Origin of the sequence: Streptomyces sp. NPDC057445, from assembly GCF_042802855.1 — a bacterium.
GTDB lineage: Bacteria > Actinomycetota > Actinomycetes > Streptomycetales > Streptomycetaceae > Streptomyces.
In genome coordinates this window covers 229642-285998 of the sequence record NZ_JBHVDH010000001.1, presented here as the reverse complement: position 1 = coordinate 285998, position 56357 = coordinate 229642, and the positions used below count along the sequence as shown (strand labels likewise).

Here is a 56357-nt window from a genome sequence, read left to right as displayed (position 1 = left end):
AACTCCTCGGCCCGGCGGGTGCGGTGAGGGAAGGCGCGGGCGAACGGGCCGTGCACGGACTGCTGATGAGCCGCTGCCTGACCATCGCGGGCGGCACCACGCAGGTCCAGCTCAATGTCGTCGCCGAGCGCATCCTCGGCCTGCCACGGGACTGAACGAGACCGAAGGGGAGCAGGGGACATGAAGGCGTACATCGTCGGCGTCGGAATGACGAAGTTCGAGAAGCCCGAGTCGCGGGACTGGCAGTACTGGGACATGGCCCGGGAGGCGGGCACCGCAGCTCTCGCCGACGCCGCCGTCCCGTACGAACTCGTGCAGCAGGCCGCCGTCGGCTACTGCTTCCAGCCCTCCACGGCGGGGCAGCGCGCCGTCTACGAACTCGGCCTGACCGGCATCCCCGTCCACAACGTCAACAACAACTGCGCGACCGGGGCGACGGCCCTGATGACGGCCCGGCAGTTCGTCGAGGGCGGGATCGCCGACTGCGTACTGGCGCTGGGCTTCGAGAAGATGAAGCGGGGCGCGCTGGGCGGCGGGGGAGGAGAGGGCGACCTCAGGACCTCGCCGGTGGCCCGCCACTACGGGATCATGGCCGCCGCCCACGGCTTCGACATGACCCCGCCCACCGCCCAGATCTTCGGCAACGCCGCCCGCGAGCACATGGAGCGCCACGGAACCACCGCGCGCCAGCTCGCCGCCGTGGCCGCGAAGAACCACCGGCACTCGGCCGCCAATCCGTACGCCCAGTTCCGGGATGTCTACGACGTCGACGAGATCCTCGCCGCGAAGCCCGTCCACCGGCCGCTCACCAGACTCCAATGTTCGCCGACCTCGGACGGGGCGGCGGCGGTGCTCGTCGCCTCCGAACGGTTCGTCGTCGAGCACGGACTGCACGACAAGGCCGTGGAGATCGCGGGTCAGGCCATGACCACCGACACCGAGGACTCCTTCGCCTCCGGCTCGTGCATCGACGTCGTGGGCAGGCCCATGTCGAGGGCCGCGGCCCGGCAGGCGTACGAGGCGTCGGGCCTCGGCGTCGAGGACATCGACGTGATCGAGCTGCACGACTGCTTCTCGGTCAACGAGCTGCTGACGTACGAGGCGCTCGGCATGTGCGCGGACGGCGAGTCGGGAAAGCTCGTCGAGTCGGGTGCGACCACCTACGGGGGCCGCTGGGTGGTCAACCCGTCCGGCGGCCTGATCTCCAAGGGGCATCCGCTCGGCGCGACGGGCCTGGCCCAGGCCGCCGAACTGACCTGGCAGCTGCGCGGGGAAGCGGGGCCACGTCAGGTCCCGGGGGCCAGGACCGGGCTCGCGCACAACATCGGGCTGGGCGGGGCGGCGGTCGTGACCGTGCTGCGGAAACCTCAGGCCGTGTCCGCAAGGTAGTGCCGTCTGGCCGAAGGGCTACGAGGGCTGCGTTGCTGGGGTCGCGTGCGGTACGGGTCGCACATCTGCCGTCTAGGCTTGGTCGATTTCCAGCCAACTTATGGCTGGTGATCGTCACCATCTGCACCCCTTCTTCACAGCTGTCACACAGGCAACCCCTGTCATGAGCACGAGATTTGCGCACATCGCATCGGGCGGACATGTGCAAGTGCTTTCGCATCATGGGCCCGGGACGCTGAAGTCACCTCTTTTCCGGAGGGTTACCTGTGCGTATGGTGATCGCCGCGCGCGTAGGTGGACCTTGACCGCTCTGCCATGACGCGCACATCAGTTGGCGGCCGGGGGGACAGTGCCGCCACGGGGGAGGGATGGTTCGTCATGCCGCGATTCCGGCTCGTTGTGAACGCCGCTTTGGTCGCCGCTGCCTGCTGCCCCTGTCCCCGTATCGGGACACCCGGCTGACCCGCGCGTAACGCCACCGCCCCTTCGGGCGGTCGCCCCCGTCTGCCCTCGTTCACGACGAAGGATGCCCCTTTTGCGTTCCAGACCAGGGTTGTTCAGACCCGGATCACGAACAACATCCACCACTTTCACCTCGCTCGTCACATCCGTCGCTGCCTTGGCTGTCCTCGGTGGCCTGGCTGTCCAGCCCGGTCTGCGGGACATCGGACAGCGCATGGCCCCGGTGGGTGACGACTACGACTGGTACACGGACACCGCCGTCGAAGAGTTGCGGCAGGACCAGTGCCTGATGGCCGATGTGCTGCGTCTGGGCGGGCCGACCATGGCCACCACCGCGCAGGACGGTCTCAATCAGCCGCAGGACAAGCTGCACGAGCTGGCCAACCGGATGCACTGGGAGGACACGCCGCTCGCCCAGGCGTACCAGAAGGACAAGGACGCGGCGTCCAAGGAGCTGGACGCGCTCAACGCCGTGCGGGACACCTGGAAGAAGCCGCTCGACGGTCTTGAGACTCCCGGTGGCTTCAGTGTGTCCGGCTTCCACTGGCCGCCCGGCTCGCCGGGTGACGGCAAGAAGGACTTCTACGGTCAGACGGGTCTGACCAAGTGGGTCGCCGACCGGTTCTGGAAGAGCGAGAGCGACTTCTACGAGGACTCCACGCCCAAGGCCGATGCGGCGACGGTGAAGGCCGTCAAGGACCTCGGTACGCCGTTGTACGGCAAGGATCCCGATCCGCAACTGCCCGAGTGGGAGCGTCAGCGCGCGGAGCACGGCGCGTTCGAGCATCTGTCGGACTGGTCGCTTGAGCCCACGGGCGCGGACAACGCCCGTCTCTTCCTCGCGGCGGGTGGCTTCCCGCGCACCGCGCCTCAGCCGGGCACGGCGGAGCACCGCATCGCGGTCGAGGACATCAAGACCCGGTTCGCGTCGTGTGCGTGGCGTGATCCGATCGACCCGAACAAGGTCCAGGGCGACATCTCCACCACGGCCGCGAAGGAGTGGCAGCAGGAGATCGCCGCCCAGGCCACGCAGCGCAACCAGATCCTGGCCGCGAACAAGAGCGCGACCACGTCCCTGGCCACGGGTGCGAAGGCGCTGGGCGATCTGCTGGGTCATTCCTGGGTGGCCGACCACCTGGTTCGCTGGCAGGACTACTGGTCCGCGGGCGGGGTGGGCTGGATCGGTGACAGCTATGTGACGATCGAGGTGCCGGGCGCGAAGGGCAACTGCCTGGACGTCGCGGGCGGCGCCAAGACCAACGGCACGCCGGTCCAGGTATACACCTGCAACGGCGGCGCGGCGCAGGAGTGGATGGTCGAAGGCAGTGAGGACGACCTCCATCTGCGTAACGTCGGCTCGTTCAAGTGCCTGGATGTGGCCGGGAACAAGTCGGCGAACGGGACGAAGATCCAGATCACGGACTGCTACAGCACTCCGGGGCAGTCCTGGGCGGGTGACGTCCGGGCGTCTTCGCCGCTGAAGAGCGTGTCGACGGGCAAGTGCCTGGATCTGAGTGCGTTCACCAAGAGCACGGACGCGCGGCTGTGGGACTGCAAGGATTCCAGTGCGCAGAAGTTCCTGATCAAGCCGTCGGGTCACAAGGGCACGGACAGCCTCTCCTATCCGGACAAGGCGCAGTTCGACAAGGCGAAGAAGGGTGTCACCGACACGCAGGCGGCGGCGAAGAAGCAGGTCGCCGCGCTGAAGACGCAGTTGGAGAACGCCAAGAAGGCTGCCGCCACGTCCGATGCGGCTGAGCAGGCGGCGTACGGGATCGCGGACGCGGCGGGTGCGCCGCGGGGTCGTGGTCTGCTGGTGGGTCAGCAGAAGGCCCAGGTCACCAAGGGCGCTGTGGCGGCGCTGACGGCGATGGTGAAGGCCGCAGAGACCGCCGAGGCCGCCACGAGGGCTGCCGCGGGTGACAGTGACACCATCGCGCAGCGCGCGCTGGCGCAGGCCGCGCAGGTGAACGCGGAGTTCCGCAAGGAGGCCGCGCACATCGCCGAGTTGCAGGCGAAGGCCGCGGCTGATGCGGCCAAGGTGCACCGGGACAACGCGAAGAAGGACAAGGAGACGGCTGAGGCCAAGCTCTCCGAGGCGCTGAAGGCCGAGGGCGACGCGAAGGCCGCTGCCGCGGATGCGAAGGCGAAGCGGCTGGCGGCGGAGGCCGAGGAGAAGACGGCCAAGGCGGAGAAGGAGACCGCCGCCGCCAAGCAGGCCGAAGCCAACCAGCACAAGCAGACCGCGCAGGCCGAAGCAGGCAAGGCACAGGAGGCCAAGGAGAAGGCGGAAGCCGCCGAGCGCACCGCTGTCGAGCGGAAGAACGGCGCGGTCGGGGCCCGGGACAACGCGAAGGCCAAGCGGGACGACGCGTGGGACGCCGAGCAGAAGGCGGAGGTGGACCGCGCGAAGGCCGACGCCCTCGGCGCCTACGCCGACTCTCTGGAGGCCGGCGACGAGGCGACCGCCGCTCGGGCCGCGGCCAACGAGGCGGACGGGCACGCGGACGACGCCGAAGCGGCCGCAGGCCGGGCCCGCTCCGCCGCGAACGCCGCCACCGAGGCCGCGGCCGCGGCAGACGCCGCCGCCACCCGCGCGGAGGCGGCTGCCAAGAGGGCGCGTTCGGACGCGGATGCCGCTCAGGCCGCGAAGCTGAAGGCCGACGCCGCGGTGAAGACCGCGACCAGCGCCGTGGCGGATGCCATCAAGGCCTCCGAGCACGCCATGGCCGAGGCCAAGACGGCCGTGAAGCTCGCCCAGGAGGCCGAGAAGCTCGCCAGGACCGCCAAGACCCAGGCGGACGCGGCGAGCAAGGAGGCCGCCAAGGCGCGGGTGGCTTCGGCGAAGGCGGCGGGCTTCGCCCACGTCACCGCGCAGGCCGCGGTGGATGCCGGGAACGCCGCAGCGCAGGTCGCCAAGCCCGCCAACGACGCGATCCAGCTCGGCTCGCCGTACGTCACCACCGACTCGGCCGCGAGCCTGGTCGTGCTGACCGGGCAGGCATCCAAGACGATCGCCGACCAGCAGAAGGCCGTCGCCGACGCGCACGCCAAGAACGCGCAGGCCGAAGCAGCAGCCGCCAAGAACCTCGCCGACCAGGCCACCGGCGACGCGAAGATCGCCTACCAGTACGCGGCCAACGCCGCCGGCCACGCGGCCAACGCGCGCACCTACTCCAAGGAGGCCCTCGGCTACGCGGCCGAGGCCGCCGCGGCCGCGTCGAAGGCAGCACAGTCGCTGGCCCGCACCGTCGAGTACGACCGCCAGGCCACCGAGGACGCCGCAGCAGCCGACAAGGCAGCCGGGCGCGCCGAGGGCTACGCGACGCAGGCACGCGCCTCCGCCGACCAGGCAGCCCTCGACGCCGCCGCAGCCCGCGAGGCCGCAGCCGCGGCCGAGCAGGCCGCCAAGGACGCCCGCGCCGCCGCCACCCGCGCCGACGCCGCCGCCACCGAAGCCGAACAGGCCGCCAAGGACGCCGAAAGGTACGCCAGGGAAGCCCAGGAAGCCGCCGACCGGGCCGAAAAGGCCGCGAAGAGCGAGGACATCAATGCCGGCACCGTCGTCGACAAGGACGGCTCCATCGGCAACATGTTCTACAAGGTCGACCGCTACGAGGAGATCGGCGAACCCAAGACCGTAGAGAAGACGGCCGCCTGCGACGCGTGGTACACCCCGCTCGTCTACACCGGCGGCTGCACGATGACGGTCGAGTTCCGCCTGAAGGCCTACCTCAGCCTCTACATGTGCGACGCCGACATCGACCCGATGGAATACATGTGCCCGGCCGGCGCTACCACCTATGTCGGCCCGCACGTCACCGAGGTGAAGCAGAAGGTCACGCACACGATCACGATCGCCGAGTTCCAGAAGGGCATCGACCCGGTCGACGTCGTCTTCGGCAGCTGGATCAAGTGCTTCCAGAAGCTCATCCCCGGTGGCGCCAAGGGAGACGGCGGCCAGTGCGGCTGGGTGGTCTTCGACGTCGCGACCCTGTTCGCCGGCAAGATCCTCAGGCCCATCGCCGACGCCATCAAGGCAGCCGACGCCGCCGCGAGGACTGGTATCGGGTTTGCCGACGCCTACAGGGCACTGCGTACCGCCGGCCTGTCGGAAGAGGCCATCGCCGGTATCAGCAAGGCGCAGTTCCTGCGGCTGAAGGCAGCCTGTGCCACTGCTCTGGCCCCGTCCAAGGCTCGCGCGCTGCTGGCTGCTGGCAGCGCGAAGCGGCTCAGCGCGACCAGCAGCGCCAAGTGCCCCGACTACGTTGACGTAGCGCCAAGCGGACGGGGAATCGTCGCGGGCATCAACGACCAGGGCATCGTTTCCATGGCCGTCAAAATAGGTAAGGACACGCCGAGTGGTGGCGAAATGTTCAATGCCGCCCTCGCGCACTTCGGAGACAAGGTCAAGGGCGTAAAGGCTTACTGGCAGAACGGTGGAGATCTCAGCGACAACCTGAACTCCTTCAACAAGGCTGTGCGTAGTGGCCAGTACGCGTCGCTTGAGGAAGCCGCACTTCGGGGAACGTTCACGGGTCATATGTCCGCGAAGCACGGGTTCACGAAGGTGGAACTCATTGAGCTTCGAGGTATGTGGGGTGAGTACACCGAGGTTGGTGTGCTCTTCCACTAGGGTATCGGCCTCGCGATTCGCGAGATGATGTGTGTCTGTGAGGGCGGGTGTCACGTGAAGCGAGACCCGCCCTCACGCGGCAGTCAGTGCTCGGAGCAGAACGGAAGTCAGGTGCAGGATGGGTGATCTGGAAAAAACGGCAGACGAGCTGAGGGCGGCGGCTCACGCGGAAGGCAAGGGTGCAGTGGAACTGGCCTTGCTTTCCCGGGAGAAGTTGGGTTCGGCGTTCGGCGTCATCTCTTTCATTGCCGTTTTTCGTGCTGCGTTTGACATTCCGATTCCCGTTCTTCAGCGGGCGCAGGCATGGGAGAGATTCGGCTGGGGAGGTGTCCAGATTTCTGACCAGGAGTTCTCCGAGCTCCTCTCGCCTTGGCTCACCAACTGATAAAGTCGTGGGTCGCGATCCTCATGTCTGATTTGCCGTCTGTTGACGGTGATGCGGTCCAGACGAGCCGGTGGGCCACGCCGTGTTCGAGTGGCTGTCGAGTGTGGCGACCAGCCGCTGGATCTCGTTCGGAAGACCCTGCGGAATACTGGAAGAGCATCATCGTCATCGATCTTCGACCCATTTGCTCTGGCCAGTTGGCCGCCGCCCGCCAGGAGTGATCGGCGACTTCGGAGAGCAACGCGCTGACGGGCGTGCCGGCATGGCCATGCCCATGCCGACGAACAGTTGACGGAGGCGGTGGCTTCTCGGGGCCACCGCCCCACTTCTCAACCGCAGTGCGGCAGTGGCGCCGTGTCCTCCCACCCCAGCGGATACGCGTCGGCCCCACTCGTCGGCATCGACGGCTCGCCGCCCGCCTCGTTGAAGGCGGTCAGCGCGTTGACCAGCGCGGTCCGCTGCCGCGGGGCCATCCGTTCCACGATCTCCGAGACTTCCCGGCGGCGCCTGGCCATGACGTCCTCGACCAGGGCGCGTCCCTCGTCGGTCAACCGCAGCACCGTCTCCCGCCGACTGTCGGGGTTGAGCTGCCGGTCCGCGAGCCCCGCCGCGATCAGCCGGTCGATCATGCGCATGGCCGTGGAGGGATTGACGCCGAGCCGGTCGGCGAGTGTGACGAGCTTGGACGGGCCCTGCGTGGAGAGCACCACCAGCAGCCGGAACTGGGGCAGGGTCACCCGCTCCTCGACAGCTGCCAGCGAACGGGCGGAGACCGCGACCAGCAGCCGGGAGGCGGTCAGCACCGCGCGCGTCACCGCGTCGATGTCGTCGACGGGCTGCGGGTACTCCCTCATATCGGTCATACCTCATTTCTATCGTGCCGTGCCGTACGGTCGGCGTCGGCCCCGCGCACCGCTGCCGCCCCAGGGGCGACGGCCCCGCCCCGGGGAATCCGGCGGCCCACTGAACGCACGGCCACCGGCCCCCGTACTGGAGGCTGCGCGCCGTGCCAGCCGCACCACACAGCTCCCGACGACATGAACGAGCACCACTCCATGCCGAACCGGGAGGCATTCCATGCGTCCGAACCGACACGCCGGCGAGGCCGGTTTCCCGCTGCCGACGATCGCGGTCATCGCGGTCGTCTGCGCCATCATCGCGACCGTGGTGGTCCTGACCCGCGGCGGTGACGACGAGGCGGCGGCGACCCAGGCCCCCGCCGGTGTCGCCGCACAGAACGGCTACGGGCATTCCGCGGGCTCGGGCTACGGCCACTCCGGCGCCACCCACTCCGGCGGAACGGCGGGGGCCGAAGCGGCGGACGGGGCGCAGGCCGCACCCGAGGGACCCCAGCCGGTGACCGAGGTCGACAAGACCTTTCTGACCAAGGTGCGCCAGGCGGGTCTGTGGGAGATCCCCGCCGGCCGGCTCGCCCAGTCGAATGCCTCCAGCGAGGCGGTCAAGCGCGCGGGCCTGCATCTGCTCGACGGGCACAGCAAGCTCGACCAGTTGGTTCGTGAGGACGCGAAGATCCTCGGGGTTCCGCTGCCCGACGAGGCGACGGAGGAACAGCAGGGCTGGGTGCGGCAGATGGAGGGCGCCCGGGGGGCGGAGTTCGACCGGATCTTCGCCAACCTGCTGCGCGCCTCGCACGGGAAGATCTTCGCCACGATCGCCGAAGTGCGGGCCGCCACCCAGAACGACCTCATCCGGCGTCACGCCCGCCAGGCCAACCAGACCGTCCTGGACCACATGGAGGTCCTGGAGGACACCGGCCTCGTGGACACTGCGACCTTCGAGGACGTCGAAAAGGCCGTGACCCCGCAGCAGTGACCGGTGCGGTGCGGTCTGCACGGTGGGGGAGGGCCGTCTCCCACCGGCCGTCTCCTCCCGGCCGGTTCGTGACGCGCTGTCCGGTACGCGACTGCCTCGGTTCGTACGCGACCCCTTGGCGCGTACGTGGACGCCCAGCCCGCCGCCCCAGCCCGCCCCTGCCCGCCCCCGACCCCCGGCCGCGGTGCGAGCACGTCCCTGGAGCACATCCTTTGCACTGTGCAATACTTTCGAGTGACGGGGGTTCGGCGGGGGCCGGTCCTTGCCTGGGAGCTGTGTGCTGCTGGCACGGCGCCGCAGTCGTCCAGGGCGCCCCGGCCCTCGGCCGAAACCCCGATCGTCATGGCGGACCGCCTACAGCCAGCCCTGGCGGCGGGCGGCCCGTACCGCCTCAATACGGTTGCGCGTCCCGGTCTTGCCGATCGCCGCCGACAGATAGTTCCGTACCGTCGACTCCGACAGATGCACCTTCACGGCGATGTCCGCGACGGTGGCCCCGTCCACGGCGGCGTTCAGGACGTCCCGCTCACGCGGCGTCAGCGGGCTCGGCCCCGCGCTCAGCGCCGCCGCCGCGAGCGCCGGATCGATGACCGTCTCACCGCGCAGCACCGCCCGGATCGCCTCCGCGAGCTCCTCGACCGGCCCGTCCTTGACCAGGAATCCCGCGGCCCCGGCCTCCATGGCCCGCCGCAGATACCCGGGCCGCCCGAACGTCGTCAGGATCAGCACCCGGCAGCCGGGCACCTCATCGCGCAGGTCCGCCGCCGCGTCCAGCCCCGACTTTCCCGGCAGTTCGATGTCGAGCAGGGCCACGTCGGGCCGGGCCACGAGCGCCGCGTCGACGATCTCGTCCCCGCGCCCCAGCTGGGCGACGACCTCGATGTCCTCCTCCATACCGAGCAGCAGCGCCAGGGCGCCGCGCATCATGCCCTGATCCTCGGCGAGAAGGACTCTGATCATTGTGCTCGCTCCCACTCCGTCGACACCGGGAGCTCCACGGGGAGTTCCGCGGCCACCCGGAATCCGCCGCGCGTCGCCGGGCCCGACTCCAGGGTGCCTCCCGCCGCGGCGACACGCTCGGCAAGACCCCGCAGCCCGCTGCCGGGTGTGCCAGAGCCTACGCCCCGGCCGTTGTCCGTGATCAGCAGTGCGACCCGCTCGGGCGTGCCGCTCACCTCGATCTCGCAGTGCGAAGCCTCCGAGTGCCGTACGGCGTTGGTGACCGACTCCCGCACCACCCAGCTCAGCAGCGCCTCGGTCGCAGGCTCCAGGGGCGGCCCCGACCGGCGTACCACCGGCTCGATGCCCACCGTGGACAGGGCGTCGCGGGCCCGGTCCAGCTCCGTGGCCAGGCTGCCCTCCCGGTAGCCGGTGACCGCCTCGCGTATCTCCGTCAGGGCCTGGCGTCCCACCGCCTCGATGTCGGAGACCTGTGCGAGGGCCGCGTCCAGGTCGCGGGGCGCGAGACGGCGCGCGGCCTCGGACTTCACGACGATCACGGAGAGGGTGTGGCCGAGCAGGTCGTGCAGATCGCGGGAGAAGCGCAACCGCTCCTTCTCCACGGCCGTGCGGGCCAGTTCCTGCCGGGTGGCGCGCAGTTCCCTGACCGTCTCGGACAGCCGCAGGATCGCCGCCGTCACCATGCCGGAGATGAACGTCCCGTAGGCGACGTTGATCGCGCCCCAGCCGTCCCGCAGACCCGCGACCAGCCCCGCCACCGCGCTGAGGGCGAGGATCACCGGTCCGATGCGCGGCCCCCGCAGCACCGCGCCCGTGGCCAGGCCGAGCAGCGGGAAGAACAGCAGCCAGGAGCCGCCGTAGCCGGCGGCGAGAGCGAGGGTGACCGCCCCGAGGGCGAGCAGCAGCAGGCGGGTGGCCCGTGTCTCCCGCGTCGCGCCGAAGGCACGGAAGACGAGCGCCACATAGAGGGAGTTGAAGGCCAGGAGTCCGATGCCGCCGACCCAGGGGTTGGGGGTCTTCCCCTGGAGGACGTTGGAGAAGGCGCCCATGCCCATCAGCAGCCATGGCAGCAGCGCGAAGCCGTTCGGCGGGCCCATCTCCTCCGGTGCGCGGCCCCCCGTCCGGCCGAACCTCCCCAGGATGCTCACGCGCGTCTCCCCTCCGCTCACGCGGTCCTCGCGGACCGACGGTACGAGACCACCGCGTACGAGCCGAACAGCAGGGCCCAGGCGGCGAGGACCACCAGGGTCATGAGGCCCGGCACACTGCCGTCGGTCATGTTCCGGCCCAGCTCGGCGAACCGGTTCGCCGGGGTGTACCCGGACAGGGCGCGCAGCCAGCCGGGGAACAGCTGGACCGGGAACCAGAGGCCGCCGACGACCGCGAGCCCGAGGTTGCAGGCGACGTTGACGACGCCGGTGGTCTGGGCGGACAGCCGGTAGCCGTTGCCGATGCCGAGCAGGGTGAAGGGGAGGGCGCCGGTCCACAGAGCGGCGGCGACCGCGGCCCACTGCCACGCTTCCATGCGTACGCCGTTGACCAGACCGCCGGCCAGGAGCACCGCCGCGACGGACGGCAGGACGATCACCGATCCGGTGAGGGCACGGCCGGTGACCACCTGGCGCGGGCTCAGCGGGGTGATCCGCAACTGCCGCAGCCAGCCGATCGACTTGTCCTCGGCGACCCCGGTTCCCGTGGAGAGCGCCGCGCCGAGCGCACCGTAGGCCGCCATGCCGACCATGGACGCCGTCCTCCACTCGGAATCGGCGGTGCCGAGGTTGGTGAAGAGCAGATACATCAGGACCGGCATCCCGACACCGAAGACCACGAATCCGGTGTCGCGCAGGGTCCGGCGGACTTCCAGCTTCACGTAGTCGACGATCATCGGACGGTCTCCGGTTCATGGGAAGGGACGGCGGAGGTCAGGGAGAGGAAGGCGTCGTCGAGCGAGACGGGGGCGACTTCGAGGCCACGTACGGCTCCGAGCCCGGCGAGCGCCATCACGGTGGCGTCCGAGTCGTCCGTACGCAGACGTGCGCGGTCGCCGCGCACCTCGACCGACACCACACCGGGCAGGAGGTCCAGGCCCTCGGTGGACCCGCCCGCGAGATCGAAGGAGACGAGGTTCCCGCCGGCCGCGCGCTTGAGCTCCTCGCCGCTGCCGTCGGCGACGATCCGGCCCCGGTCGATGACGACGATCCGGTCTGCGTGGGTATCGGCCTCCTCCAGGTAGTGCGTGGAGAACAGCACGGTGTTGCCACGGCGCGCGTAGGCGCGCATGGACGCCCAGAACGCATGGCGTGCCTCGACGTCGAGGGCGGCGGTCGGCTCGTCGAGGACGATCAGCTCGGGGGAGCCGGCGAGCGCGACGGCGAAGCGGACGCGCTGGGCCTGGCCGCCGGAGAGCCTGTCGACGCGGCGGCCGGCGAGCTCGGTGAGCCCGGCGAGTTCGAGCGCCTCTGCGACGGGCAGCGGGTCCGGATACGTACGGGCGACGAAGGCGACGAGCTCGCGGACGGTGACCCGCGGGACCGGGCGGCCCTCCTGGAGCATCGCGCCGACGCGTCCGGAGCGTACGGCGGCGGCCGGGGAGTCGCCGAAGAGTCGTACGGAACCCGTGTCGGGCTCCTCGATGCCGAGGAGCAGGCTGATGGTGGTGGACTTGCCCGCGCCGTTGCGGCCGAGGAGGGCCACGGTCTCGCCGCGCCGTACGGCAAGGCCGATGCCCGCCACCGCCCGTACGGAGCCGAAGGCCTTCGTGGCCCCGGTGAAGTGGACCGCGGGTGCGGCTTCCGGTGTCTTCGTCATGGCCACGACGCTACGGATCGGGCCCCGGGGCCCGGCAGATGCGCTTGTACGGACCGGGCAGTGACATATGTCCTTGTCGGCAGGCCCGACACCGGATCTGACGTGACGTCAGGAGTCTTCACAACCTGTGAGGGGTGCGTTATACATAGGGGCCAACCGGCTAGAACGCGTTCTAGAAAGGGCGCGGGGAGCGGCCGGTCCCGCACGGCCTCGGTGCGGCCGACGGTGCGGACGGCCGTACCGAGGTCTTCCACTCCTCAAGGAGCAGCATCCCCATGCCCATCGATGCCGCCAAGGCGATCGCCGCCGAGCCGCGCAGTACCGAGATCAGCTGGGACCACAAGGACATCCAGCTCTACCACCTGGGTCTCGGCGCGGGCGTCCCGGCGACCGACCCCGACGAACTGCGCTACACCCTGGAATCCCGGCTGCAGGTCCTGCCCAGCTTCGCCACCGTCGCGGGGGCGGGCATGGGTGTGGTCGGCGGCCTCTCCGCCCCCGGCATCGACATCGACCTCGCCGCCGTACTGCACGGCGGACAGACGATCACCCTCCACCGCCCGATCCCGGTCAAGGGCAGGGCGACCAGCACCTCACGCGTCGCCGCCGTGTACGACAAGGGCAAGGCCGCGATCCTCGTACTGCGCTCGGAGGCGGCCGACGAGGACGGGCCGCTGTGGACGAGCGACGCCCAGATCTTCGTACGGGGAGAAGGCGGCTTCGGTGGCGAACGCGGGCCCTCGGTGCGTGTGGAGCAGCCCGACCGGGCCCCCGACAAGGTCGTCGAACGTCGGGTCCGCGAGGACCAGGCGCTTCTCTACCGGCTCTCCGGCGACTGGAACCCGCTGCACGCCGACCCGGAGTTCGCCAAGCTGGCGGGCTTCGACAAGCCGATCCTGCACGGCCTGTGCTCGTACGGGATGACGCTCAAGGCGGTCGTGGACACGCTCCTCGGCGGGGATGTCACCCGTGTCCGCTCGTACAGCACACGCTTCGCCGGGGTGGTGTTCCCGGGGGAGACCCTGCGCATCCGGATGTGGCGGCAGGACAGCGGGATCCAGCTGACGGTGACGGCCGTGGAGCGGGACGACGCGCCGGTGCTCGCCGACACCGTCGTCGCGATCTCCTGACCTGATCGCCCGGCCGCAGGCCCTGAATCTCCCGACCTCACCTCCCTCCTCATCTCTCGAGCACATTTCCTGACCTCCTGAAGGGAGCCGCACCATGCGCGCAGCCGTACTGCACGAGATCGGCCAGGACAAACTCGAAGTCCTCGACGATGTCGAGGCGGTGGGATTCGGCCCCGGAAAGGTGAGGATCCGGGTCAGGGCGACCGGGTTGTGCCACTCGGACGTCTCCGCGATGAGCGGGGTGCTGCCGCAGCCCGCGCCCTTCGTCCCCGGCCACGAGGGTGCGGGCGAGATCGTCGACGTCGGAGACGGGGTCGGCGGTCTTCAGCAGGGCGACCGGGTGCTGATGTGCTGGCTGCCCGCGTGCGGTGCCTGTCCGGCGTGCAGGCGCGGCCAGTCGCAGCTGTGCCTGGCCGGTTTCCTGAACGCCGGCACACCCAACTTCAGGCGCCCCGGCGGTGACGTCTTCGGCTTCGCCGGGACGGGCACCTTCGCGGAAGAGGTCGTGGTCGGCGCCGGCTGCGCGGTGCCGATACCGGACGATGTGCCGTACGAGATCGCGGCCCTCATCGGCTGCGGCGTGACGACGGGACTCGGCGCCGCCATCAACACCGCGAAGGTGACGGCCGGTTCGTCGGTCGCCGTCATCGGCTGCGGCGGCGTCGGCATCTCCACGATCCAGGGCGCGCGGGTGCAGGGCGCGGCCCGGATCGTCGCCGTCGACCCGGTCGCCTCGCGGCGTGAGGCGGCACTGCGCTTCGGCGCGACCGACGCCGTCCCGCCCGACGAACTCGCCGACGCCAAACAGCGCATCACGGGCGGCGAGGGCTTCGACTACGTCTTCGAGGTCGTCGGCAGGTCGGCGACGGCCCGGACGGCGTACGACACGACGCGGCGCGGCGGCACGCTGTGCATCGTCGGTGCGGGCGCTATGGACGACTTCCTGCAGCTCAACATGTTCGAGCTGTTCTTCGACGAGAAGCGGATCCTGCCGTCGATGTACGGGGGCGGGGACGTGCTCCGCTCGTACGAACGGGCGATCGCGCTCTGGCGGGCGGGCCGGATCGACCTGGAGTCGCTGATCACGCACCGGGTGCAGCTTGCCGAGATCAACGAGGCGCTGACCCAGATGCGTACGGGCGAGGCGCTGCGCACCTGTATCGAGATCTGAGAGGACGGTTCATGTCACTCCCCCTGGAGGGTCTGTCCGCCGTCGTCACGGGTGCGGGCCGCGGGCTCGGGCGTGCCGAGGCGCTGGAACTGGCACGGCTCGGTGCGAGCGTCGTCGTCAACGACTACGGGCAGCCGGGACGCGACGGCTCCGGCGAGGCGTCGGCCGCGCCCGCGGAGGCGGTCGCCGACGAGATCCGTGCGGCGGGCGGCCGTGCGGTGGCGCATCTGGGCGACGTCTCGGACTTCGCGGCGGCCCGCGATCTCGTCGGCCTGGCGATCGACACCTACGGCAGACTGGACATCCTGGTCAACAACGCGGGGATCCTCCGGGACCGGATGGTGTTCTCCATGAGCGAGGACGAGTGGGACTCGGTGGTCCGGGTCCATCTCAAGGGCCACTTCAACACGACCCACTTCGCGGCGGTCCACTGGCGGGAGCGCTCCAAGGCGGCCGGCGGTCCGGTGTACGGGCGGATCGTCAACACCTCGTCGGAGGCGTTCCTCGCGGGATCGGCGGGACAACCCAACTACGCGGCCGCGAAAGGCGGCATCGTCGGACTCACGACGTCGACGGCGCTCGCACTGGGGAAGTACGGCGTCACCGCGAACGCGATCTGCCCGCGGGCCCGGACCCGTATGACCGAGGACGTCTTCGCGGCCCGCCCCCCGGACGAGACCTTCGGGGCAGGCGGTGGGCCGGGCCACGGTCAACTCGACCCGCTCGCCCCGGAACATGTCTCCCCGCTCGTCGGCTACCTGGCCTCCCCGGCCGCCGAACGGATCAACGGTCAGCTCCTGGTCGTCCACGGAGGGATGGTCGCGGTGGTCGAACGCCCGCGGGTGGCGGCGAAGTTCGACTCGGCGAAGGAGACGTTCTCGTACGAGGAACTGGACGGCGTGCTCTCGCCGTACTACGCCTCCCGCCCCCCGAACGAGACCTTCGGGGCGGCGGAGGTGCTGGGCCTGAAGCGGGAGTAGCCGCCCCCGCGGGCACCCCCGCACGGCCGGAAGGGGCCGCCGCGACCTGAACGCGGCGGCCCCTTCCGTCATGCCTACGACGCGTTGCCACCCGAGGGGCGGCGGTGGCGGCCGTGTGCCGGAGTCGACGAGTCCTCCCTCGCCGCCGCACCGCCTCGGTGCTTTCCGGCGCCGCCGGCTGCGGCCTGGTTCGCGGCCGCTCCCTGCGGACGCGCCTGGGTCGTGTCGGTTCGGGCTTCAGACATGTGGGAAGTTCACCCCGTTGTGATCGCTGATTTCATCTCACGGGGGACCCGTCACCGTCGGCGTACGTACAGTGCAGCTGTGGAGCCCCCCGGCCGGAAGTCTAACCAGGTGTCACACGCCCGATGAGGGGCGCCTGCTGCAACGGGACGGGTCTTCGTACGACAGGGCTCCCGCCGCCCCGGAACAGCTCCCCACCTGCGGATTCCGCTTGTGCCGATTCGGTGACCGGACCAGGGGGAAGCGGCAAATCGGGTACCTCCACCCGGGCCACTCCGCAGGGCACCGACCCTGTTGTGTACGGCAGTTGCAGCTGCCCCTCCCGGTTCCACAGCCCTGCTCCTGCCAGCCAGCCGGCCGGGCCCGCGAGTTGCAGCAGCCGACGCCCGGACGGTCGCCACACCCCCACCCAGCTGCCGGCCGCCGCGTCGATGCGCAGTGCCACCGCGCAGCTCTCGGGCATCAGCATCCGCCCGGGCTGGATCGCGAACGGCGTCACCGCGGCGTCGGCGAGCCGCAGGCACTCCGGGAACCGCGCCGGCTGCAGGCTCCCCAGCACACCCCACCCCAGCCGGTCGTGCCCCGCCGCGTCCGAGCGGATGAGCAGCAGCCCGCTCTCGTGGTCCGCGAGCACCAGCCGGTCGTTGCTCTCCTCCGTGATCTGCAGCAGCGGGGTGACCTCACCGCCCCGCTCCAGATCGACCGCCACCGCCTTCGTGATCCCGTCCTTCTCACGGTCCAGGGCGAGCATCCGGCCCGTAGGGTCCAGCCAGACCCCGCCCGAGCAGCGGCCCGGCACCTCCGCGACCCGCTCGGGCCCGGACGCCCCGCCCGTCACCAGCCACACCGCCGTCGAACGCTCCCCCGGCACCAGCGCGTAGCCGCCCCTGCCGTTCGGAGCCGGCGGGAGCAGGGTCGCCGCCGTGGACTCGACCGTGCCGAGGGGCAGTTCGCCCGTCCCCTTCCCCGCGGGATAGAGCAGCGAGAACGCCTGCCGGTCCGCCACCCGCCGCCGGATGAGCACCCGTCCGTCGGTCATCGGCGCCACCTCGGCGTCCGGCTCCTCCGGCTGGCCGAGCGGGAGCGGCACGGCGTACGGCTCGTGGCCGTCCAGCGTCCACCGCTCCGCGAAACGCGCGTCTCCCGTACCTGCGAGACGCGCCGCGTAACAGCCGTCCGCGCTGATCGTGAACCCGGAATCCGCGGACCGTACGGCCATGTCGTCCCCGGCCGTGTCGCCGGCCTCCGTCGCTTCGATGGCACACGCTGTCATCGGCTGGTCACCTCCGGCCATCGAAGCTAGTTTTCGCACTTCAAGCCGAACAACGCATGCCGGTCCACTTCACACATAAGGGTGGCCGTTTTGGGATTCTCCTGAGCGTGAGGGATCAATTGTGCTGGGTGGGGGCACCGTTACCGCCGGGCACACCTGTCCACCGACGTGTACGGGCAGGCGCGCGGCGGCCGTGAAAGGAAGCCCACCTGGTCAGGCGAGCCGCCCTGCGCGGACGGCACAGGGCGGCCGGGCACGGATGGCGGGTAGCCTTTCCCCCGTGCCCCGTCTGTCTGAAGTCATCGCCGCGCTCGACGCCCTCTGGCCCCCCGAGCGGGCCGAGGAGTGGGACGCCGTCGGCACGGTCTGCGGAGACCCCGGCGCCGACGTCACCCGCGTCCTCTTCGCCGTCGACCCCGTCCAGGAGATCGCCGCCGAGGCGATCGGCCTCGGCGCGGACCTGATCGTCACCCACCATCCGCTCTATCTGCGCGGTACGACGACGGTCGCCGCCTCGCACTTCAAGGGCCGGGTCGTGCACACCCTCATCAAGCACGACATCGCCCTGCACGTCGCGCACACCAACGCCGACACCGCGGACCCCGGTGTCTCCGACGCCCTCGCCGGCGCGCTCGACCTGCGGGTCACCGGTCCCCTCGTGCCCGAGAACGGCCTCGGCCGGATCTGCGAACTCGACCACCCGGTCACACTGCGGGAGTTCGCCGCCCGCGCCGCCCGACGGCTGCCCGCCACCGCGCAGGGCATCCGGGTCGCCGGCGACCTCGACGCGACCGTACGCCGCGTCGCCGTGAGCGGCGGCTCCGGCGACAGCCTCTTCGACGTCGTACGGGCCTCGGGCGTCGACGCCTACCTGACCGCCGACCTGCGCCACCACCCGGCGTCGGAGGCGATCCAGCAGTCACCTCTCGGGCTGGTCGACGCCGCCCACTGGGCCACCGAATGGCCCTGGTGCGAGCAGGCCGCCGCACAGCTCGACGAGATTTCCGACCGCCACGGCTGGGGCCTTCGGGTCCATGTCTCGAAGACGGTCACCGACCCCTGGTCCTCCCACCACACATCTGGAGCCCCCAACTGAACGCCGCGCCCGCCGACCAGATCCGACTCCTCGACGTCCAGGCACTCGACGTACGCCTGTCGCAGCTCGCGCACAGGCGCAGGTCGCTGCCCGAGCACGCCGAGATCGAGTCGCTGAACAAGGACCTCACGCAGCTGCGCGACCTGCTCGTCGCCGCGCAGACGGAGGAGAGCGACTGCGCCCGCGAGCAGACCAAGGCCGAGCAGGACGTCGACCAGGTGCGCCAGCGCTCCACGCGGGACCAGCAGCGCCTGGACTCGGGCGCGATCACGTCCCCGAAGGACCTGGAGAACCTCCAGAAGGAGATCGTGTCGCTCGCCAAGCGCCAGGGCGATCTCGAGGACGTCGTCCTCGAGGTCATGGAGCGCCGCGAGTCCGCGCAGGAACGTGTCTCCGAGCTGACCGGCCGGGTCTCCTCCGTGCAGGCCAAGGTCGACGACGCCACGGCCCGCAAGGAGGCGGCGTTCGAGGAGCTCGACCGCGAGACCGCCTCCGTCTCCAAGGAGCGCGAGGTCATCGCCGGTTCCGTACCCGCGGACCTGCTGAAGCTGTACGAGAAGCTGCGCGAGCAGCAGGGCGGCGTCGGCGCGGCGCGCCTGTACCAGCGCCGCTGCGAGGGCTGCCACATCGAGCTCAACATCACCGAGCTGAACGACGTCCGGGCCGCCGCCGCCGACACCGTCGTACGGTGCGAGAACTGCCGGCGCATCCTCGTCCGCACCTCCGAGTCCGGTCTCTGATGCGCGAGCTGATCGTCGAGGCCGACGGCGGCTCCCGGGGCAATCCGGGCCCGGCCGGGTACGGCGCGGTCGTGCTCGACCCGGCGACGGGGGAGGCGCTCATGGAGCGCGCCGAGTACATCGGGATCGCGACGAACAACGTCGCCGAGTACCGCGGTCTGATCGCGGGCCTCAAAGCGGCGAAGGAACTCGATCCGGAAGCCTCTGTCCTCGTCCGCATGGACTCCAAGCTGGCCGTCGAGCAGATGTCGGGCCGCTGGAAGATCAAGCACCCCGACATGAAGCCTCTCGCGGCGGAAGCGGCGCGGATCTTCCCGCTGGGCCGGGTCCGCTACCAGTGGATCCCGCGCGAGAAGAACAAGATCGCGGACCGGCTCGCCAACGAGGCGATGGACGCGGGCAAGCGGGGCAAGCAGTGGGAGCCGTCGGCGTCCCGGGCAACCCTCGACGCTCCGGCCGCCACCGTGTCCGGCGCCTCGGACAGCCGCGCGGCGCGGGTCGTGGGCGACGCGGCCGCGGGCGCGGCGAAGGCCCGCGCGGCGCTGTCCGGCGTGAGCGTGAGCGCGGGCGCGGGCGCGGACGCGGCGCGGCGCGGTGCGGGTGTGGTGCCGGGCTCGGTCGTGGCCACCGTCCCGGCGCCGGGACGCGTGGAGCCCGCGGACGCGGCTGCGGAAGCTCCGGCCGTCGGCTGGGGGCCCGCGGACCTGGGCCCGCCGACGACGTTCGTCATGCTGCGGCACGGCGAGACGCCGCTGACACCCGAGAAGCGGTTCTCGGGCAGCGGAGGCACCGACCCGGAGCTCTCAGAGGCGGGTCTGCGCCAGGCGGAGGCGGGTGCGGCGGCGCTCGCCGAGCGCGGCAGGATCCAGGACATCGTGTCGTCCCCGATGCGGCGGTGCCGGCAGACGGCCGAGGCCGTGGCCCGGCGCCTCGGGCTGGACGTCCGGGTCGACGACGGCCTGCGCGAGGCGCATTTCGGCGCGTGGGAGGGCCTGACGTTCGCGGAGGTCCGTGAACGGTACCCGGACGATCTCGAAGCATGGCTCGCTTCCCCGAAGGTGGCGCCGACGGGCGGCGGCGAGAGCTTCGCGACGGTGGCCCGGCGCGTCGCGGCGACGCGGGACCGGCTGACGGAGGAGCACCGCGGCCGTACGGTCCTCCTGGTCACCCATGTGACCCCGATCAAGACCCTGGTCCGCCTGGCCCTGCAAGCCCCGCCGGAGGCGCTGTTCCGCATGGAACTCGACGCGGCGTCGTTCTCGGCGGTCTCCTACTACGCGGACGGCAACGCGTCCCTGCGCCTCCTGAACGACACGTCGCACCTCCGGTGACGAGGGGTTGTCGTGGTCGGGCCTGTGCGGGTCCGCTGCGCGGTGCGGGTGTGGGTGTGGTTGTCGTGGTGGGCGGTGCCGTGACGGTTGGCCGGTGTGTCCGTCCTCAAGCGCCGGACAGGCTGGGTTCACCGGACTGGCCGGTGCCGTGACTGCGGCCGGGGTGTCCGTCCTCAATCGCCGGACGGGCTGTGGGTGGTGGGGCGGGGCCCCTCCGGGCTCGACTCCTCGGGGACGGCGGCGTACCGCCCACCTCAGGGGCGTCCGGTAGTTCCGCCGTCCCCTGCGGGGTCGACCCTGCACGGCCCCGCCCCGGCCGCGTTGCCGACTGCTCCCCGGTGGATGGGGCACAGACACGCGACCACGGCGATCGGCCCCCACCCCCGGCCCCCAACGCCAGCCAACAGGTCCGGGCCGACCCCGTATACCCAGCCCGTCCGGCGCTTGAGGACGGACACACCGGCCAACAACACAGCACAGGCCAACCCCGACAACCACACCCGCACCGCGCAGCGACCCGCACAGGCCAACACCGACAACCACACCCGGAAAACGCCCTGCGCCGCGTCCCCGTTTCGTAGCAAGATCGCCGCATGCCCTGGCACTTCACCCACGACGTCGAAGCCTTCCGCGCCGCCGCCGGCCCGTATCTCTCCGCCGACCCCGGCCGGAACACCGTTCTGCTGACCGTCAGCGAGATGGTGCGCCGCCACGGCCCGTTCGTGTACGGCAAGGGCGCGCCCGTGCTCTTCGGCTGGTGGCGAGCCGCCCCGGACGGGCCCGTCGGCGCCGCCTGTCTGCAGACGCCCCCGATGCCGCTCCAGCTGAGCGTGATGACCGATGACGCGGCCCGTGCCCTCGCCCGGGAGCTGCAGGCCGACGCCCTCCCGGACGCCCGCGGCTCGCGCGGCGCCACCGGCGTCACCGGCGCACGCGGCGCCACCGGCGTCACCGGCGAGAGCCCGAACGCGCGGGCGTTCGCCGAAGAGTGGGCGAGCGGCGGCTTCCGTGTCGCGCACGAGACCCGCCTCTTCCGGCTCGGGGAGCTGACCCCGCCCCGCCCGGGTCCCGACGGCCGGGCCCGCCTCGCGACGCCCGAGGAGATCCCCTTCGCCGCGGCCTGGCTGAGCGCCTTCCGGGTGGACATCGGGGAAGAGGCCGCGGACTGCACCGACGCCGCGACGACCCGTGTCCGCGACGGCAGGCTGCTGTTCTGGGAGACGGGCGGACGCCCCGCCGCCATGGCCGGGGTGTCACCGGTGGTCGCGGGGCAGGCCCGCGTCGCGCCCGTGTACACGCCGCCCGAGCTCCGCGGACGCGGCTACGCGGGCGCCGTCACGGTCGCCGCGACCCGCCTCGCACAGCGGTCGGGCGCCGACGAGGTGCTGCTCTTCACGGACCTGGCCAACCCCACGAGCAACGCGCTCTACCGGCGCCTCGGGTACCGCCCGGTGACGGATCACCTGGAGCTGGTCTTCACCTGAGCGTCACGCTCACGGGAACGTCACGCTCACCGGAACATCGCGCTCACCCGGAGCGCCGCGCTGACCCGAGCCCCGCCGCCTCGTGTGCGAGGGCCTCGACCCGAGCCCAGTCCCGGGCCGCGAGCACGTCCGCGGGAAGCATCCACGTACCGCCCACGCAGTCGACGTTCGGCAGGGAGAGGTACGCCGGGGCCGAAGTGAGCGAGATCCCTCCGGTCGGACAGAAGCGGGCCTGGGGGAGTGGTCCGGCAAGGGACTTGAGGTACGCGGTGCCGCCCGCCGCCTCCGCGGGGAAGAACTTCATCTCGTTCACCCCGCGCTCCAGCAGGGCGACCACCTCGGAGGCGGTCGAGACGCCCGGCAGGAACGGCAGGGCGGAGGAGCTCATGGCCTTCAGCAGCGCGTCGGTCCAGCCGGGGCTGACCAGATAGCACGCGCCCGCGGCCACCGCGTCCGCCACGCCCTTCGGCGAGATGACGGTGCCCGCGCCGACCACCGCCTCCGGCACCTCGTCCGCGACGGCGCGGATCGCGTCGAGCGCGGCCGACGTGCGCAGCGTGACCTCGATCGCGGGCAGGCCGCCTGCGGCGAGGGCCCGGGCCAGCGGTACGGCATCGGCGGCGTCGTCGATGACGGCGACAGGGATCACGGGGGCGAGATCGAGCACGGAGGCCATGGAGGCGCATCCTGCCGAAGCGCTTTCGCTCCGCGCAACGGGTGTTGCGTTCCGTGCAACGCTAAGCAGGCGGCCGGACGCGAACGGACTCCACGGGGAACGCCAACGCCAACGCCAACGCCAACACCAATGCCAACGCGAGCGCCGGCGCCTCAGTGGATCTCGGTCACCACCACGTCCAGCGACCACGTCTTCCCCGCCCTCGCCGGGGCCTCCGTCTCCACCGTGTACCCGAGGTCCCGCAGCGCCTCCACCAGCTCGACCGGCCCCTTCGGCGCCGCCCCGCCCTCCAGCAGGCTGCGTACGATGCGGCCCTTCGTCGCCTTGTTGAAGTGGGAGACGACGGAGCGCTTCTCGACCCCGTCGACCGTCTGCGAGTGGAGCACCCGCACGGTCGCCGTACGCCCCGCGACCTCACCCTTCGGGCGCCATGCCGCCGCGTAGGCGGAGGAGCGCAGGTCCAGGACGAGCCCGTCCCCGGCCGCCTCGGGCAGCACGGACGCCAGCGGCTCCCGCCAGTACGCGCCCAGCGCCCCGAGCCCCGGCAGCTTCACCCCCATCGAGCAGCGGTACGACGGGATCCGGTCGCCCACCCGGACCGCGCCCCACAGCCCGGAGAAGACCAGCAGCGACTGCCTCGCCCGCCTGCGCGCGGCCGCGTCGAGCGTGGCGAGGCCGAGGGCGTCGTACAGCACGCCCGTGTAGATCTCCCCGGCCGGACGCGCCCCGGCCGTTCGCAACTCCGCGTTCTTCGCGATCTCGCCGCGCAGACCCTCGCTCAGTCCGAGCACCTCCCGGGCCTTCTCCTCGTCCCCCGTGCACAGCTCGACCAGCTCGTCGAGCACCGCGGCCCGCGCCCCGTCCAGCCCGGGCAGCGACAGGGACTCCGGCTTGAGCGGCGCCCCACGGCCCGAAGCGGCCTTGCCCTCCGACGGCGGCAACAGCACAAGCACGGCGGTTCTCCTCTGTGTACGTACGGAAGGGGGTGCGGCCCCCGCGCCAGGGTAGTCGGGGTGGACCCGCCGCGACCGCGCCGCCGTCGGGACGGGACAGCGGGTCACAGCCCTCGCACCCCGGGTCCCCCGCACCCGCCCCGACCGCGCCGCCGCCGGGACGGGACAGCCGGGCCCCGCACCCCCGGGTCCCCCCACCTCCCGGTCGCCGCCCCGCACCCGCGGCCATACGCTCGGTCCATGCCCCGCCGCCGGATGCATGTGATCTGCGCAGCCGAGGACCCCCTGCGGGCCGCACTGCGTGCGCTGCGCAGGACGCTCCACGTGCCCGAGGGCTTCCCGGCCCGGGTTCTCGCGGAGGCGGAGAGCGCGGTGCGGGAGCCGCGGCTGCCTGACCGGGACGCCACGGACATCCCCTTCTTCACGATCGACCCGCCGGCGTCCACCGACCTCGACCAGGCGATGCATCTGGAGCGCAGGGTGGGCGGCGGCTTCCGCGTCCACTACGCGATCGCGGACGTCGCGGCGTTCGTGCTGCCGGGGGGCGCGCTCGACGCCGAGGCGCACCGGCGGGCGCTGACGCTCTACTTCCCGGACGGGAACGTGCCGCTCCACCCGATCTCACTGTCCGAGGACGCGGCCAGCCTGCTGCCGGGCCGGACGCGCCCGGCGCTGCTGTGGACCATCGACCTCGACGAGGACGGGGCGAGGGTGGCGACGGAGGTACGCCGCGCCCTTGTGCGCAGCCGCGCGAGGCTGAACTACGCGGACGCGCAGCGGCAGATCGATTCCGCCACCGCCGAGGAGCCGCTCGCGCTGCTCAAGGACATCGGGCTGCTCCGGGAGCGACTGGAGGCGGAGCGGGGCGGAATCTCCCTCGACGTTCCGGAGCAGGAGATCGTCGAGCGCGATCACAGGTACGCGCTCCAGTACCGCTCCCCGCTTCCCTCGGAGAGCTGGAACGCCCAGATCTCCCTGCTCACGGGCATGGCCGCGGCCGACCTCATGACCGCCTCCGGGACCGGTGTCCTGCGCACCCTGCCGACCGCGCCGGGCGGCGCCGTCGCCCGGCTGCGGCGCACGGCGAAGGCCCTGGGCATCGACTGGCCGCACCATGTCTCGTACGCCGATGTCGTCCGCTCGCTGGACCCGGCAGACCCTCACCATGCCGCCTTCCTGCAGGAATGCACGACGCTGCTGCGAGGCGCCGGCTACACGGCGTTCAAAGGCGGCCGTCTGCCCGACCCGGCGGTCCATGCCGCCGTCGCCCACGAGTACACGCACTGCACCGCCCCGCTGCGCCGCCTCGTCGACCGGTACGCGGGCGAGCTGTGCGTCGCCGCCGCAGCAGGTCAGGAGCCGCCCGCCTGGGTGCGGGAGGCCCTGGACGCGCTCCCGAAGGAGATGGCCGACGGCTCACGGCGCGCCAACGCCGTCGAGCGGGCATGTGTGGACACCGTCGAGGCGGCCGTGCTGACGGGGCGGGTCGGCGAGCTCTTCGACGCCTTCGTGGTCGACGTGAGGGAGCATGAACCGGACGTCGGCACGGTCCAGTTGCGGGAGCCGGCCGTGGTCGCGCCGGTCGAGGGGGGCGGGGCGGAGCTCCCGCTCGGGGAGGAACTGCGGGTACGGCTCACACGGGCGGACCCGGAGACGGCGCAAGTGCGTTTCGCGCCTGCGTGAGGGCCCGCAGGAAGGCGCGGGCGTCGTCGGCGTGGCAGCGCACGGTACGCACTTCGTACTCCCTGCCCAGCAGCCGCACAGCCGTGACGGGCTCGCACAGCTCCAGGGTGAGGGAGGTCTGCGAGCCGACGGCCATGTTCAGCACGCCTTCCTCCTTGGCGTGGGTGAACACCACGTCGTACCTGACCGATTCGATCCGCTCGAGCGGGATGCGCAGGTCGATGTGGGCGCCCTGGCGCAGTCGCAGCGTGTCACCGGACAGGGTGTGCGGGCGGGTGACAGACGCCGCGTGCAGGCCGATGACGAAGATGACCGTGTAGACGTCGAGGAAGAGGACGATCCCGTGCGCGATCGGCCAGTCCCCGAGCAGATACGACATCCCCACGGTCTCGACGACGCAGACGAACGCGAAGCCGTAGAGGAGTGCCGCCTGGTCGCGGGCGTGTCCGAAGGCCTGCTCGCCGGGCCCGACGCCGCTGCGGCGGCGCGCGGTCCACAGCACGATGCTCCACATCAGCTTCAGCTCGTGGCCGATGAGCCGCAGCACGGACTCGGGCACCAGCTCGCGTACAGCCGACCGGTTGCTGTGGCCCTGCCGGCGCAGCCGTACGAACACGGCGGCCTCGGCGAGGAGCAGGAGCAGCATGGCCGCCTCGGTGGCGGTGACGGCGGCAGCGGGTGGCCGTACGCCCGCCAGCAGACAGACCACGAGCGCCAGTTCGGCCGGTATCACGGTGTAGGCGACGCCTCTGAGGGCCTTGATCAGTCGCTTCACCGGGCACGCTCGGCGACGATGCGCAGCGCGCGGCGTACGGCGGCGGCTTGGGCGGGGGAGAAGTCGGCGAAGAAGGCGTCCTGGAAGGGGCCTTCGGGCAGCGTCCCGTCGGCGCCGAGTCCCTCCGCGACCGCGTCGGGAACGGAGTCGGCCAGTGCCCGCGCCGCTTCCTCGACCCTCGGGTCGTCCGTGCCGGTGTCCTCGTCCGCGAGCGCGTCGAGCAGCTCGTACACCTCGTAGGCGCGCTCCACGGCGCCCGGCGCCTCGGCCATCCGCTGCATCGCTTCGAGCAGCCGCTCGCGCTCGGCGTCGGGCGCGACCGTGTCCAGCAAGGCGAGCAGTTCCCGGTCCTTCGCCGCCATGGCGGACTCGGGACGCCCGGCGGGCGCCTCGGCCAGATTCCCGAACAGCGCCGCCAGCTCCGGCGATACGGGCCCCTCGGCCGTCAGCCGCCCGGCCCGCGCCTGTTCCAGCAGTGCCCCGAGTCGCCGGCGCCGCTCGGCGAGCTGCCCCTGCTGCCGGCCCAGATCCTCGTCCAGCTCCTCCAGGACCTGGACGAGCTCCCTTCCGGCGTCGTCCGCGAGCACGTCCCGGACCTCGTCGAGTCCGAGCCCCAGCTCGGTGAGCCGCCGGATCCGCGCGAGCAGCACGGCGTCCCGCACCGAGTAGTCCCGGTAGCCGTTGGCCCGCCGGGTGGGCTCGGGCAGCAGGCCCTGATGGTGGTAGTGCCGCACGGCCCGCGGGGTGACCCCGACGAGTGCGGCGATCTCTCCGATCCGCATGGCCTCAGTAGAAACCCTGACGCTGCGGCAAGGTCAAGCGAGACCGCCGCCTCGGCGGCGAATGCCTCCGGGCCTGGTGACCGTGTGCCACGATCGAGGGAAACAGTCCCCACTCCAGGACGGCCGGTGCAGCGATGTCCCAGTCTGGCGAGCGACCGAGGAAGGAGCGCGACATGAGTGCCATGCCGCATGAACCGCTCACGCAGGCGGACGTCCTGCTGGAGGGCTTCCTGGCGCTGGACACGCCGGAGGGCTTCCGCGCGGAGCTGATCGAGGGGGAGATCGTCGTGACACCGCCGCCGGACGGGGACCACGAGGACTACATCAACCTGATCGTGAAGCAAGTGATCAGGCGTTCACGCACCGACATGGATTTCTCCGCGAACAAGGGCCTCAAGCTGAGGGGGGCGCCCGACAGCTCGAGGGACCATGTCATCCCCGACGGCACCTTCGTGCCCACCGAGCTGCGACTGTTCCGCGGCGCCGACTCGTGGATGTCCGCTGACGGCGTGGCCATGGTCATGGAGGTGACCTCCACCCGGCCGAACTCGGACCGCGAGACCAAGCGCCGCTGCTACGCACGGGCCGCCATCCCCCTGTATCTGCTGATCGACCGGGGTACGTCAGCGCTCACCCTCTTCAGCGAACCCGAGGACGGCGACTACCTCCAGCGGCGCACCATCCACTTCGGCAAGGTCCTGCCCCTGCCCGAGCCGTTCGCGTTCGAGCTGGACACCGCCGCCTTCGTCTGAGGCGCGCGCTCGGGGTCCGCACCGCCGGGTACCATGGTCCGCACGGCAGACGAGCCGGGCGGACGGCCGCGTCGGGATCTTCGGGTCCCGCCGAGGAACGTCCGGGCTCCACAGGGCAAGGTGGTGGGTAACGCCCACCCGGGGTGACCCGCGGGACAGTGCCACAGAGAACAGACCGCCGGGGACCTCGGTCCCCGGTAAGGGTGAAACGGTGGTGTAAGAGACCACCAGCGCCTGAGGTGACTCAGGCGGCTCGGTAAACCCCACCTGGAGCAAGGTCAAGAGGGGCCGTCCCCCGGAAGGGACGACGGCCCTGCGCGGACGATCGAGGGCTGCCCGCCCGAGTCCGCGGGTAGACCGCACGAGGCCGGTGGCAACACCGGTCCCAGATGGATGGCCGTCTCCCCGGTGACCGCGAGGACACCGGGTGACAGAACCCGGCGTACAGCCCGACTCGTCTGCCGCTGCCTGCGGCTTTCGCCACCCGCCTGGACGGCGTCCCTGGCGATCTACGCCGGTCAGGGGCCGGGAGCGGTGCCCCGGTGCACTGCCCGGCCCGTCCGCCTCATCAGCCTCCGGCCCGGGGCGCTGCCCCGGTGCCTGACCCCCGGGGGTCCCGGGAGCTCAGGAGGCCGCAGTCATCCGTTCCCACTGCACGTCCGGGCCGGCCGGACGTGGAGGGCTCCCGGAAGGCCGTCACCCCAGAGCCCGGTCCAGATTGAAGGCCGCGCTGATCAGTGCCAGGTGCGTGAACGCCTGCGGGAAGTTCCCGGCCTGTTCGCCCGTGCGGCCGATCTCCTCGGCGTACAGGCCGAGGTGGTTGGCGTAGGTGAGCATCTTCTCGAAGGCCAGCCGGGCCTCGTCCGGGCGTCCGGCGCGGGAGAGCGCCTCCACGTACCAGAAGGAACAGATCGAGAACGTGCCCTCCTCGCCCCGCAGCCCGTCGGGGCTGGCCTGCGGGTCGTAGCGGTAGACCAGGGAGTCGGAGACCAGCTCCTCGCCCAGCGTGTCCAGGGTGGCGAGCCACTTCGGGTCGGTCGGGGAGATGAACTTGGCCAGCGGCATCATGAGGACGGCGGCGTCGAGGACGTCGCCGTCCTCGTGCTGGACGAAGGCATTGCGCTCGGGCGACCAGCCGCGCCGCATGATCTGCCGGTAGATCCGGTCGCGCGTCTGGCCCCAGTGCACCATGTCGGCCGGCAGTCCCCGGTGCTGGGCGATGCGCATGGCTCGTTCGATCGCCACCCAGCACATCAGCCGCGAGTAGAGGAAGTTCTTGCGGCCGCCACGGGTCTCCCAGACGCCCTCGTCGGGCTGGTTCCAGTTCTCGCACACCCAGTCGACCACATCGGTAACCGTGTCCCAGTGCGCGCTGGAGATGGGCTCGCCCCACTTGTCGTAGAGGTAGATCGAGTCGATGAGGGCGCCGTAGATGTCCAGCTGGAGCTGGTCGACCGCGCTGTTGCCGACGCGTACAGGGGCCGAGCCCAGATGGCCCTCGAGGTGGGGCAGTTCACGTTCGGGCAGCTCGCGGCGGCCGTCGATGCCGTACATGATCTGCAACGGTGGCCCGGCCGTGCTCGGTTGGCAGTGCTCGATCAGGAACTGCATGAAGGCCTGGGCCTCGTCGGTGAAGCCCAGCCGCAGCAGTGCGTAGACGCAGAAGGCCGCGTCACGGATCCAGACGTACCGGTAGTCCCAGTTGCGCTCGCCGCCGATCTGCTCGGGCAGACTTGTCGTCGGCGCGGCCACGATGGCGCCCGTCGGTGCGTACGTGAGCAACTTGAGCGTCAGCGCGGAGCGGTGCACCATCTCGCGCCAGCGTCCTCGGTACCGCGACTTGGACAGCCACCGCCGCCAGTAGCACACCGTGGCCCCGAACAGCTCCTCCGCCTCGGCGACGGGACAGGCCCGTGGTGCCACGGGACCGCCGATCCGGTCGAGTGCGAAGACGGCGGTCTCGCCCTCGTGCAGCTTGAACAGTGACCACACGTCCCGGCCGTCGTTCTCGACCGGCACGCTGGACGTGAGCGCGAGGGTGAGGTCGGGCGACTCGAAGACCGGGTAGCCGTTCTCGGTGCGTACGGTGTGCGGCTGGGAGCCGTAGTCGAAGCGGGGAGCGATGCAGACGCGGAACGGCAGCGACCCGCGGACGCAGACCACCCGGCGGATCAGCCGGTGCCGGTCGGCCTCGCGCGAGTCGTCGGTGATCGGCATGAAGTCCTGGACCTCGCCGACTCCGTCGTCCGCGAAGAAGCGGGTGATGAGCACATTGGTGTCGGGGAAGTAGAACTGCTTCGTCCGCGTCGGTACGTCCGGGGCGAGCTCGAAGAAGCCGCCCTTCTCGGCGTCGAGGATCGAGGCGAAGATGCTCGGCGCGTCGAACCGGCCGCAGCAGTACCAGTCGATCGTGCCGTTCGTCCCGACCAGCGCGGCACTGCGCAGGTCCCCGATCAGCCCGTGCTCGGAGACCGGCAGATACCGGGGAGTGCCGGCCCCGCCCCCGGGGCCGTGGGCCACACCGGGGAGTCTTGTGGGGATAGGGGCCTGAGCAGTCACGGGTCCTCCCTGCGTCTGGCCGCATATACGGTTGTATCCGGTCAAATCATAGTAGGCCGGTTGATCTGGGGCGGCCTGTGCCGGACCGATCGGTGCCCGGGCTGTCGGTGCGGGGCTGGTCGGCGCAGGTCGGTACCCGTCGGTGAGGGCCGGTCGGTGCAGGTCGGCGCAGGTCGGTGCCCGTCGGTGGGGCCGGTCGGTGCCCGGCCGGGTTCCTGGCCGTCCGCCCCTCGTCGCCGTCCTCCGGCGGGGGCGGACCCGGAAAGGGTGCGGCGGCGTCGCCCTCGTACGGGGTGACGCCGCCCCGGACCGACCGGCCCCCGCCGTCAGAAGACGAACGGGCCGGGGTTCTGCGGTGACGTCGCGTTGCAGGTCACCGTGATGCCGAAGACCACGACCGTGAGGGACTTCGCCTCGAGGCTGTCGCCTGCCGCGACCGTGCCGTTCAGCGGTCCGCTGGTGACCGCGCCGCCGGCGGGTATCGCCGGGTTCGCGTTGCCGGTGAACGTCGCCGTGTCGGAACCGTTCCTGGTCAGGGCGAGAGTGGAGCTGACGGAGTTCTCGGAGATGGGGAAGGGGGAGGTGATGGCCGAAGTGGACACGCTGATCGTCGCGGCCGTGCCGTCCTGGGTGGCCGTGAGCGTTGCCTCGCCCGAGCCGAACGAACCGCAGTCGAACGACAACGTTGCCGTCGTCGGCTCCACCGCGCTCGCCACGGGGGCCGCGGCGAGCGTGCCCGCGGCCAGGGCGCCTAAGAGGACGGTGCCGATGGTGAGCCTGCCGTGCTTCATGGGGTCCCGCCTTCGTGTGTGGGGGTCACGGGATGGCGTCGCCGACTGCCTCCGCCTGCTCATGGCGCTCCCGGGGTGGCGGAGCTCAGGACCGGTGTCCGCGCCCGTTCCGGCGCGGACCCGATGGGGCCGATGGGCAGTCGGTGACGGTTGTCATTGGGGCAGGAACCCCCTGAGAAAGCAAGGCCTCTCACATCAACTCGGATGCGCGGTGGCGAGATCCGGCCTTCGTCGGCGGAGAGGCGATCCCGCACAGGGGTGCGGGCGGTCGTTTGACGACCGCCCGCCCGAAGCCGAGGAATGTGACACCACGTCAGTACGGGTGGTTGTCCGCCTTGTTCGTCCATGCCGCATAGGACATGGCCCCCAGCTCGGGGTGGAGCTGCTCGAGCGTGATGCTCCGCTCCTCCGGAGGCCTGGCGAAGTCCTCGTACTGGAAGGCGTCGTCGAAGCCGATCTCCTGAGTCGCCTTCCAGTCGCAGCTGTAGTACACGGTGTCTATCCGGGCCCAGTAGATGGCGCTCATGCACATCGGGCAGGGGGCGCCACTGGTGTAGAGCGCACATCCCATCAGCATGCGAGCGCGCTCGGGCACGACGTCGGGGGAGCCCTCGGGCTTCGGTATCAGCTCCAAGGTGGACTCGTTCTGGTTCTCCTCGGCCACGCTGGGCGCGTGGGGGTTCAGGATCTGAACTGCCTTGTGGATGGCCTCCACTTCACCGTGCGCGGTCGGGTCGGCCGTGAGGAGCACGCGGTTCTGTCCGCGGGCGATGATCTCGCCGTCATGGGTGATCACCGAGCCGAACGGTCCGCCCCAGCCCTTCTCCACGGACTCGGTGGCCAGCCGTACCGCCTCGGCCATGAACTCCTTGTGTCCCATCTCAGAATCCTCCGCTCCGCAGACGCTCGCCGAACTCCGCAGACGCTCGCCGATCGACTCCAGTTCACCCCAATTGTCCGATAGGTTATATTAGTTCTAGACTACTCCGTATGAGTACTCGTGCAAGCCGGGGGACCGGCGACAGTGCCACGGTCGTGACCTCCCAGAAGGTCCGGGTGGGCCGGGATGACGACTACAAGCGCTGGCAGGAGAAAACCGATCAGGTCGTGCGCGGATTCGAGGGGTTCCAGGGTACGGAGCTCTATCCGCCGGCCTCCGGTGAGGAGAACGAGTGGGTCGTCGTATTCCGTTTCTCCGGCGTCGAGCAGCTGACCGCGTGGCTGCATTCGAATGAGCGTCAACAACTCCTCGACGAAGGCCGCTCATTGTTCGACGGAACCCCGACGCAAGAGGTGCTCACCGGTGGGACGCCGACGCACGATGTCGTCACGGCGGTCATCTCGCACGATGTGCTGCCAGGGCGGGAGCGGGACTTCATGCGCTGGCAGGACAAGATCACGAAAGAGCAGGAGAAGCATCCCGGTTTCATGGGGTCGGAGATGTTCAAGCCGGTGGAGGGGGTTCAGGACCGATGGGTGGTGGCCTTCCGCTTCGACTCGCACGAACACCTCGACGGGTGGCTCGACTCCGAGGCCCGCGAGAGGCTTCTGGAGGAGGGACGGGACTACTTCCGCTCGTACGACGTGCGCAAGATCGGTTCGGCGTTCGGCGGCTGGTTCCGCTTCGGTGAGGGCGCGGACGAAGGCATACCGCCCAACTGGAAACAGGCCATGTCGGTGATACTGGCCCTGTATCCCACGGTGATGATCCTCAACCTGACGGTCGGCGACTGGTTCACCGGCATGGGGATGCCCGGATATGTGGCGCTGTTCTTCGGCAATGTTCTGAGTGTCTGCATTCTGACCTGGCTTCTGATGCCCTTGGTCAACCGAGTACTCGCCTGGTGGCTGCTGCCGAGCCGAGCGCAGTCCGTACGGGTGCATATGGCGGGCGCTGCGATTGTGGCGGCGTGCTACCTGGTGTTGCTCGTCATCTTCGGCCTGACCACGAGTTAGGCCGCCTGACCATGAGTTGGGCCGTCAGTCGAAACGAATCAGCGGCTTGATTATTACGTCCTCTTTCGTCTCCATCATGCGGAATGCCCGCTCGATCTCGTCGAAGCCGAACTCGTGTGTGGTCATCGACGTGGGGTCCACCTTGCCGTGCTCCATCAGCCGGAGAATCCGCCGCAGTCACCGCATGTCCGTCGCGTAAAGCGCCTGGTGGTCGCGGTATCTCGACGACGCCGACCTCTCCGACTCGCTTGAGGACGAAGGCTCTCATGGTGTCGTTCGCCGTTCTCCCGGGCGGCCGTCTCCAGGCCGCGAGCTTCCGAAGGGGCCGGTAAACTGGCGACGTCTGCGCCTGCAATCCGCGGTATTCACACACAGGACCTTCAGCTTCAGCTTCATCCGCAGCGGCGGCTTGCGCAATTCCTGGAGTCCGAGATGAGCGAACAGGGGCAGGCCCGAGCAATCGAGGGGACGCTCGTCCAGCGGGGCGACGCCGACTACGAAGCGGTCCGGGCGAGCATGGTGTGGAACGGGCTCAAACCCGAGCGCTGCCCGGAGGTGATCGTCCGGGCAGCCTCCGAGCGGGACGTTCCCGCAGCCGTCGCTCTGGCCCGCTCCCGCGGTCTGCGGATCGCCGTACGGGCGCGTGGGCACAGCTGGTGCGGTTCCTCCCTTCGCTCCGACGGCATGCTCATCGACCTCGCCCGGCTCCGGCGGTTCGACATCGACGTGACGTCCGCGACGGCGACCGTGCGGCCGGCCGTCACCGGCGGTGAGCTCGGACGGGAACTCGCCGCGCGCGGCTTCTCCTTTCCCACCGGGCACTGTGGGTCGGTCGCCTTCGGCGGCTATCTCCTGGGCGGCGGTCTCGGATGGAACTCCGGTGCCCTGGGACCGGCCTGCCGGAGCGTCGACGGGATCGAAGCAGTGACGGCGGACGGCGAGGTCGTCCGGTGCAACGAGGACGAGAATCCGGATCTGTTCTGGGCGGCCCGTGGGGCGGGGCCGGGCTTCTTCGCCGTCGTCACCGGCTTCCGTCTGCGTCTGCACCCGGCTCCCGGGGCGATCATGTCGACCACGTATGCCTTTCCCCTCGCGGACGTCGAAGTGGTGTCGAGCTGGACCGGCGAGACCGCGCGCAAACTGCCGCCGACGGTGGAACTGACTCATGTACTCACCACCGCCGCCCCGTACATGACGGAGGAGAGCCCGCGACCGAAGGTGATCGTCGTCGCCGCCACCGCCTTCGCGGAATCGGCAGAGCAGGCCGTCCAGGCCCTCCGGCCGCTGCGGGACTGCCCCTTCGCCGACCGGGCCCTCTTCCGGCAGACGGACGAACCGACGACGTTCGACGCCCTCCACAAGGCCTCCGACGTACTCTGGCCCGCACGGACCCGCTGCGTGGCCGACACCCTCTGGTCGGACGCGGACTTCGGGACGCTGCTGTCCAGGCTGAGCCGCTCGGTCGAGAACGCTCCCTCCGACAGATCCCTGGTCCTGGCCCCCGTGGCACCGGCGTCGAACAACCCGGACCTGCTGTCCGGCATGGCGTTCTCGGCGCTCGGCCGGAGCTATGTCGTTCCCTACGCCATCTGGGACGACCCTGCGGAGGACGACGCCAACATCCACTGGCTGCGCCAGGCGATGAGCTCCGTGGAGCCGCTCGGGACGGGGCACTACATCGCCGAGGCCGACCTCACCGCCGATCCGGACCGCGCGCGGCGGTCGTTCACGACGAGCGACTGGCAGCGGCTGGAGGCACTCAGGGCGAGGTACGACCCTGACGGGGTGTTCCACTCGTATCTGACGCCCTGAGTTCGTTCGCAGGGGCCGGAACGCCTTCCGGCCCCGACGCCCGCGCCGCCAGACCGCGCAGATGGTTCTCGAACACCAGCGGAGCCCCCGGGTTCAGCGTGCGCAGCGCCACCATCGCCGTGACGATCACGTCGCACAGCTCGGACTCCACGTCCTGCCAGGTGTGCGTGACGCCCTTGCGCGGGTTCTGTCCCGTGGCGCCGATGACCGCCTGCGCGACCTCGCCGACCTCCTCGGAAAGCTTCAGCACCCGCAGCAGGGTCTCCTGCTCGGGCGCGCGGTCGGCCGCCGCGTCCAGCCAGGCGTGGAGGCGCTCGACGGTGTTCCAGATCTCGGTCATCCGGGGAGCGTGCCACGCCGGTAGGGTGCGCCAATGATATTCGGACGAAAGCCGTTCCTGGACGCCGTGGTCGACTTCGAGAACGCCGTACGGGCACGGGACGCGGAGGGCTCTGAGCGGGCGTTCGCACAGCTCCACGAGAGGTACGGCAGCGCCGGCGAGGCGGAGTTCCGGGAGGCGGGACCACGGCTGTCGGCGCTGCTCGCGGAAGTACCGCACGGACCGCGGGCGGTCACCGCGGTGATCACCGGGGCATGTGTCGAGCGGGGTGCGGACGCAGTGGCCTGCGCCCCCGGAGTCCTCGCCGGAGCGCGTGAGGCGTTCGCGGCGGCGGAGGAGTTCTGCAGGCGCTGGGCGGAGACCGGGGGAGGGGAGCTGCCCGAATCCGAGGACGAGCTGACCGACGAGCTCGTGGAGCGGACCGGGCTCGAGCCCGCGATCGGCTGGTTCACGCTGCCGCAGTGGGAGATGGCGGGCCTCGCGATGCTCAACGCGAAGGCGGTCCGTGAGAGCTTCAAGGGCAGGGACGAACTGCTCGCGCTCGTCGACCGGGTGGCCGAGGAGTCCGGCCACGAGTTCAAGTGCCTGGCGTACGCGCTGCGCGTCCTGGACGACGAGCCGTTCGTCGTCCTGCACCGTGGGACGGGCACCGGGTACGCGATGCGCGCGAGTGGTATCGGCGACAACTTCCAGCTGCACACGCTGCTTGCCGGTGCCCTCATCGGTGGCCGTCATGTGCCCGGCGACGCGCCCTCGGCGCAGGAGATCGCCGTGTGCCGGGACACCGAGGGGCAGGTGCCGACGACCGGCGCCTTCAACCTGGTGGGCGCGGACGGCGAGTGGATCTGGAACGAGGGCACCCCTGCGGACGTCGCCGTCGTCGACGGTGTCCGGCTGCTCGTCCTCGATCCGCCGCCGTACCGGCGCGGCTGGCCGGCCGGGCGTTTCTTCCCCGGGATGTACGGGGACCTCGTGCTCGAGCGGGTGCTCGGCGAGGAGGAGACGGCCGCCTGGTTCGCGAAGGTGGCGCCCGCCAAGGGGTGACGCGCCACGGGCGGGTCAAGGTCCGCGGAGCCGGGCGTTCCCGGGTGTACGGGTGGAGCAGGTGGCGGCGCATCCGCACCCTTCCCCGTATCCGCACACAGGAGCGACCATGACCATCCCCGTGGACCGGCTCAGCGAGCCGGCCGTACGCGCCTTCGTCGAAGCGCTCAACTCCGGCGACCGTGACGCCTTCATGGCGGTGCTGAGACCGGGCGCGACGATGTCCGACGAAGGCTCGGACCGGGATCTCGCCGACTGGACCGACAAGGAGATCTTCTCCTCGCGCGGACACATGGAGGTCGAGTCGGAGTCGGACGAGGGCCGCTCGCTCGTCGCCCGGTACCGCAACGAGACCTGGGGCGAGATGCGTACGACGTGGCGGTTCACCGTGGAGAACGGGAAGATCGCGCGCTTCGAAACCCGCCAGGCGTAGTCCGGCCGGGCGTGGTCCGGGGGACGCAGTCCCGACTCGCGTGGTCCGGCCAGGCGGGCCCACCCGGGCGCAGGCCGCCGGACGCGGTTCTGCCGGGCCGGGCGGCCGTCGTCCGGCCCGGCCCAACCGGCGGCCGTGCCCGGCACCTTGCGCGCCGTTCGCACATCAGCCGATACGGGCTCCGGCCCCGCCGACGCGGACGCGCGCGTCACCCGTGCGCAGGGTCACCGTGAGGCGGCCGGGGCGGCCGAGGTCCTCGCCCTGGTGGAGGGTGAGGACGGTGTCGTCGGGGACCACGCCCAGCTCGCGTGCGTACGCGCCGAACGCGGCGGCTGCGGCGCCGGTCGCCGGGTCCTCGACCACACCGCCGACGGGGAACGGGTCACGGACGTGGAACACCGTCGCGGACTCCCGCCACACCAGCTGCACCGTGGTCAGATCGAGGCGACGCATCAGGGCTTCGAGACGAGCGAAGTCGTAGGCGAGATCGGCGAGACGGGCACGGGTCGCCGCCGCGACGACAAGATGGCGGGCGCCTGCGAACGCGATACGGGGCGGCAGGGCGGGCTCGAGGTCCGAGGCCGGCCAGTCGAGCGCGGCGAGTGCCTCGGCGAGATCGTCCTCGGCGATGTCCTCGATGTGGGGCTCGACGCTGGTGAGCGTGGCCCGGAGCACGCCGTCCTCCTCGGCCACCGACACGGGAACCGTCCCGGCCCGCGTCGCGAATACCAGCTCACCCGGCCCGATGCGCTCGGCGAGCGCGATCGCGGTGGCGACGGTGGCATGCCCGCAGAACGGAACCTCGGCCTTGGGGCTGAAGTAACGGATGCTGTAGGCCCGTCCTTCCTCCCCGCCGAGCCCCTCCGGCGGCGCGGTCAGGAACGCGGACTCCGAGTACCCCAGTTCGGCGGCGATCGCCAGCATGTCGCCGTCGTCCAGCCCGGCGGCGTCCAGCACGACCCCGGCGGGATTGCCGCCGTCGGGATCGCTGGAGAAGGCCGTGTAGCGAAGCACCCCGGACTGTCCGTCGTTCGTCGTCATGATCCGCTCAACGCCGGGCCGGCCCGCGCTGTTCCCCCGCCCGGCGCCGCGGCGCTCCCGTGCGCGGCGGCAGCCGCGTGACCCGGCGCTTCCCGGCCTGCCTCGCGCCCCGGCTCCCCGCCCGCGGCGTGACCCTCCGGAAGGATGTGTCTGATAATTGATCACGTGGCGGTGGGGGCGGAGCACGGCCGTGCGACAACCGGTAATGGGCTGGTTCGCTGCCACGTCCAAGGTGTGGGGGATCGCATGGGATTGCCGGTTGCGTCGGATGCTGTCGTGGCGTGTGAGGACAGGTTCGATTGGTTCTGCGAGACAGTGTCCAGCGAAGTGATGCCTGTCATGCTCAGCACCCGGCATACGGCCGACTTCCGCGCGAGTGTCACGGACCTTGATCTCGGCGTGGTGCGGTTGTCCGCCATGGCTTGCTCACCGGTGCTCTCGCGCCGCACCTCGGCCCACGTCCGGCGTGGCGATCCCGAGCACTTGCAGCTGGCGCTCATCACGCAAGGTGCTTTCAGGATCTCTCAGCGGGGCAGCGAATCGGTGGTCGCGGGGGGACTCGTGCTCACGGACACCTCACGACCGAGTGAGGGGGCCTGCACGGGCGGGCAGGTCGAGACGGTCGTGCTGCAGATTCCCCGTCCGGCCCTGGCGCTGCGCCCGGACCGGGTGGACCGTCTCCTCGCACAGAGCTTGGCCGCGGACGTGGGGTCAGGGGCAATCCTCGCCGACTTCCTGAAAACGCTGCTCGCACACGGCCCGCGCTGTCGCCCCCAGGAGCTGCGCGGGATGGGGTCCGTCGCCCTCGAACTGGCAACCGCGTGTCTCGCGCAGCAGCTCGGTGACCCTGGCGAGGCGCCTGCCGAGGCCCGTGCGCAGGAGACACTGCAGCGGATCTACCGCTTCATCGAGAACAACCTCGGTGACCCGGGCCTGACTCCTCAGGTGATCGCTGATCGGCACAACATGTCCCTGCGGGGTCTCTACGCCCTTTTCGGCGACCAGCAGCTGAGCGTCGCGGCGCATATCCGCCAAAGCCGGCTGGAGCGCGCCCACGCCGACCTCGCACGCGGGGAACTGAGCGGTCAGCCCGTTCAAGCGATCGCGGCTCGCTGGGGCTTCTCCAGCGCCACCGCGTTCAGCCGGGCATTCCGCGAAGCCTACGGGATCACCCCTACAGAACACCGTGCGTTCTCCCTGGTCACCCCACGGCACGCAGAGCACAGAAACCCTGCACGTCACGCACACCACCGCGCGCCGCTCGGGCCTAGATTCACTGCTGCTGAAGGCACCGCCTCGACGTGAGCGCAGCCACGGGGGCGTGTACCCGGTCCGGTGACTGATACGCCATGGCAGTTACGGCCTGCAACAGCCGCGTCTCGGTGCCCTCTCGTGCCCCGGCGAGGGGGCATCTTGTCCCCTCCAGAGAGCAAGACGTTCAAAAGGAATGTGCAGAATGAAGAAGACGGCCAGAACCATCGCGTCATTTGCGGCGGTGTTCCTCGCGCTCATGATGGTCAACACAACGTCTGCCCAGGCGTACATCCACGCCACGGGCAGCCTCATCAACTACCCCAGCAACGGCGTCAAGTGCGCCACCCCCGAAGGCAACAGCACTGCCAACGGAACCGTTCTCACCTTCTGGGACTGCACAGGCAGCAGCATGCAGAAGTGGTACTGGGAGGATGGGTTCGTCAGGCACCTGCCCAGCGGCAAGTGCATGACCCCCCGAGGCAACGCGTACGCCACGAATGGTGCCGTGCTGACTCTGTGGGACTGCGGTAGTTACCGCAACGAGGCTCAGACTTTCACCGTCGGCGACAGGCTGAACCTGCGGACGAACACGTACACCACCTACGGCAACAAGTGCATCACCGGCTACGGGAACGGCACCTCCAACGGCACCTACATGACCCTCTGGTCCTGCTCCAGCTCCGTGCCCGCCACGCAGAACTGGGGCATGTACGAGAACGGCTGACGGCCAGGCGTACAACGCAGCACCCGGTCGGGAACCATGACTCTGCCGTGCTCGACACGCAGAGTCGAAACTTAGCTTGATCTAGGTGGGGGAAATGCTACTCAAGAGAATTCTCAGCGTCGCCGCAATGGCATTGGCTCCGCTCGCGATGTCGAGCTCTCCTGCCAGCGCCGACATTAACGATCCCTACGGGGCGGTGCGGCATCCCAGTTACAAGTGTCTGACCCCTAAGGGTAACGCTACGAGTAATGGGACCGTCATCACCGTCTGGACCTGTACGGGTGCGGACGGCAGGGGGGACTGGCTTCAGATGTGGCGGTGGACCTCCTCTGGGGAGCTTATTCACCGAGCCAGTGGCAAGTGCCTGACGCCTAAGGGCAACAGTGCGGAAAATGGAGCGGAACTTACTCTGTGGACCTGCACCGGAAGCCCGGTGCAGAGGTGGAAGTACTATGAGAGCTCCTCCACCGGGATCAAGGGAATCCGTGGGGCCGACAGCTGGAAATTTGTTACGCCGTCAGGGGCCAACGTCGCTAACGGTGTTCATATCACTCAGTGGGACTGGATGGAGCACGGCTCACAGAACTGGTATTACTCGGATGTGTCCGTCTAGCGCCTCGTTCTTCTTGCTGACTGCCCCTCTTGCTGACTGCCCCTCTTTTTGATGGCGGCTGAGCAGACGAGGCCGCGCTTCCCGGTTCCGTGGCGACGGCCCGGCCCCGACTGGGCCGGGCCGTCGCTGCCCACGCTGCTCAAGCGGGCGGTCATCCCGCTGCCCCGGCCGGTACTCGATCGATTATCGACCTGCTGCTCGTGAAGGCGCTGCGTTGCCTTGCCAGGAAAGACTCGGCTTGCTGGTGGAACATGGGTAAGGGGAAACACGCAAAGGGGTTCTCCATGGCTCAGACTTCCACCGTCGCCGTTCTCGGAGCGGGCGCCCTGGGCGCCGCGATGGCAAGGCGGCTCGGAGACACCGGCCACGAGGTGCGGCTGTGGAACCGTACGGAGGAGAGAGCCCGTGCGGTGGCGGACGACGCGGCCGGGGTCACGGCAGTGGGCGCGGTGGGCGATGCGGTCACCGGCGCGTCCGTCGTCCTCACTGTGCTCCGTGACGGCGACGCGGTCGCGGAGGTCATGTCGGACGCCTTCGACCGGCTCGACAGAGGTGCCGTATGGGTGCAGGCAAGCACGGTAGGGCCACGGAGCGCCGGCGCCCTGGCCGGTCTGGCTCGTGATCATGGTGTCGCCTACCTCGACGCACCGGTTTCGGGAAGTACCGCTCCCGCTCGGCAGGGCAAGCTTGTCTGGCTGGCGGCCGGCACCGACGACGCCCTTGAGCGGGCGCGATCCGTGCTCGACGATCTCGGCTCGTCCGTGCTGCATGTCGGGACGGGGACCGAGGGCAGCGCCGTCAAGCTTGCGGTCAACGCCTGGATGGCTGCCTCGACGGTCGCCATGAGCGATGTCCTTGCGCTGTGCGACGCTCTGGGTGTCGACCACGCGACGTTCGTCCGGGTGCTCGAGGCCGGCCCGCTCGCCATGCCGTACGAGCTGCAGAAAGTAGGCCTCATGGACAACGCCACCTACGCGCCCGGATTCGCGGTGCAACTCGCCCTGAAAGACATCGACCTGGCCGCGGCGGCCGCCGCCCCCAGTCCGCTGCTCCGAGTTGTCCGGGACCGTCTGGAGGCAACCGTCGAAGCCGGCCACGACAATGACGACCTCGCCGCCGTCGACTACCTGAGGAATCCGCCGCCGTCGACTACCTGAGGAATCCGCCGCCGTAGGCCGCCTGCGGGCCGTCGTTCGCCGAGGCCAGGAAGGCGCCTCATGCGCAATCTGCTGACCGATGCCGTGCATACGCTCGTCCCGCCGCGGGAGGATCCTCACGGCCCGCTACCACCGCTGATGCTCACACTCACGGTCGTGACAGGGCTGGTCGACGCGGTGAGCTATCTGGGACTCGGCCACGTCTTCGTCGCCAACATGACCGGCAACGTCGTGTTCCTCGGGTTCGCACTGGCCGGAGCCCAGGGGCTGTCGGCCCCCGCGTCCGTCACCGCCCTCGGCGCCTTCCTCGTCGGTGCGCTCGCCGGAGGACGGCTGCACGTCCGGCTGGGCACGCATCGTGGTCGGCTGCTCGCCGTCGCCACCGGGTCACAGGTGCTGCTCGTGGCCGTGACGGTGGTCGTGGCCGCGGCCACCGACAACAAGGTGACTTCAGCTGTCCAGTACGTGCTCATCGTGCTCCTCGCACTGGGCATGGGCGTGCAGAACGCGGTCGCCCGGCGCCTCGGCGTCCCCGATCTCACCACGACCGTCCTCACCCTGACCCTCACCGGACTCGCCGCCGACTCCAGGGCGGCCGGCGGCGCAGGACCGCGGCCCGGCCGTCGCGTCCTGTCCGTTCTGGCGATGTTTCTCGGTGCCCTCATCGGTGGCCTTCTCCTCCTGCACGTCGGCCTCTCCACAGCTCTGGGCCTGGCACTGCTCCTGCTCGTCGTCACCGCTGTGTTCACCCGTCGGCTCTCGGCTTCCGACGCCGCATGGACCCGGCCTCCCACGTCGTGACCGGCGAACGCGAGCAGACACGGAGACTGCGGCGACCTTTGATTCCAGGTGCTCTCGTCGAGGAGGTTCACCGCTCGGTGCCGGGCGGTGGCACCAGGGAAAGGGAGTTCGTCAGGATGGCCCTGCGTCCGAGCTGGATCCGGGCCCGGGGTGTGCGAGTTGCTGCCGCAGGGCGGCGATCTCCGCCTGCAGCGCGGCGACGTCGTTCTTGTCGGCGGCCTGGTCGCCCTTGCGCAGGCCGACCAGCAACGAGCCGCTCGGCTCCAGGCTGACCGTGGTGGTCTCGGAGACATCGTCGCCGCCCTGCCGTTTCACCGCGACATCCAGGTCCGCGCGGCTCAGCCCGCTGCGCCTGATCGCGGTGGGCAGCCACTGCCCGTCGCGCGCGAGAACGACGGGCGATCCCTCGAGCAAGCGGCCGAGCCGGCTGGACAGAGAGGCTGCCCGGACCATGACTGTGTTCACCGCGAGCAGCACGGCAGCCGCGAAGGCGGCGCCGGCCACGGAATCGTCGGGTCCGATGATGGCGTTCTGCACCACGTTGGCCAGCAACAGCATGACCACCAGGTCAAAGGTGTTGAGTTGAGCGATCTCCCGTTTCCCACCCCATCGGAGCAGCACCAGGATCACCAGATAGACCAGCACGGTGCGCACCGCCTTCTCGCCGTACGAGATGCCCACATTCATCAGGTCGTCCCACATCGCGCCTCCCGCGCCTCTTTCGCTCCGCCGACCTGCTCATCGGCAGTCGGCCCCCGCTCTCTTGACCGGCCATCAGAAACGGTCGGGCAACTGCGGCGTGAGCCCGGCCGAGGAGCCCGCCGCGCGAACGTGTCCGGTCCGACCACTCTCAGCTGTGGGTGGCATGGCAGTGGCTGTGGGCGACTTCGGGTCGGCACGGGGGTGCTGTTGTGCCGCGGTCGGTACGCCACTCGATCAGTGCGATGCCCAACGCCGTGAAGATGGCGGCGATGCCGACGCCGACGGACGCTGCCACGGCCTGCCGGTAGTCGTCCCCGCTCGAGGCCAGCACCAGGTAGTACGTGCCGGGCAGTGCGGCCGTCCCCACTGCCCCGCCCAGGCGCTGTCCGGTCTGCAGCGCGCCGCCTGCGGCGCCCGCCATCCGCACCGGAACGTCCCGCAGCGTCATCGTCACGTTCGGGGAGATGACGAAGCCACTGCCGATACCGCCCACGAGGAGCGCGGGAGCAGCGGCCCAGACGGCGACCGATGACGGGGCGAACCTCAGCAGCAGGGCCGCCGCGCCGAGCCCGACGACGACGCCGACCAGGCCGAGCACGGTCAGCAGTCTGCCCATCCGCTCCACGAGCCGCCCGGCTACGACGGCCGCTCCCGCGGAGCCCACCGCGAACGGTGTCACGGCCAGTCCGGACTGCAGCGGTGAATAGCCCAGGCCGTTCTGGAAGAACAGTGCGAGCACGATCCACACACCGCTGAAGCCCATGAAGTAGAGCGTCGCCAGGGCGGCACCGGTGGCGTAGCCGCGTGTTTCGGTGATCAGCCGTGGATGCAGCAGGGGTTCGCCGCCGTGGGCTGCGACTCGGCGCTCCCACAGCACGAAGCCGACCAACAGCAGTGCCCCTACCGGGAAGAGCCACCACAGACGGCGGACGCCGCCGGAGTCGGCCAGGACCAACGGCAGCATGACTGCCAGGACACCGCAGCCGAGCAGGGCGACGCCCGACAGATCCAGGTGTCCCTTCTTGCCCGGGGCGACGCGGGGCAGCAGCCGATAGCCGAGCACGAGCGCCACGGCACCGACGGGAACGTTGACGAAGAAGATCCAGCGCCAGCCCTGGGGTCCGGTGGCCAAGGCGAGGATGATGCCTCCGGTGATCGGACCGACCGCACTGGAGATACCGACGGTGGCGCCGAACAAGCCGAAGGCACGACCACGCTCGGCTCCGGTGAACATCTGCTGGATCAGCGCGGAATTCTGAGGAGCGAGGCAGCCGGCGGCGATTCCTTGTGCCATGCGGGCGATGACGAGCAGGGTGATCGTCGGGGCCGCCCCCGCCGCGATACTGCACAGGACGAACGCCGCGAGCGCTCCGAGGAAGATCCGGCGTCGGCCGATCGCGTCGCCGAGACGTCCGGCCACCACCAGCGCAAGCGCGAACGTCAGCGCATACCCGGACACCACCCATTGCACCGAGGCCGGGGAGGCGCCCAGATCCCTTTGCATCGAGGGCAGCGCGACCGCGACGATCGTCACATCGAGCAGGATCATGAAGCCCGCCACCAGGGTGACCCACAAGGCACGCCACCGGCTCGGATCCGGCCGGCCTGCTGACGCCGCCGTGCCTGGTCGTCGCCTACTCGGTCCCACGAGGGCTCCTGTCGACGGTTCACGGCCCGGTGTCCGCGCACACCACAGGCCGGACATGGCGTGAATGAGTACTTCGTAGCTCTGTGATGTGACAAACGATGTGAGTCGCCATTTTATGCGACATGGTCCCATTAGCCGGGTTGAGCTGTGGTCGTCACGCGGTGGTCGCAGAGCCAGGACCGGTGGACGGCGACGCGCGCGGCCGTCGGTACGGCCATGGCCACTGACGCACCGCCGGCCGATCTGTGGGCCGATCAACAAGGCCCCCGGTCGTCATCTCGGTCAGCACGTTGCCGATGTCGATCCGGCCGATGTCTATCCGGCCGCAGGCGATCCGGTAGGGGCGCCCGTCCAGGGACAGGGACTTCGTCGGGCCGGTCCTGGCGTGAGGCCACGCCGGGCATCACGGGGGCGCTCGGGGCGGCCCTCGCGCTCGCCGCCGACGTGGCGAGCGCGGCCCTCTCTCCCGGAGCATCCGCCCGCCGGCCGGCCGGCGTCACCGACCGGCCCGCGGCCGCCAGGGCCGGCGCGACACTCCGGCCCACACCGGAACCCGCTCCGGTGATCACGTCACTTCTACGCTCTGCCTTCATGGGGCCGCCGCAACGTACGGCAGGTGCGCGAACCCGGATCTCATCCGTCCGACACGCGAATGTTGTGTACCCGACAGCAGAGGGACTTCGCCCCCCGCTCCAATGCGACTGACAACAGCCGTAAGGGGAGGGGTACATGACACCCGCACACCATCATTCGGCAGAGTTCCGGGCGGCCGCCCGTCACGTGGGCCGCCGTCGATTCCTCACCGTCACCGGCGCCGCCGCCGCCCTCGCGTTCGCCGCCGGCCTCCCGGCCTCCGGCACCGCGAGCGCGGCCGAACTCGACGCGAAGAAGCTCGCGCAGGACCCGTTCACCCTCGGTGTGGCCTCAGGAGACCCGATGCCCGGGTCCGTACTGCTGTGGACCCGGCTCGCGCCCCGCCCGTACGAACCCGGCAGCGGAATGCCGAAGGCCCGTGTACAGGTCCGGTGGGAGCTCGCCCACGACGCCCGCTTCACCCGCGTCGCCAGACGCGGAAACACGACCGCACACCCCGAGTTCGACCACAGCGTCCACGTCGACGTCACCGGCCTCGACGCGGACCGCGTCTACTACTACCGCTTCCGCGCCGGCCCATGGATCAGCCCCACCGGCCGCACCCGCACCGCGCCCCGCCCCGGTGCCCGGATCTCCGGGCTGAAGCTCGCCGCCGTGTCCTGCCAGGCGTACCACGACGGCTACTTCACCGCGTACAGGCATCTCGCCGACGAAGACCTCGACGTCGTCTTCCACCTGGGCGACTACCTCTACGAGTACGCGGTCAACGCCGTCGGCGGCGCCCGCAACTACACCGACCGGCGCCTGCCCGCGCACTTCAACCGCGAGACCGTCACCCTCGAGGACTACCGGCTGCGCTACGCGCTCTACCGCAGCGACGCCGACCTGGCCGCCGCGCACGCCGCGCACCCCTTCGTCGTCACCTGGGACGACCACGAGACCGAGAACAACTACGCAGGCGACACCCCCGAGAACGACGTCCCGCCGGAGGAGTTCCTGCTCCGCCGTGCCGCCGCCTACCGCGCGTACTGGGAGAACCAGCCGCTGCGCAGGCCCCAGCAGCCCCAAGGCCCGGACATGCGGCTCTACCGCCGTCTCCGCTTCGGCCGCCTCGCCCAGTTCGACATCCTCGACACCCGCCAGTACCGCTCCGACCAGGCCTACGGCGACGGCTGGCAGAAGCCCGGGCCCGAGTCCGAGGATCCGGCCCGCACCATGACCGGCGCGGCCCAGGAGCGCTGGCTGCTCGACGGCTGGAAAGCGTCGGACGCCCTCTGGAACGTCGTTCCGCAGCAGGTCACCTTCGCCCGGCGGCGCGATGTCCCGCGCCCCGACTTCAGACTCTCCATGGACGCCTGGGACGGCTACCCCGCCTCCCGCGAGCGGATCCTCGACGGCGCCGAGGCCGCGGGCATCGACAACCTCGTCGTTCTCACCGGTGATGTGCACGTCGGCTACGCCTTCGACCTGAAGAAGGACTTCGACGACCCGGCCTCCCGCACCGTCGGCACCGAGTTCGTCGCCACCTCCATAGCCAGTGGCAAGGACGGTGCCGACAAGCCGGCCAACTGGGACAACCTCACCAAGGCCAACCCCCACCTCAAGTTCTACAACGGCCGCCGCGGCTATGTGACGGTCGCACTCACCACCGAGCAGGCACGGGCCGACTTCCGGACCGTGTCCGCGGTCACGACCCCCGGCGCGCCCGTCACCACCGCCGCGTCCTTCGTCACCGAGGTGGGCAACCCCGGCCTTCGGCCCGCGTAGCAGCCACACCCCGGCGCGTCTGCCGGGGAGGGGAACAGACGGGCGCCCGATGCGGTCCCCTACCGCGTCGGGCGCCCGTGTCACCACCGTGGCCGTACCGTGTCCGGGGCCGTGTCCGGGCCGGGGCCGGTACCGGAGCCGACCTGCCCTGCCCTGCCCCCAGCGACGGACAGAAAGTTCTCGACCTTCCCGGGGGAGCTGAGAACATGGGGGCGGACCCACGGACAGGAGCTGTTGATGCCGGAGAGCGGCCGGACCACACAAGAAGATCCCTCATCCGTCGAACCGGCCCCGGCCCCTGTCGCCACCGCGCGCCGGGCCGGTCTCCTCGTCACCCTCGTGCTCGGCGGACTCACCGCGCTGCCGCCGCTCTCCATGGACATGTACCTCCCGGCGCTCCCCGAGGTCACCGGATCCCTGCGCGCACCCGCGGCGACCGTCCAGCTCACGCTCACCGCCTGCCTCGCCGGCATGGCACTCGGCCAGCTCGTCGTCGGCCCGATGAGCGACAAGTGGGGCCGCCGCCGCCCGCTGCTCGCCGGCATGGTCGTGTACGTCATCGCCACGGCGGTCTGCGCCCTCGCGCCGAGCGTCGAACTGCTCATCGCCTTCCGGCTGCTCCAGGGCCTCGCGGGCGCAGCAGGCATAGTCATCGCCCGCGCGGTCGTACGCGATCTGTACGACGGCGAGGAGATGGCCCGGTTCTTCTCCACCCTGATGCTGATCTCCGGCACCGCCCCGATCATCGCGCCGCTCATAGGCGGCCAGATACTCCGGGTGACGCAATGGCGCGGTGTCTTCCATGTACTGGCCGGGGTCGGGCTGCTGCTCACCCTCGTCACATGGAAGTGGCTGCACGAGACCCTGCCGGAGGAGGGACGGCACGGCGGGGGCGTCGGTCAGGCCCTGCGCACCATGCGCGGGCTCCTCGCCGACCGCGTCTTCACCGGCTACATGCTGGCCGGATCCCTCGCCTTCGCCGCGCTGTTCGCCTACATCTCCGCCTCACCGTTCGTCGTCCAGGAGATCTACGGCGCCTCGCCGCAGACCTTCAGCCTGCTCTTCGGACTCAACTCGATCGGCCTGGTCGCGGCCGGCCAGATCAACGGCAAGGTGCTCGTCGGCCGGGTCAGCCTCGACAAGGTGCTCGGCTCTGGCCTCGCCCTGATCACCGTCGCCGCGATGGCACTGCTGCTCATGACCTCCGGCGTCTTCGGGGACGTCGGGCTCGGGCCGGTCGCCGCGGGACTTTTCGTGCTGATGTCCGCCATGGGTCTCGCGCTCCCCAACACCAATGCCCAGGCCCTGATGCGCACCCCGCACGCGGCGGGTTCGGCGTCCGCCCTGCTCGGGACGTCCTCGTTCCTGATAGGGGCGATCGCCTCCCCGCTCGTCGGGATCGCGGGGGAGGCGACCGCGGTGCCGATGGCCGTGGTGCAGCTCGTGTGCGCGGTGGGCGCGCTGGCGTGCTTCGCGGGGCTGTGCCGCCCGTGGCGCGCCGGGGCGGGGGCCAACGGGGCCGGGGCCGCGGGGCCCGAGGCCGGCTCGGCCACCGGCCCGGCGGATCATTCGGCGCGTACGTAGCCGATCAGATGCAGCCGGTCCTTCGTGTCCGTCCAGCGGAACAGCCCGACCCCTGACACCTCGGTGCCCGGCAGGCGCGCGTTGAGCGACAGCGCCTCCGGCAGGCCCGTCGCCAGGTCGACCTCGTACGGGGTGCCACTGCCCGCCAGCGCCTCCGCCGCGCCGCGGGTGTTCGTCGCCCCGTACGCGAGGCCTTCGTCGGTCACCGTCGTCAGCGTCAGCGGTCCCGTGCCGTCCGCCTCCTCGAAACAGTGCCCGGCGCGCTTCTCCAGGTCGAAGGCGAGATTCCCGGCGACCAGATAGCGGCCCTCGGGGGAGACGACCGCCTGCGGATACTCACCCGGCTCGATCGCCGGCTTGTGGCACTCGGCCGAGACCAGCGCCTTTCCGGTCGCCGCGTCGTGCACCGCCCAGATGTCGTGCGTGGCGGCACGCTTGGTCTTCCTCGCCTTCTGCCAGCGGACGAGCACCTGGCCGGAAGTGAGGGACGTCGGTACGCCGGAGGCCCGGTCGGCACCGGCCGGTGCGACGTTCCGGCTGAACCAGCCGCCCCGTACCCAGAACTCCCGGGCACCGCTGACCAGCAGACCCTTCGCGGTCAGCCCGCGCACCTCGGTCAGCCGACCGCAGGTCGCGCAGCCCTTGGGCGCGCGCAGGTCCTTCGGCGCCACCGTGGTCACCTCGCCGCTCACCGGGTCGACGACGGCGCTGCGCGCCCCGCCGTCGCCGATGACGATGCCGGGGCCGCTGCCGGAGACGGTCGGTGCGGAGGGCCAGGGCACCTCGACCCGCTGACGCGCGCCGTCGAGGGCGGCGTAGATGTCGAGCGAGACGAAGGTGCCGGAGGGGGTGTCCTGCCGTGTCTTCCCGAACGACCAGGTCACGAAGAACTGCCGCTCGTCCTTGGTGACGGACAGCAGCCGCGGGAAGGTCTCGGGACCGGCGAGCGCGGACCAGGGCTCGCCCGACCAGCCCGGCTTCCCGGTCGCCGCGTCGAGGGTGCGCAGCCGGAATCGGGCGTCCCCGGCCCGCACCACGTAGGCGATCAGACCGGTCTCGCGGGCGATGGCGTAATCGGGAGAGGTGTCCGGGAGCTCCCAGCCCTTGGCGGTGTCGTACGCGGCGGGAACGGTGAGGGTCGTGGCGGGGCCGGCGCTCTTCTTCACCGGCTTCTTCGGCCTGCCGCCGTTGCCGTCCTTGCCCCCGCCGCCGCAGGTGGCCAGCAGGAGCAGCAGAGCCAGTACGGTCACTCCGGCCACCAGGGCCATGCGCACGACCCTCTGTCTCATGGTCCCCCCGATGAGCACTGCCTCGGTCAACGGCCGTCAGGGTAGCAACTGCCGTCCTGCGCACAGGGGTTCGGTGGCCATCCGCCCGCAGGTGGAATGAGGCCCAGGACGTCGGTGACCGACGGCAACGCGGCGAGGTACGGCGCCAGGGCACGCGAGCCCGGCAAGGTCCGGACGAGAGGCCCTAGAATTCGCCGGTGAACGCCACTCCTTCCGCCTCCCTCTCCGCAGCCCTCGCCGGCCTCCTCGACGGTCTGCCGCAGGGCCGTGTCGCCCAGGCCGTGGACCGGCTGATCGCCAGCTACCGGGGGACCACGCCGACGGATGCGCCGGTGCTGCGGGACCGGGCGGATGTCGCCGCGTACGCCGCGTACCGGATGCCCGCGACCTTCGAGGCGGTACGGTCCGCTCTCGCGGCGTTCCGGGCGGCGGCGCCCTCGTGGGCGCCCGCCACGCACACCGACATCGGCGGCGGTACGGGCGCGGCGAGCTGGGCCGTCGCCGACGCCTGGCCCGGGGGCGGCCGTCGCACCACCGTGCTGGACTGGGCGGAGCCCGCGCTGGCCCTGGGGCGGGAGCTGGCGGCGTCCTCGGATTCTCCCGCGCTGCGCGGTGCGGAGTGGCGGCGGGGCAGGATCGGCGCGGCGATGAAGCTGGAGCCGGTGGATCTGATCACGGTCTCGTACGTCCTGAAGGAGCTCACGCCCGCCGACCGTGCCGAGGTCGTCCAGCAGGCCGCGGCGGCGGGGCAGGCGGTCCTGATCGTCGAGCCGGGTACCCCTGACGGGTACGACCGCATCATCGAGGCGCGCGACCGACTGCTCGCGGCGGGCCTCGAGGTCGCGGCCCCCTGCCCGCACAGCGCGGCCTGCCCGATCGTCCCGGGCACGGACTGGTGCCACTTCGCGGCGCGCGTCAGCCGCTCGTCACTGCACCGGCAGGTGAAGGGCGGCTCACTGGCCTACGAGGACGAGAAGTTCAGCTACGTCGCCGCCACGCGCTTCCCGGCCGGCCCGGCCGCATCCCGGGTGGTGCGCAAGCCCCAGATCCGCAAGGGCCAGGTCCTCCTCGACCTCTGCTCCCGCGACGAGTCCCTCCACCGCACCACGGTCACCAAACGCCACGGCGACCTCTATCGCGCGGCGCGCGACACAACGTGGGGCGCCGATTGGCCCCCCGAGCCCGGCCCCTGATCCGCGCCGCGCCGCCGTCTCTTCAGCCCGCTGCGGGCTGCGCGTGCGATGGGCGGCGCGTCTTCTACCCGTCCGGGGCCCACTGGTGATGGGCGGCGCGTCTCCGCCTGTCCGGGGCCCACTGGCGATGGGCGGCGCGTCTTCTACCCGTCCGGGGCCCACTGGTGATGGGCGGCGCGTCTCCGCCTGTCCGGGGGCTCACCGGTGGTGGGCGGCGCGTCTTCAGCCTGTCCGGGGCTTGAGGACGGACACCCCGGCCCCACCTCCACGCGGGCGGTATCCCGCCGTGCCCCCACAAGGGTGCGGGGGCACCCCCGTGCCCCCGTACCCCGCGAACTCAGGGGCGTAGCTCCTGCGTACAGCACTTCACGCTGCCGCCGCCCTTCAGCAGCTCCCCGAGGTCCACCCCGACCGGCTCGAAGCCTCGCGCCCGCAGATCTCCGAAGAGCCCCACCGCCGCCTGCGGGAGCAGCACATGACGGCCGTCGCTCACCGCGTTGAGCCCCAGCGCGGCCGCATCCGCCTCGCGGGCGATGAGGGCGTCGGGGAAGAGGCGGGCGAGGACCGCCCGGCTGCCCGGCGAGAACGCGCCGGGGTAGTACATGACCTCGTCCGTCTCGTCGTCGAGGACGGACAGTGCCGTGTCGAGGTGGTAGTAGCGCGGGTCCACCAGCTCCAGCCCGATCACCGGCCGGCCGAAGAACTCCTGCGCCTCGTCGTGCGACAGCGGACTCGACCGGAAGCCCCGCCCCGCCAGCACATACGTCGAGGTCACCGCGAAGTCGCCCTCGCCCTCGTTGATGTGCGCGGGCTCATGGATCTCGGTGAAACCGTGCGCCCGGAACCACTCGAGGTGCGCCTCGGCCTCGGCCTCGCGCTCCCGGTGGGCGAAGCGCGCGCCGAGGACCCGCCCGTCCACCACGGTCGCGCCGTTCGCGGCGAACACCATGTCGGGCAGATCGGGCCGCGGTTCCAGAAGTTCCACCGTGTGGCCGAGCGCACGGTAGCGGTCGCGCAGGGTCTCCCACTGGGCGAGCGCCAGCCGCAGATCCACGGGTTTCCGGGGGTCCATCCAGGGGTTGATGGAGTACGTCACCTCGAAGTGCGCGGGTGGGCACATCAGGTAGCGGCGGGATCTAGCGTCACGAGGCAATGCGGGCTCCTCACGAACGGCAGAGCAGCGACGCACGGTTGTGCGTGCAGCCATGGTGGGCACCATGGTGCGCTGTAGGAAGCGGTCGCGCAGTGATCCGAACGGGTGGTTCATCACATGTACGTCCTCGCTGGCGAGACGATACGTATCGTCACGCCGCCTGGTAGATTCAATACTATGGCAGCGACCAAGGCCCCCGACGCATCCCGCCGCAGCGAGCGCTCCCGCCGCGCCATCTACGACGCCGCCCTCGCCCTCGTCGGCGAGGTCGGCTACGCGAAGACCACCATCGAGGGCATCGCCGCCCGCGCAGGCGTCGGCAAGCAGACCATCTACCGCTGGTGGCCGTCCAAGGCGGCGGTGCTCCTCGAAGCCTTTCTCGACCTCGGCGAGCAGGCCGCGCAGGGGGAGACGGGGATTCCCGACACCGGTGACCTGGAGACCGACCTCAAGCTCGTCCTCCGCGCCACGGTGGACGAGCTGAACTCGCCGCCCTACGACGCCCCCTCCCGCGCCCTCACCGCAGAAGGCATCGTCGACGCCGAACTCGGCGCCCATTTCGTCGAGAAGCTCATCGAACCCCAGCTCCAGCTGTACGTCCGCAGACTCGGCGCCGCCCAGGAAGCCGGCCACGTCCGCCCCGGAATCGACCTGCGGACCGCCCTGGAGCTCTTCACCGGGCCCCTCGCCCACCGCTGGCTGCTGCGCACCCTCCCGCTCACCCACGAGTACGCGGACAAGATCGTCGAGTACGCCCTGTACGGCCTCGCCCCCCGCGACTGAGCCCGGCCCGCGACCGGGCCCCGCCCTCTGCCTGAGGTCCCGCTTCCGCGGCCGGCCCGGTCCGTCGCCACCCGATCGGGGGGTGCGGCCACCCCGCGCGCCCGGTGGTGGGACGATGGCGGGGACCGCCGGGGGCGAATCAGGGGTGTGAGGGGATCGATGGGCGACGGTATCGGCCGCTACGGCGGCACGGAAGGCAGGATGTCCTGGGAGAACCGGCTGCCGCAGTGGCTGCGCAGGCGCCCCCGCGAGGACGCCGCCGCCGCACGGTCCGACCGCCCGGCCCTCCTGCTGGCCACCGCCGCCGCGGGACTGCCGCTCGCGCCCGCCGCCCACCCGGTCGCGTTCAGTTGTTCCTGCGAGCGCATCGGCTGTCCCACGCCCGCCCGGCACCCCGTCTCCTTCGCCTGGCAGACCCAGTCCACGAACGACCGCGAGACGGTCGAGCGCTGGGCGAACGACCAGCCGGAGGCGAACTTCATCACGGCCACCGGCATGGTCCATGACGTTCTCGACGTACCGCTGGAGGCGGGGCGCGCGGCCCTGGGGCGGCTGCTCGCGGAAGGCATCGACGTGGGGCCGGTCGCCGAGTCCGGAGGTCTCCCCACGCCGCAGGGCGGAGGGGGCGAGGGGCGGATGCTCTTCTTCACCGCCACCCGCGGCACGCCGGAGGACGAGGACGAGTGGTGGCCCTGTGAGCTGGACTGCCATCCCGAGACCATGGACGAGCATCCGGGTCTGCGCTGGCACAGCCGGGGCAGCTACGTACTCGTGCCACCCGCGCGGCTCCCGGACGACCGCACCGTCGACTGGGTCCGTGGCCCCGAGCATCCGCTGCCGGATCCGCTGACCCTGCTCGAGGCTCTCGCCGACGCCTGCGCGAAATACGCCGAAGCGGCGGACGAGCACGGTGACCGCCACTCGGTGGCCTGGCCCCTGCACCACTGACGGCCCGCGCGTACGGCACCTGCCCGGAGGCACGTCCACGGCCGGTGGGCCGGTGGGCCGGTGGGCCCGTGTGCGACCGCCCGCGGGCCGGCGTCGCGGCGCGCCGCCCGCGGCAGCACGGCCGGCCAGGCGCCGGACCTGAGGCCCGGCTGCGGCGGCAACGCCCGTCCTACGAACCCGTCGCCGACGTGACGCCCTGCAGCCGTCCCACGACCGTCACCGCGGGCCCCGACCCGCCGCGCGGTGCCACGCGCACCGCCTGGCTCGACATCCACTCCTTCGTCAGGGTGCTCTTCACCTGGCCGGTCATCAGCGCCTTCACGTCCGCGCCGACCTTCGGCCGATAGCCCTGCGCCGCCGTCTGCCGGTCGAAGTAGCGCATCGCGAAGAACACCAGCGCCCCACCGTCGTCCGTGACCAGCCCGAGCGGTGCGAAGTCCCCGGTGTCCAGCGGCTGGTCCACGTACTGCGTGGAGAGGCCCGGCCGTCGCTCGTTCTGCTTGCGCAGGTCGCGCCATTCGCTCGTGTGCGCGCCGTCGGCGAAGTGCTCCGGCTTGCCGCTCTGCAGGTACGAGGCGTACTCCTCGCTCAGATCGCGCGGAGCGACGGCCGTCGTCGCCGCGTCCGGAGCCACCGGCTCCGCCCAGCCGTCCTTGTCCGTGCGGAACTTCGGCATCTCGTCGGGTGTCAGGATGGCCAGATACGCGGCCTCCCACAACTGGTCGTTCCCGTTCCTGACGAACATGACCAGCCAGCGGGAGTCCTGCCCGCCACTGTCGACGTCGCGGTTGCTGTCGGTGTCCGCGAGGAAGAAGCGCGGCCAGCCCGCCTTCTTCGGCACGTAGAACTTCGCGTCCGTCAGCTCGAGCGGCCGGTGCTGCGGGTTGCCGCCCGGCGTCGTGACGTGGCGTGCCCTCAGGCCCGCCTGGTTTATGGCGCCGAGCGCGCCCGTGACCCGGCCCGCGTCGAGGGCCGGGTCGTACGCCTTGTCCGCCTTGTTGTACGCGTCGGTGAAGTCCTTCAGGGCCTGCGCGGCCTCAGTCCTCGTCGCCGCCGGTACGACTTCCAGCTCGCCGTGAACCGTCACGCACCCGCTCGCCGTCAGCGACAGCACCGTCACCGCCGCGAGCCCCGTCGCCGCCCGACCCAGCCTGCTCATCGGTTGCCTTCTGCTCCTCGACCCGCACTGACCGTCCGAACCCTACCGGGGCGAGGAAGAGCGCAAGTACCGGTACCAGATACAGGGCCCACACCGTGACCTGGAGGACGGTCGGATCGGGCTGGAAGTTGAACACGCCCTTCAGCACGGTGCCGTACCAACTGTCCGGCGGAACGGTGCTGCTGATGTCGAACGCCTTGTCCCCGAGGCCGCCCAGGAACCGGGCCTCCTGCAGGTCATGGACGCCGTACGCGAGCACACCGGCGGCCACGACGACCAGCATCCCGCCGGTCCAGGTGAAGAACTTCGCGAGATTGATCCTCAGCGCGCCCCGGTAGAACAGCCAGCCGAGCACGACCGCCGTCGCGATACCGAGCAGCACACCGGTCAGCGGCGCCGACGAGGCGCTGTCACCCGTGGCCGCGCGGACCGACGCCCACACGAACAGAGCCGTCTCCAGGCCCTCCCGGCCCACCGCGAGGAACGCCGTCGCGACGAGCGCCGCCTTACCCATCTGCAGCGCCGCGTCCAGCTTGGCGCCGAGCTCCGCCTTCAGATGCCGCGCGGTGCGCCGCATCCAGAAGACCATCCAGGTGACCAGACCGACGGCGACGATCGACAGCGAACCGCCGAGCAGCTCCTGCGCCTCGAACGTCAGCTCCTGCGAGCCGAATTCGAGTGCCGCGCCGAACGCGAGCGACACCCCGCAGGCCACCGCGATGCCGATCCAGATCGGCTTCAGGGCGTCCCTGCGGTCGGTCTTGACGAGATACGCCACGAGGATGCAGACGACCAGGCTGGCCTCCAGGCCCTCGCGCAGGCCGATCAGATAGTTACCGAACACGTCCGTCTCCCTCCGCCCGTCACGAGAACAGCGCCCGGCCCCACCAGTCGTCCTTGTCACGGACGCCCTGCGGAACCGCGAACAGCGCGGAACCCACGTGCTGGATGTACTCGTTCAGGTCGTCCGTCGCGAGATTCCGCTGCACCGGAATGAACCCCTTGGCGACGTCCCGCTGGTAGGCGAGGAAGAACAGGCCGGCGTCGAGCCTGCCCAGTCCGTCCGTGCCGTCCGTGAAGGAGTAGCCGCGGCGCAGCAGCTTCGCGCCGCCGGTGGAGTCGGGATGGGCCAAACGGACGTGCGAGGTCGGCAGCATGGCGGGCAGGAACGGTTCGTCGCGTTCCTTCGCCTTGCCGACGGGCGCGCCCTCGCCCTTGTCGCGGCCGAAGATGTCCTCCTGCTCCTGCAGGGGCGTGCGGTCCCAGGCCTCGATGTTCATCCGGATGCGTCGTGCCACCAGGTACGACCCACCGGCCATCCAGGCCGGACCGTCCTTCTCGGTCACCCACACGTGCTTGTCGAGGGCCGCCTTGTCGGTGCCCGAGACGTTCCGGGTGCCGTCCTTGAAGCCCATCATGTTGCGCGGCGTCTGTTCCTCGGGCGTCGTCGAGGACGTCTTGCCGAAGCCG

At 70.7% G+C, this 56357-nt stretch carries 50 protein-coding genes, 1 other RNA gene and 1 pseudogene (2 of these 52 only partly in view); 29 read left to right on the top strand and 23 right to left on the bottom strand.

Features of this window, described 5'->3' with window-relative positions:
• The 4 genes from ACFU5O_RS01245 to ACFU5O_RS01230 form a co-directional block, all read left to right on the top strand.
• Nucleotides 1-155, top strand: the 3' end of a protein-coding gene (locus tag ACFU5O_RS01245; protein WP_384234879.1) for an acyl-CoA dehydrogenase. 2023 nt of this gene lie to the left of the window's left edge; only the last 155 of its 2178 coding nucleotides appear in the window; the start codon falls outside the window, past its left edge; its stop codon occupies nucleotides 153-155.
• 25 nt (nucleotides 156-180) lie between these two features.
• Nucleotides 181-1389: a lipid-transfer protein gene (locus ACFU5O_RS01240; RefSeq protein WP_384234876.1), complete on the top strand. Its 1209-nt coding sequence runs from the start codon at nucleotides 181-183 to the stop codon at nucleotides 1387-1389.
• A gap of 526 nt (nucleotides 1390-1915) precedes the next feature.
• The gene (locus tag ACFU5O_RS01235; RefSeq protein ID WP_384234873.1) at nucleotides 1916-6487 is read left to right on the top strand and encodes a ricin-type beta-trefoil lectin domain protein; all 4572 of its coding nucleotides are present in this window, start codon (nucleotides 1916-1918) and stop codon (nucleotides 6485-6487) included.
• A 118-nt stretch (nucleotides 6488-6605) separates the two neighbouring features.
• Nucleotides 6606-6872, top strand: a complete 267-nt coding sequence (locus ACFU5O_RS01230; RefSeq protein WP_384234870.1) for a hypothetical protein — start codon at nucleotides 6606-6608, stop codon at nucleotides 6870-6872.
• 329 nt (nucleotides 6873-7201) lie between these two features.
• Here the strand turns inward: ACFU5O_RS01230 and ACFU5O_RS01225 are convergent, their stop codons facing one another.
• Nucleotides 7202-7735, bottom strand: coding sequence for a MarR family winged helix-turn-helix transcriptional regulator (locus tag ACFU5O_RS01225; protein ID WP_384234868.1), 534 nt, complete (start codon nucleotides 7733-7735; stop codon nucleotides 7202-7204).
• A 214-nt stretch (nucleotides 7736-7949) separates the two neighbouring features.
• On the opposite strand from ACFU5O_RS01225, the gene ACFU5O_RS01220 reads away from it, so the two are divergent.
• Nucleotides 7950-8705, top strand: coding sequence for a DUF4142 domain-containing protein (locus tag ACFU5O_RS01220; protein WP_384234866.1), 756 nt, complete (start codon nucleotides 7950-7952; stop codon nucleotides 8703-8705).
• A gap of 354 nt (nucleotides 8706-9059) precedes the next feature.
• On the opposite strand, the gene ACFU5O_RS01215 is transcribed toward ACFU5O_RS01220, so the two are convergent.
• From ACFU5O_RS01215 to ACFU5O_RS01200, 4 genes are all read right to left on the bottom strand, one after another.
• Complete coding sequence (locus ACFU5O_RS01215) at nucleotides 9060-9665, bottom strand: response regulator (RefSeq protein ID WP_384234864.1); 606 nt, start codon at nucleotides 9663-9665, stop codon at nucleotides 9060-9062.
• Nucleotides 9662-10762 (bottom strand): sensor histidine kinase, encoded by a 1101-nt coding sequence (locus tag ACFU5O_RS01210; protein ID WP_384236336.1) that lies wholly within the window; start codon nucleotides 10760-10762, stop codon nucleotides 9662-9664. The genes ACFU5O_RS01215 and ACFU5O_RS01210 overlap by 4 nt, the downstream gene beginning before the upstream one ends.
• A 68-nt stretch (nucleotides 10763-10830) precedes the next feature.
• Entirely contained in the window at nucleotides 10831-11550 is a 720-nt protein-coding gene (locus ACFU5O_RS01205) for an ABC transporter permease (protein WP_384234861.1), read from the bottom strand.
• Nucleotides 11547-12473, bottom strand: a complete 927-nt coding sequence (locus tag ACFU5O_RS01200; protein ID WP_384234858.1) for an ABC transporter ATP-binding protein — start codon at nucleotides 12471-12473, stop codon at nucleotides 11547-11549. Before ACFU5O_RS01200 ends, ACFU5O_RS01205 begins: the two co-directional genes overlap by 4 nt.
• A 275-nt stretch (nucleotides 12474-12748) precedes the next feature.
• Between ACFU5O_RS01200 and ACFU5O_RS01195 the strand changes: the two genes are divergently transcribed.
• The 3 genes from ACFU5O_RS01195 (at nucleotide 12749) to ACFU5O_RS01185 (ending at nucleotide 15754) form a co-directional block, all read left to right on the top strand.
• Nucleotides 12749-13603, top strand: a complete 855-nt coding sequence (locus ACFU5O_RS01195) for a MaoC/PaaZ C-terminal domain-containing protein (RefSeq protein ID WP_384234856.1) — start codon at nucleotides 12749-12751, stop codon at nucleotides 13601-13603.
• A 94-nt stretch (nucleotides 13604-13697) separates the two neighbouring features.
• Entirely contained in the window at nucleotides 13698-14774 is a 1077-nt protein-coding gene (locus ACFU5O_RS01190; protein ID WP_384234854.1) for a Zn-dependent alcohol dehydrogenase, read from the top strand.
• Between the two features lie 11 nt (nucleotides 14775-14785).
• Nucleotides 14786-15754, top strand: a complete 969-nt coding sequence (locus ACFU5O_RS01185; protein WP_384234852.1) for a 3-oxoacyl-ACP reductase — start codon at nucleotides 14786-14788, stop codon at nucleotides 15752-15754.
• A gap of 346 nt (nucleotides 15755-16100) precedes the next feature.
• On the opposite strand, the gene ACFU5O_RS01180 is transcribed toward ACFU5O_RS01185, so the two are convergent.
• Entirely contained in the window at nucleotides 16101-17270 is a 1170-nt protein-coding gene (locus ACFU5O_RS01180) for a hypothetical protein (RefSeq protein ID WP_384234850.1), read from the bottom strand.
• Nucleotides 17271-17550: 280 nt separating this feature from the next.
• On the opposite strand from ACFU5O_RS01180, the gene ACFU5O_RS01175 reads away from it, so the two are divergent.
• The 4 genes from ACFU5O_RS01175 to ACFU5O_RS01160 all read left to right on the top strand — a co-directional run bounded on the left by ACFU5O_RS01175 (nucleotide 17551) and on the right by ACFU5O_RS01160 (nucleotide 21921).
• Entirely contained in the window at nucleotides 17551-18366 is an 816-nt protein-coding gene (locus tag ACFU5O_RS01175; RefSeq protein ID WP_384234848.1) for a Nif3-like dinuclear metal center hexameric protein, read from the top strand.
• On the top strand, nucleotides 18363-19106 hold the full coding sequence (locus tag ACFU5O_RS01170) for a zinc ribbon domain-containing protein (RefSeq protein ID WP_384236333.1): 744 nt from the start codon (nucleotides 18363-18365) through the stop codon (nucleotides 19104-19106). Before ACFU5O_RS01175 ends, ACFU5O_RS01170 begins: the two co-directional genes overlap by 4 nt.
• Complete coding sequence (locus tag ACFU5O_RS01165; RefSeq protein WP_384234846.1) at nucleotides 19106-20437, top strand: bifunctional RNase H/acid phosphatase; 1332 nt, start codon at nucleotides 19106-19108, stop codon at nucleotides 20435-20437. Before ACFU5O_RS01170 ends, ACFU5O_RS01165 begins: the two co-directional genes overlap by 1 nt.
• Nucleotides 20438-21030: 593 nt before the next feature.
• Nucleotides 21031-21921: a GNAT family N-acetyltransferase gene (locus ACFU5O_RS01160; RefSeq protein WP_384234844.1), complete on the top strand. Its 891-nt coding sequence runs from the start codon at nucleotides 21031-21033 to the stop codon at nucleotides 21919-21921.
• A 43-nt stretch (nucleotides 21922-21964) separates the two neighbouring features.
• Here ACFU5O_RS01160 and eda read toward each other — a convergent pair whose 3' ends face one another.
• Together eda and yaaA are read right to left on the bottom strand one after the other, a co-directional pair.
• Entirely contained in the window at nucleotides 21965-22597 is a 633-nt protein-coding gene (gene eda / locus ACFU5O_RS01155; RefSeq protein WP_384234842.1) for a bifunctional 4-hydroxy-2-oxoglutarate aldolase/2-dehydro-3-deoxy-phosphogluconate aldolase, read from the bottom strand.
• A gap of 152 nt (nucleotides 22598-22749) precedes the next feature.
• On the bottom strand, nucleotides 22750-23550 hold the full coding sequence (gene yaaA, locus ACFU5O_RS01150; protein WP_384234840.1) for a peroxide stress protein YaaA: 801 nt from the start codon (nucleotides 23548-23550) through the stop codon (nucleotides 22750-22752).
• 240 nt (nucleotides 23551-23790) lie between these two features.
• On the opposite strand from yaaA, the gene ACFU5O_RS01145 reads away from it, so the two are divergent.
• Nucleotides 23791-25233, top strand: coding sequence for an RNB domain-containing ribonuclease (locus ACFU5O_RS01145; RefSeq protein WP_384234838.1), 1443 nt, complete (start codon nucleotides 23791-23793; stop codon nucleotides 25231-25233).
• Here the strand turns inward: ACFU5O_RS01145 and ACFU5O_RS01140 are convergent.
• Both ACFU5O_RS01140 and ACFU5O_RS01135 read right to left on the bottom strand, forming a co-directional pair.
• Entirely contained in the window at nucleotides 25184-26008 is an 825-nt protein-coding gene (locus ACFU5O_RS01140; RefSeq protein ID WP_384234836.1) for a hypothetical protein, read from the bottom strand. The genes ACFU5O_RS01145 and ACFU5O_RS01140 overlap by 50 nt on opposite strands.
• On the bottom strand, nucleotides 26005-26790 hold the full coding sequence (locus ACFU5O_RS01135) for a MerR family transcriptional regulator (RefSeq protein WP_384234833.1): 786 nt from the start codon (nucleotides 26788-26790) through the stop codon (nucleotides 26005-26007). Before ACFU5O_RS01135 ends, ACFU5O_RS01140 begins: the two co-directional genes overlap by 4 nt.
• A 173-nt stretch (nucleotides 26791-26963) precedes the next feature.
• Here ACFU5O_RS01135 and ACFU5O_RS01130 point away from each other — a divergent pair, with 173 nt between their 5' ends.
• A complete protein-coding gene (locus tag ACFU5O_RS01130; RefSeq protein ID WP_384234831.1) occupies nucleotides 26964-27542 on the top strand; it encodes a Uma2 family endonuclease in 579 nt (192 codons plus the stop codon).
• Between the two features lie 50 nt (nucleotides 27543-27592).
• Nucleotides 27593-28003: RNase P RNA component class A (gene rnpB, locus ACFU5O_RS01125), an RNA gene on the top strand.
• Nucleotides 28004-28238: 235 nt separating this feature from the next.
• Here rnpB and ACFU5O_RS01120 read toward each other — a convergent pair.
• From ACFU5O_RS01120 to ACFU5O_RS01110, 3 genes are all read right to left on the bottom strand, one after another.
• Nucleotides 28239-30062 carry a glycoside hydrolase family 15 protein gene (locus ACFU5O_RS01120; RefSeq protein WP_384236332.1) on the bottom strand — a complete coding sequence of 608 codons (1824 nt, stop codon included), beginning with the start codon at nucleotides 30060-30062 and terminating at the stop codon, nucleotides 28239-28241.
• 365 nt (nucleotides 30063-30427) lie between these two features.
• Nucleotides 30428-30892, bottom strand: a complete 465-nt coding sequence (locus ACFU5O_RS01115; RefSeq protein WP_384234829.1) for a hypothetical protein — start codon at nucleotides 30890-30892, stop codon at nucleotides 30428-30430.
• Between the two features lie 313 nt (nucleotides 30893-31205).
• On the bottom strand, nucleotides 31206-31772 hold the full coding sequence (locus ACFU5O_RS01110; RefSeq protein WP_384234826.1) for a nucleoside deaminase: 567 nt from the start codon (nucleotides 31770-31772) through the stop codon (nucleotides 31206-31208).
• A 155-nt stretch (nucleotides 31773-31927) separates the two neighbouring features.
• Here ACFU5O_RS01110 and ACFU5O_RS01105 point away from each other — a divergent pair, with 155 nt between their 5' ends.
• Both ACFU5O_RS01105 and ACFU5O_RS01100 read left to right on the top strand, forming a co-directional pair.
• Nucleotides 31928-32848, top strand: a complete 921-nt coding sequence (locus tag ACFU5O_RS01105) for an antibiotic biosynthesis monooxygenase (RefSeq protein ID WP_384234824.1) — start codon at nucleotides 31928-31930, stop codon at nucleotides 32846-32848.
• Between the two features lie 432 nt (nucleotides 32849-33280).
• The gene (locus ACFU5O_RS01100) at nucleotides 33281-34660 is read left to right on the top strand and encodes an FAD-binding oxidoreductase (RefSeq protein ID WP_384234822.1); all 1380 of its coding nucleotides are present in this window, start codon (nucleotides 33281-33283) and stop codon (nucleotides 34658-34660) included.
• Here ACFU5O_RS01100 and ACFU5O_RS01095 read toward each other — a convergent pair.
• Nucleotides 34608-35000, bottom strand: a complete 393-nt coding sequence (locus ACFU5O_RS01095) for a MazG-like family protein (protein WP_384234819.1) — start codon at nucleotides 34998-35000, stop codon at nucleotides 34608-34610. The two genes, ACFU5O_RS01100 and ACFU5O_RS01095, sit on opposite strands and share 53 nt — an antisense overlap.
• A gap of 33 nt (nucleotides 35001-35033) precedes the next feature.
• On the opposite strand from ACFU5O_RS01095, the gene ACFU5O_RS01090 reads away from it, so the two are divergent.
• Entirely contained in the window at nucleotides 35034-36044 is a 1011-nt protein-coding gene (locus ACFU5O_RS01090) for a hypothetical protein (protein ID WP_384234817.1), read from the top strand.
• Nucleotides 36045-36153: 109 nt separating this feature from the next.
• Nucleotides 36154-36477, top strand: coding sequence for a nuclear transport factor 2 family protein (locus ACFU5O_RS01085; RefSeq protein WP_384234815.1), 324 nt, complete (start codon nucleotides 36154-36156; stop codon nucleotides 36475-36477).
• Nucleotides 36478-36642: 165 nt separating this feature from the next.
• On the opposite strand, the gene ACFU5O_RS01080 is transcribed toward ACFU5O_RS01085, so the two are convergent.
• Complete coding sequence (locus ACFU5O_RS01080; protein WP_384234812.1) at nucleotides 36643-37518, bottom strand: PhzF family phenazine biosynthesis protein; 876 nt, start codon at nucleotides 37516-37518, stop codon at nucleotides 36643-36645.
• A gap of 246 nt (nucleotides 37519-37764) precedes the next feature.
• On the opposite strand from ACFU5O_RS01080, the gene ACFU5O_RS01075 reads away from it, so the two are divergent.
• The 5 genes from ACFU5O_RS01075 (at nucleotide 37765) to ACFU5O_RS01055 (ending at nucleotide 42067) form a co-directional block, all read left to right on the top strand.
• Entirely contained in the window at nucleotides 37765-38823 is a 1059-nt protein-coding gene (locus tag ACFU5O_RS01075; RefSeq protein ID WP_384234810.1) for a helix-turn-helix domain-containing protein, read from the top strand.
• Between the two features lie 151 nt (nucleotides 38824-38974).
• Nucleotides 38975-39496: an RICIN domain-containing protein gene (locus tag ACFU5O_RS01070; protein WP_384234807.1), complete on the top strand. Its 522-nt coding sequence runs from the start codon at nucleotides 38975-38977 to the stop codon at nucleotides 39494-39496.
• Between the two features lie 94 nt (nucleotides 39497-39590).
• Entirely contained in the window at nucleotides 39591-40109 is a 519-nt protein-coding gene (locus ACFU5O_RS01065; protein WP_384234804.1) for an RICIN domain-containing protein, read from the top strand.
• Between the two features lie 251 nt (nucleotides 40110-40360).
• Nucleotides 40361-41266: an NAD(P)-dependent oxidoreductase gene (locus ACFU5O_RS01060; protein ID WP_384234802.1), complete on the top strand. Its 906-nt coding sequence runs from the start codon at nucleotides 40361-40363 to the stop codon at nucleotides 41264-41266.
• Nucleotides 41267-41326: 60 nt separating this feature from the next.
• On the top strand, nucleotides 41327-42067 hold the full coding sequence (locus ACFU5O_RS01055; RefSeq protein WP_384234799.1) for a YoaK family protein: 741 nt from the start codon (nucleotides 41327-41329) through the stop codon (nucleotides 42065-42067).
• 111 nt (nucleotides 42068-42178) lie between these two features.
• Here the strand turns inward: ACFU5O_RS01055 and ACFU5O_RS01050 are convergent, their stop codons facing one another.
• The 3 genes and pseudogenes from ACFU5O_RS01050 to ACFU5O_RS01040 form a co-directional block, all read right to left on the bottom strand.
• Nucleotides 42179-42769 (bottom strand): DUF421 domain-containing protein, encoded by a 591-nt coding sequence (locus ACFU5O_RS01050; protein ID WP_384234797.1) that lies wholly within the window; start codon nucleotides 42767-42769, stop codon nucleotides 42179-42181.
• 148 nt (nucleotides 42770-42917) lie between these two features.
• On the bottom strand, nucleotides 42918-44474 hold the full coding sequence (locus tag ACFU5O_RS01045; protein WP_384234794.1) for an MFS transporter: 1557 nt from the start codon (nucleotides 44472-44474) through the stop codon (nucleotides 42918-42920).
• 214 nt (nucleotides 44475-44688) lie between these two features.
• Nucleotides 44689-45010 (bottom strand): annotated as a pseudogene (locus ACFU5O_RS01040) (hypothetical protein); the annotation flags it as partial.
• 136 nt (nucleotides 45011-45146) lie between these two features.
• On the opposite strand from ACFU5O_RS01040, the gene ACFU5O_RS01035 reads away from it, so the two are divergent.
• Together ACFU5O_RS01035 and ACFU5O_RS01030 are read left to right on the top strand one after the other, a co-directional pair.
• Nucleotides 45147-46778, top strand: coding sequence for an alkaline phosphatase D family protein (locus ACFU5O_RS01035; RefSeq protein WP_384234792.1), 1632 nt, complete (start codon nucleotides 45147-45149; stop codon nucleotides 46776-46778).
• A gap of 237 nt (nucleotides 46779-47015) precedes the next feature.
• Nucleotides 47016-48362: a multidrug effflux MFS transporter gene (locus ACFU5O_RS01030; protein ID WP_384234790.1), complete on the top strand. Its 1347-nt coding sequence runs from the start codon at nucleotides 47016-47018 to the stop codon at nucleotides 48360-48362.
• Here ACFU5O_RS01030 and ACFU5O_RS01025 read toward each other — a convergent pair.
• Complete coding sequence (locus ACFU5O_RS01025) at nucleotides 48344-49651, bottom strand: hypothetical protein (protein WP_384234787.1); 1308 nt, start codon at nucleotides 49649-49651, stop codon at nucleotides 48344-48346. The genes ACFU5O_RS01030 and ACFU5O_RS01025 overlap by 19 nt on opposite strands.
• A gap of 197 nt (nucleotides 49652-49848) precedes the next feature.
• Between ACFU5O_RS01025 and ACFU5O_RS01020 the strand changes: the two genes are divergently transcribed.
• Complete coding sequence (locus tag ACFU5O_RS01020; RefSeq protein WP_384234785.1) at nucleotides 49849-50844, top strand: small ribosomal subunit Rsm22 family protein; 996 nt, start codon at nucleotides 49849-49851, stop codon at nucleotides 50842-50844.
• A gap of 337 nt (nucleotides 50845-51181) precedes the next feature.
• Here ACFU5O_RS01020 and ddaH read toward each other — a convergent pair whose 3' ends face one another.
• Entirely contained in the window at nucleotides 51182-52051 is an 870-nt protein-coding gene (gene ddaH, locus ACFU5O_RS01015) for a dimethylargininase (RefSeq protein ID WP_384234783.1), read from the bottom strand.
• A gap of 123 nt (nucleotides 52052-52174) precedes the next feature.
• Between ddaH and ACFU5O_RS01010 the strand changes: the two genes are divergently transcribed.
• On the top strand, nucleotides 52175-52780 hold the full coding sequence (locus ACFU5O_RS01010; RefSeq protein ID WP_384234780.1) for a TetR/AcrR family transcriptional regulator: 606 nt from the start codon (nucleotides 52175-52177) through the stop codon (nucleotides 52778-52780).
• A gap of 159 nt (nucleotides 52781-52939) precedes the next feature.
• A complete protein-coding gene (locus ACFU5O_RS01005; RefSeq protein ID WP_384234778.1) occupies nucleotides 52940-53728 on the top strand; it encodes a bifunctional DNA primase/polymerase in 789 nt (262 codons plus the stop codon).
• Between the two features lie 169 nt (nucleotides 53729-53897).
• On the opposite strand, the gene ACFU5O_RS01000 is transcribed toward ACFU5O_RS01005, so the two are convergent.
• The 3 genes in view from ACFU5O_RS01000 to efeB are tightly spaced (at most 19 nt apart) and all read right to left on the bottom strand, a layout consistent with a single transcriptional unit that may run on beyond the window.
• Nucleotides 53898-54878, bottom strand: coding sequence for a hypothetical protein (locus ACFU5O_RS01000; RefSeq protein ID WP_384236330.1), 981 nt, complete (start codon nucleotides 54876-54878; stop codon nucleotides 53898-53900).
• Entirely contained in the window at nucleotides 54766-55731 is a 966-nt protein-coding gene (gene efeU, locus ACFU5O_RS00995; RefSeq protein WP_384234776.1) for an iron uptake transporter permease EfeU, read from the bottom strand. The genes ACFU5O_RS01000 and efeU overlap by 113 nt, the downstream gene beginning before the upstream one ends.
• A 19-nt stretch (nucleotides 55732-55750) precedes the next feature.
• Nucleotides 55751-56357, bottom strand: the end of a protein-coding gene (gene efeB, locus ACFU5O_RS00990) for an iron uptake transporter deferrochelatase/peroxidase subunit (RefSeq protein ID WP_384234774.1). 662 nt of this gene lie beyond the right edge of the window; the window shows 607 of its 1269 coding nt (coding positions 663-1269); its start codon lies beyond the right edge, outside the window — the gene reads right to left on this strand; it ends in the stop codon at nucleotides 55751-55753.

Coding starts and splice junctions, on each gene's coding strand:
- ACFU5O_RS01240 (WP_384234876.1), top strand. CDS start 181: ATGAAGGCGTACATCGTCGGCGTCGGAATGACGAAGTTCGAGAAGCCC.
- ACFU5O_RS01235 (WP_384234873.1), top strand. CDS start 1,916: ATGCCCCTTTTGCGTTCCAGACCAGGGTTGTTCAGACCCGGATCACGA.
- ACFU5O_RS01230 (WP_384234870.1), top strand. CDS start 6,606: ATGGGTGATCTGGAAAAAACGGCAGACGAGCTGAGGGCGGCGGCTCAC.
- ACFU5O_RS01225 (WP_384234868.1), bottom strand. CDS start 7,735: ATGACCGATATGAGGGAGTACCCGCAGCCCGTCGACGACATCGACGCG.
- ACFU5O_RS01220 (WP_384234866.1), top strand. CDS start 7,950: ATGCGTCCGAACCGACACGCCGGCGAGGCCGGTTTCCCGCTGCCGACG.
- ACFU5O_RS01215 (WP_384234864.1), bottom strand. CDS start 9,665: ATGATCAGAGTCCTTCTCGCCGAGGATCAGGGCATGATGCGCGGCGCC.
- ACFU5O_RS01210 (WP_384236336.1), bottom strand. CDS start 10,762: ATGGGCCCGCCGAACGGCTTCGCGCTGCTGCCATGGCTGCTGATGGGC.
- ACFU5O_RS01205 (WP_384234861.1), bottom strand. CDS start 11,550: ATGATCGTCGACTACGTGAAGCTGGAAGTCCGCCGGACCCTGCGCGAC.
- ACFU5O_RS01200 (WP_384234858.1), bottom strand. CDS start 12,473: ATGACGAAGACACCGGAAGCCGCACCCGCGGTCCACTTCACCGGGGCC.
- ACFU5O_RS01195 (WP_384234856.1), top strand. CDS start 12,749: ATGCCCATCGATGCCGCCAAGGCGATCGCCGCCGAGCCGCGCAGTACC.
- ACFU5O_RS01190 (WP_384234854.1), top strand. CDS start 13,698: ATGCGCGCAGCCGTACTGCACGAGATCGGCCAGGACAAACTCGAAGTC.
- ACFU5O_RS01185 (WP_384234852.1), top strand. CDS start 14,786: ATGTCACTCCCCCTGGAGGGTCTGTCCGCCGTCGTCACGGGTGCGGGC.
- ACFU5O_RS01180 (WP_384234850.1), bottom strand. CDS start 17,270: ATGACAGCGTGTGCCATCGAAGCGACGGAGGCCGGCGACACGGCCGGG.
- ACFU5O_RS01165 (WP_384234846.1), top strand. CDS start 19,106: ATGCGCGAGCTGATCGTCGAGGCCGACGGCGGCTCCCGGGGCAATCCG.
- ACFU5O_RS01160 (WP_384234844.1), top strand. CDS start 21,031: ATGCCCTGGCACTTCACCCACGACGTCGAAGCCTTCCGCGCCGCCGCC.
- eda (WP_384234842.1), bottom strand. CDS start 22,597: ATGGCCTCCGTGCTCGATCTCGCCCCCGTGATCCCTGTCGCCGTCATC.
- ACFU5O_RS01145 (WP_384234838.1), top strand. CDS start 23,791: ATGCCCCGCCGCCGGATGCATGTGATCTGCGCAGCCGAGGACCCCCTG.
- ACFU5O_RS01135 (WP_384234833.1), bottom strand. CDS start 26,790: ATGCGGATCGGAGAGATCGCCGCACTCGTCGGGGTCACCCCGCGGGCC.
- ACFU5O_RS01130 (WP_384234831.1), top strand. CDS start 26,964: ATGAGTGCCATGCCGCATGAACCGCTCACGCAGGCGGACGTCCTGCTG.
- ACFU5O_RS01115 (WP_384234829.1), bottom strand. CDS start 30,892: ATGAAGCACGGCAGGCTCACCATCGGCACCGTCCTCTTAGGCGCCCTG.
- ACFU5O_RS01110 (WP_384234826.1), bottom strand. CDS start 31,772: ATGGGACACAAGGAGTTCATGGCCGAGGCGGTACGGCTGGCCACCGAG.
- ACFU5O_RS01100 (WP_384234822.1), top strand. CDS start 33,281: ATGAGCGAACAGGGGCAGGCCCGAGCAATCGAGGGGACGCTCGTCCAG.
- ACFU5O_RS01095 (WP_384234819.1), bottom strand. CDS start 35,000: ATGACCGAGATCTGGAACACCGTCGAGCGCCTCCACGCCTGGCTGGAC.
- ACFU5O_RS01090 (WP_384234817.1), top strand. CDS start 35,034: ATGATATTCGGACGAAAGCCGTTCCTGGACGCCGTGGTCGACTTCGAG.
- ACFU5O_RS01085 (WP_384234815.1), top strand. CDS start 36,154: ATGACCATCCCCGTGGACCGGCTCAGCGAGCCGGCCGTACGCGCCTTC.
- ACFU5O_RS01080 (WP_384234812.1), bottom strand. CDS start 37,518: ATGACGACGAACGACGGACAGTCCGGGGTGCTTCGCTACACGGCCTTC.
- ACFU5O_RS01075 (WP_384234810.1), top strand. CDS start 37,765: ATGGGATTGCCGGTTGCGTCGGATGCTGTCGTGGCGTGTGAGGACAGG.
- ACFU5O_RS01070 (WP_384234807.1), top strand. CDS start 38,975: ATGAAGAAGACGGCCAGAACCATCGCGTCATTTGCGGCGGTGTTCCTC.
- ACFU5O_RS01065 (WP_384234804.1), top strand. CDS start 39,591: ATGCTACTCAAGAGAATTCTCAGCGTCGCCGCAATGGCATTGGCTCCG.
- ACFU5O_RS01060 (WP_384234802.1), top strand. CDS start 40,361: ATGGGTAAGGGGAAACACGCAAAGGGGTTCTCCATGGCTCAGACTTCC.
- ACFU5O_RS01055 (WP_384234799.1), top strand. CDS start 41,327: ATGCGCAATCTGCTGACCGATGCCGTGCATACGCTCGTCCCGCCGCGG.
- ACFU5O_RS01050 (WP_384234797.1), bottom strand. CDS start 42,769: ATGTGGGACGACCTGATGAATGTGGGCATCTCGTACGGCGAGAAGGCG.
- ACFU5O_RS01045 (WP_384234794.1), bottom strand. CDS start 44,474: ATGTCCGGCCTGTGGTGTGCGCGGACACCGGGCCGTGAACCGTCGACA.
- ACFU5O_RS01035 (WP_384234792.1), top strand. CDS start 45,147: ATGACACCCGCACACCATCATTCGGCAGAGTTCCGGGCGGCCGCCCGT.
- ACFU5O_RS01030 (WP_384234790.1), top strand. CDS start 47,016: ATGCCGGAGAGCGGCCGGACCACACAAGAAGATCCCTCATCCGTCGAA.
- ACFU5O_RS01025 (WP_384234787.1), bottom strand. CDS start 49,651: ATGAGACAGAGGGTCGTGCGCATGGCCCTGGTGGCCGGAGTGACCGTA.
- ddaH (WP_384234783.1), bottom strand. CDS start 52,051: ATGGCTGCACGCACAACCGTGCGTCGCTGCTCTGCCGTTCGTGAGGAG.
- ACFU5O_RS01010 (WP_384234780.1), top strand. CDS start 52,175: ATGGCAGCGACCAAGGCCCCCGACGCATCCCGCCGCAGCGAGCGCTCC.
- ACFU5O_RS01005 (WP_384234778.1), top strand. CDS start 52,940: ATGGGCGACGGTATCGGCCGCTACGGCGGCACGGAAGGCAGGATGTCC.